The 57671-nt window shown below is 62.2% G+C and carries 42 protein-coding genes and 1 pseudogene (1 of these 43 running past the window's edge); 20 read left to right on the top strand and 23 right to left on the bottom strand.

Annotated elements, in window-relative coordinates; genetic code table 11:
- Positions 1 to 1274, bottom strand: the 5' portion of a protein-coding gene (locus AC07OT_RS20510; RefSeq protein ID WP_027604944.1) for a carbamoyltransferase family protein. Its footprint begins 484 nt before the window's first position; only the first 1274 of its 1758 coding nucleotides appear in the window; it begins with the start codon at positions 1272 to 1274; the stop codon falls past the left edge of the window.
- 142 nt (positions 1275 to 1416) lie between these two features.
- Positions 1417 to 1773, bottom strand: a complete 357-nt coding sequence (locus AC07OT_RS20505) for a YceK/YidQ family lipoprotein (RefSeq protein ID WP_065940840.1) — start codon at positions 1771 to 1773, stop codon at positions 1417 to 1419.
- 195 nt (positions 1774 to 1968) lie between these two features.
- Here AC07OT_RS20505 and AC07OT_RS20500 point away from each other — a divergent pair, with 195 nt between their 5' ends.
- Complete coding sequence (locus AC07OT_RS20500) at positions 1969 to 4053, top strand: TonB-dependent receptor family protein (RefSeq protein WP_495108917.1); 2085 nt, start codon at positions 1969 to 1971, stop codon at positions 4051 to 4053.
- 170 nt (positions 4054 to 4223) lie between these two features.
- Here AC07OT_RS20500 and AC07OT_RS20495 read toward each other — a convergent pair whose 3' ends face one another.
- From AC07OT_RS20495 to glnE, 13 genes are all read right to left on the bottom strand, one after another.
- Positions 4224 to 5150, bottom strand: coding sequence for an ABC transporter permease (locus AC07OT_RS20495; protein WP_146476847.1), 927 nt, complete (start codon positions 5148 to 5150; stop codon positions 4224 to 4226).
- Positions 5147 to 6133, bottom strand: coding sequence for an ABC transporter permease (locus AC07OT_RS20490; protein ID WP_495108916.1), 987 nt, complete (start codon positions 6131 to 6133; stop codon positions 5147 to 5149). Before AC07OT_RS20490 ends, AC07OT_RS20495 begins: the two co-directional genes overlap by 4 nt.
- Positions 6126 to 7649: a sugar ABC transporter ATP-binding protein gene (locus tag AC07OT_RS20485; RefSeq protein WP_495108915.1), complete on the bottom strand. Its 1524-nt coding sequence runs from the start codon at positions 7647 to 7649 to the stop codon at positions 6126 to 6128. Before AC07OT_RS20485 ends, AC07OT_RS20490 begins: the two co-directional genes overlap by 8 nt.
- Positions 7649 to 8635, bottom strand: coding sequence for a sugar ABC transporter substrate-binding protein (locus AC07OT_RS20480; RefSeq protein ID WP_065940835.1), 987 nt, complete (start codon positions 8633 to 8635; stop codon positions 7649 to 7651). Before AC07OT_RS20480 ends, AC07OT_RS20485 begins: the two co-directional genes overlap by 1 nt.
- A 307-nt stretch (positions 8636 to 8942) precedes the next feature.
- Positions 8943 to 9821: a DUF3800 domain-containing protein gene (locus tag AC07OT_RS20475; RefSeq protein ID WP_495108914.1), complete on the bottom strand. Its 879-nt coding sequence runs from the start codon at positions 9819 to 9821 to the stop codon at positions 8943 to 8945.
- A 70-nt stretch (positions 9822 to 9891) separates the two neighbouring features.
- Positions 9892 to 11349, bottom strand: coding sequence for a lipopolysaccharide kinase InaA family protein (locus tag AC07OT_RS20470; RefSeq protein WP_495108913.1), 1458 nt, complete (start codon positions 11347 to 11349; stop codon positions 9892 to 9894).
- Positions 11349 to 12101 carry a lipopolysaccharide kinase InaA family protein gene (locus AC07OT_RS20465; protein ID WP_027604951.1) on the bottom strand — a complete coding sequence of 251 codons (753 nt, stop codon included), beginning with the start codon at positions 12099 to 12101 and terminating at the stop codon, positions 11349 to 11351. The genes AC07OT_RS20470 and AC07OT_RS20465 overlap by 1 nt, the downstream gene beginning before the upstream one ends.
- Positions 12098 to 12832 carry a lipopolysaccharide kinase InaA family protein gene (locus AC07OT_RS20460; protein WP_027604952.1) on the bottom strand — a complete coding sequence of 245 codons (735 nt, stop codon included), beginning with the start codon at positions 12830 to 12832 and terminating at the stop codon, positions 12098 to 12100. The genes AC07OT_RS20465 and AC07OT_RS20460 overlap by 4 nt, the downstream gene beginning before the upstream one ends.
- On the bottom strand, positions 12832 to 13638 hold the full coding sequence (gene rfaP / locus AC07OT_RS20455; RefSeq protein ID WP_495108912.1) for a lipopolysaccharide core heptose(I) kinase RfaP: 807 nt from the start codon (positions 13636 to 13638) through the stop codon (positions 12832 to 12834). Before rfaP ends, AC07OT_RS20460 begins: the two co-directional genes overlap by 1 nt.
- Positions 13635 to 14759 (bottom strand): glycosyltransferase family 4 protein, encoded by a 1125-nt coding sequence (locus tag AC07OT_RS20450; RefSeq protein WP_141156573.1) that lies wholly within the window; start codon positions 14757 to 14759, stop codon positions 13635 to 13637. Before AC07OT_RS20450 ends, rfaP begins: the two co-directional genes overlap by 4 nt.
- Positions 14759 to 15820, bottom strand: coding sequence for a lipopolysaccharide heptosyltransferase I (waaC, locus tag AC07OT_RS20445; RefSeq protein ID WP_495108911.1), 1062 nt, complete (start codon positions 15818 to 15820; stop codon positions 14759 to 14761). Before waaC ends, AC07OT_RS20450 begins: the two co-directional genes overlap by 1 nt.
- A 1-nt stretch (position 15821) precedes the next feature.
- A complete protein-coding gene (waaF, locus tag AC07OT_RS20440; RefSeq protein WP_027604956.1) occupies positions 15822 to 16856 on the bottom strand; it encodes a lipopolysaccharide heptosyltransferase II in 1035 nt (344 codons plus the stop codon).
- 54 nt (positions 16857 to 16910) lie between these two features.
- Positions 16911 to 19850: a bifunctional [glutamate--ammonia ligase]-adenylyl-L-tyrosine phosphorylase/[glutamate--ammonia-ligase] adenylyltransferase gene (gene glnE, locus AC07OT_RS20435; protein ID WP_115486434.1), complete on the bottom strand. Its 2940-nt coding sequence runs from the start codon at positions 19848 to 19850 to the stop codon at positions 16911 to 16913.
- 383 nt (positions 19851 to 20233) lie between these two features.
- Between glnE and aceE the strand changes: the two genes are divergently transcribed.
- The 4 genes from aceE to msrA all read left to right on the top strand — a co-directional run bounded on the left by aceE (position 20234) and on the right by msrA (position 28256).
- Positions 20234 to 22879, top strand: a complete 2646-nt coding sequence (gene aceE / locus AC07OT_RS20430) for a pyruvate dehydrogenase (acetyl-transferring), homodimeric type (protein ID WP_065940828.1) — start codon at positions 20234 to 20236, stop codon at positions 22877 to 22879.
- 11 nt (positions 22880 to 22890) lie between these two features.
- A complete protein-coding gene (aceF, locus tag AC07OT_RS20425) occupies positions 22891 to 24540 on the top strand; it encodes a dihydrolipoyllysine-residue acetyltransferase (protein ID WP_495108910.1) in 1650 nt (549 codons plus the stop codon).
- A 302-nt stretch (positions 24541 to 24842) separates the two neighbouring features.
- The gene (locus AC07OT_RS20420) at positions 24843 to 27536 is read left to right on the top strand and encodes a putative bifunctional diguanylate cyclase/phosphodiesterase (RefSeq protein WP_495108909.1); all 2694 of its coding nucleotides are present in this window, start codon (positions 24843 to 24845) and stop codon (positions 27534 to 27536) included.
- A gap of 72 nt (positions 27537 to 27608) precedes the next feature.
- On the top strand, positions 27609 to 28256 hold the full coding sequence (gene msrA / locus AC07OT_RS20415) for a peptide-methionine (S)-S-oxide reductase MsrA (RefSeq protein ID WP_495108908.1): 648 nt from the start codon (positions 27609 to 27611) through the stop codon (positions 28254 to 28256).
- Positions 28257 to 28332: 76 nt separating this feature from the next.
- On the opposite strand, the gene AC07OT_RS20410 is transcribed toward msrA, so the two are convergent.
- Complete coding sequence (locus AC07OT_RS20410; protein WP_495108907.1) at positions 28333 to 29169, bottom strand: 23S rRNA (adenine(2030)-N(6))-methyltransferase RlmJ; 837 nt, start codon at positions 29167 to 29169, stop codon at positions 28333 to 28335.
- A gap of 175 nt (positions 29170 to 29344) precedes the next feature.
- Between AC07OT_RS20410 and AC07OT_RS20405 the strand changes: the two genes are divergently transcribed.
- On the top strand, positions 29345 to 30622 hold the full coding sequence (locus AC07OT_RS20405) for an O-acetylhomoserine aminocarboxypropyltransferase/cysteine synthase family protein (RefSeq protein WP_495108906.1): 1278 nt from the start codon (positions 29345 to 29347) through the stop codon (positions 30620 to 30622).
- Here AC07OT_RS20405 and AC07OT_RS20400 read toward each other — a convergent pair.
- From AC07OT_RS20400 to putP, 3 genes are all read right to left on the bottom strand, one after another.
- Complete coding sequence (locus AC07OT_RS20400; protein WP_495108905.1) at positions 30608 to 31333, bottom strand: DUF4123 domain-containing protein; 726 nt, start codon at positions 31331 to 31333, stop codon at positions 30608 to 30610. The genes AC07OT_RS20405 and AC07OT_RS20400 overlap by 15 nt on opposite strands.
- Entirely contained in the window at positions 31308 to 33362 is a 2055-nt protein-coding gene (locus tag AC07OT_RS20395; RefSeq protein ID WP_495108904.1) for a type VI secretion system Vgr family protein, read from the bottom strand. The genes AC07OT_RS20400 and AC07OT_RS20395 overlap by 26 nt, the downstream gene beginning before the upstream one ends.
- 203 nt (positions 33363 to 33565) lie before the next feature.
- Complete coding sequence (gene putP, locus AC07OT_RS20390; protein WP_065940820.1) at positions 33566 to 35050, bottom strand: sodium/proline symporter PutP; 1485 nt, start codon at positions 35048 to 35050, stop codon at positions 33566 to 33568.
- A gap of 460 nt (positions 35051 to 35510) precedes the next feature.
- Between putP and putA the strand changes: the two genes are divergently transcribed.
- Positions 35511 to 39464: a trifunctional transcriptional regulator/proline dehydrogenase/L-glutamate gamma-semialdehyde dehydrogenase gene (gene putA, locus AC07OT_RS20385; protein WP_495108903.1), complete on the top strand. Its 3954-nt coding sequence runs from the start codon at positions 35511 to 35513 to the stop codon at positions 39462 to 39464.
- A gap of 153 nt (positions 39465 to 39617) precedes the next feature.
- Positions 39618 to 41420, top strand: coding sequence for an acyl-CoA dehydrogenase (locus AC07OT_RS20380; protein WP_495101360.1), 1803 nt, complete (start codon positions 39618 to 39620; stop codon positions 41418 to 41420).
- On the opposite strand, the gene AC07OT_RS20375 is transcribed toward AC07OT_RS20380, so the two are convergent.
- Both AC07OT_RS20375 and AC07OT_RS20370 read right to left on the bottom strand, forming a co-directional pair.
- Positions 41417 to 41707 carry a cell division protein ZapA gene (locus AC07OT_RS20375; protein WP_017526490.1) on the bottom strand — a complete coding sequence of 97 codons (291 nt, stop codon included), beginning with the start codon at positions 41705 to 41707 and terminating at the stop codon, positions 41417 to 41419. The two genes, AC07OT_RS20380 and AC07OT_RS20375, sit on opposite strands and share 4 nt — an antisense overlap.
- Positions 41704 to 41934: a hypothetical protein gene (locus tag AC07OT_RS20370; protein WP_003187970.1), complete on the bottom strand. Its 231-nt coding sequence runs from the start codon at positions 41932 to 41934 to the stop codon at positions 41704 to 41706. The genes AC07OT_RS20375 and AC07OT_RS20370 overlap by 4 nt, the downstream gene beginning before the upstream one ends.
- Before the next feature lie 276 nt (positions 41935 to 42210).
- Between AC07OT_RS20370 and AC07OT_RS20365 the strand changes: the two are divergent.
- From AC07OT_RS20365 to trxC, 6 genes and pseudogenes are all read left to right on the top strand, one after another.
- Positions 42211 to 42981: pseudogene (locus AC07OT_RS20365) on the top strand (MCP four helix bundle domain-containing protein); the annotation flags it as partial.
- Positions 42964 to 43836, top strand: coding sequence for a methyl-accepting chemotaxis protein (locus AC07OT_RS20360; protein WP_371914633.1), 873 nt, complete (start codon positions 42964 to 42966; stop codon positions 43834 to 43836). The pseudogene AC07OT_RS20365 and the gene AC07OT_RS20360, both read left to right, overlap by 18 nt.
- Positions 43837 to 44069: 233 nt before the next feature.
- Positions 44070 to 45812, top strand: a complete 1743-nt coding sequence (locus tag AC07OT_RS20355; protein ID WP_495108902.1) for a potassium/proton antiporter — start codon at positions 44070 to 44072, stop codon at positions 45810 to 45812.
- A 52-nt stretch (positions 45813 to 45864) separates the two neighbouring features.
- Positions 45865 to 49248 (top strand): mechanosensitive channel MscK, encoded by a 3384-nt coding sequence (gene mscK, locus AC07OT_RS20350; RefSeq protein ID WP_115486447.1) that lies wholly within the window; start codon positions 45865 to 45867, stop codon positions 49246 to 49248.
- A 48-nt stretch (positions 49249 to 49296) separates the two neighbouring features.
- Positions 49297 to 50760 carry a protein adenylyltransferase SelO gene (gene selO, locus AC07OT_RS20345; protein ID WP_115486448.1) on the top strand — a complete coding sequence of 488 codons (1464 nt, stop codon included), beginning with the start codon at positions 49297 to 49299 and terminating at the stop codon, positions 50758 to 50760.
- A gap of 218 nt (positions 50761 to 50978) precedes the next feature.
- The gene (trxC, locus tag AC07OT_RS20340; protein ID WP_495101362.1) at positions 50979 to 51413 is read left to right on the top strand and encodes a thioredoxin TrxC; all 435 of its coding nucleotides are present in this window, start codon (positions 50979 to 50981) and stop codon (positions 51411 to 51413) included.
- Between the two features lie 148 nt (positions 51414 to 51561).
- On the opposite strand, the gene AC07OT_RS20335 is transcribed toward trxC, so the two are convergent.
- The gene (locus tag AC07OT_RS20335) at positions 51562 to 51777 is read right to left on the bottom strand and encodes a DUF6124 family protein (protein WP_495101363.1); all 216 of its coding nucleotides are present in this window, start codon (positions 51775 to 51777) and stop codon (positions 51562 to 51564) included.
- Between the two features lie 470 nt (positions 51778 to 52247).
- Entirely contained in the window at positions 52248 to 53018 is a 771-nt protein-coding gene (locus AC07OT_RS20330) for a ParA family protein (protein ID WP_495108901.1), read from the bottom strand.
- 337 nt (positions 53019 to 53355) lie between these two features.
- On the opposite strand from AC07OT_RS20330, the gene AC07OT_RS20325 reads away from it, so the two are divergent.
- Genes AC07OT_RS20325 through AC07OT_RS20300 form a run of 6 tightly spaced genes read left to right on the top strand, consistent with a single transcriptional unit; the run spans position 53356 to position 57583 of the window.
- On the top strand, positions 53356 to 54075 hold the full coding sequence (locus AC07OT_RS20325; protein WP_065940812.1) for a beta-ketoacyl synthase chain length factor: 720 nt from the start codon (positions 53356 to 53358) through the stop codon (positions 54073 to 54075).
- A complete protein-coding gene (locus tag AC07OT_RS20320) occupies positions 54051 to 54863 on the top strand; it encodes a lysophospholipid acyltransferase family protein (protein WP_065940811.1) in 813 nt (270 codons plus the stop codon). Before AC07OT_RS20325 ends, AC07OT_RS20320 begins: the two co-directional genes overlap by 25 nt.
- Entirely contained in the window at positions 54841 to 55110 is a 270-nt protein-coding gene (locus AC07OT_RS20315; RefSeq protein WP_027604978.1) for a phosphopantetheine-binding protein, read from the top strand. The genes AC07OT_RS20320 and AC07OT_RS20315 overlap by 23 nt, the downstream gene beginning before the upstream one ends.
- 9 nt (positions 55111 to 55119) lie before the next feature.
- Complete coding sequence (locus tag AC07OT_RS20310) at positions 55120 to 55374, top strand: acyl carrier protein (protein WP_003187949.1); 255 nt, start codon at positions 55120 to 55122, stop codon at positions 55372 to 55374.
- The gene (locus AC07OT_RS20305) at positions 55371 to 55916 is read left to right on the top strand and encodes a COG4648 family protein (protein ID WP_141156555.1); all 546 of its coding nucleotides are present in this window, start codon (positions 55371 to 55373) and stop codon (positions 55914 to 55916) included. Before AC07OT_RS20310 ends, AC07OT_RS20305 begins: the two co-directional genes overlap by 4 nt.
- Positions 55913 to 57583 carry an acyl-CoA synthetase family protein gene (locus AC07OT_RS20300; RefSeq protein WP_141156554.1) on the top strand — a complete coding sequence of 557 codons (1671 nt, stop codon included), beginning with the start codon at positions 55913 to 55915 and terminating at the stop codon, positions 57581 to 57583. Before AC07OT_RS20305 ends, AC07OT_RS20300 begins: the two co-directional genes overlap by 4 nt.
- Positions 57584 to 57671 lie beyond the last annotated feature (88 nt).

Here is a 57671-nt window from a genome sequence, read left to right as displayed (position 1 = left end):
CCAAACTCCATGCGGCCCTGGAACCAGGCCACCGGGTTGCCGTCGACCATGATCTTGGCAATGCGCTTGGGCATGTTCTCGATCCTGCGCCAGTTCGGCTTGCTCTCGTGCTTGGCGCAGGCGGCGATTACGTCTTCGTTGCTGTAGGACGGACCGAGGTAGACGTGCTCCATCTTCTCCACCGGTACACCACGGGCGTGGGACACGTACGCGGCGGCACCGACAGCAGTGCCGGCATCGCCGGACGCCGGCTGCACGAACAGCTCTTTCACGTCGTCACGGGCAATGATCTTCTGGTTCAGCTTGACGTTCAGCGCGCAGCCGCCGGCGAAGGCCAGCTTGCCGGTGTCCTTGAGGATATCGCCCAGGTAATGGTCGATCATCTGCAAGGCCAGCTTTTCAAACAGCGCCTGCATGCTGGCGGCGTAGTGGATGTACGGCTCGTCGGCGATGTCGCCTTCGCGCTTGGGGCCCAGCCACTCGATCAGTTTCGGCGAGAAGTAGAAGCCCTTGCCCTTCTCTTTATAACGGCGCAGGCCGATGACGTTGGCGTAGTCGGTGTTGATCACCAGCTCACCGTTTTCGAACGAGGCCAGGCGCGAGAAGTCGTACTTGCTGGCATCGCCATACGGCGCCATGCCCATGACCTTGAACTCGCCGTCGAGCATCTCGAAACCGAGGAACTCGGTGATCGCGCCGTACAGGCCGCCGAGGGAGTCCGGATCGTAGAATTCCTTGATCTTGTGGATCTTGCCGTTCTCGCCGTAGCCGAAGAACGTGGTGGCGTACTCACCCTTGCCGTCGATGCCGAGGATCGCGGTCTTCTCCTGGAAGCCGGAGCAGTGGTAGGCGCTGGAAGCATGGGCCAGGTGGTGTTCAACCGGTTCGATCTTGATTTTCTTCGGATCGAAGCCCAGTTGCTCCAGGCACCAGACGATCTTGTTGCGGTAGCGCTTGTAGCGACGGTTGCCCATCAGGATCGCGTCAAGCGCGCGGTCCGGGGCGTACCAGTAACGCTTGGCGTAGTGCCAGCGTGCCTCGCCGAACAGGCTGATCGGGGCAAACGGGATCGCCACCACATCAACGTCGGAAGGCTTGATGCCGGCCTGTTCCAGGCAGAACTTCGCCGACTCGTAGGGCATGCGGTTCTTTGCATGTTTGTCGCGTACGAAGCGCTCTTCTTCGGCGGCCGCGATCAGCTTGCCGTCGATATACAAGGCTGCGGAAGGATCATGGCTAAGGGCGCCGGACAGGCCAAGAATCGTCAATGCCACAGGGGTCTAGCCTCTTTTAGTCTGCATGCAGGCGGGTTGCGCCTGAAAAAAGTGTGCTTCCCGCCTGGGCAGGAAACAGCTAAAGGGCGGGATTATAGCTCAAAAGCAGTGGGAAGCTGTTAGCGGCAAGCGGCAAGAGGGGCTAGCGGAAGATCTCGATGCTGCCGTCCTTGTTCTGGCGGTAGATCGTATAGGGCAGCATCAGCGTGTCCAGCACCCCGGAGGCCGCGAATTCGATGGCGATGATCGGCAAGGCACCGGGCCCATGGTCGATCAGGCTGATGTCGCTCAGGCTTTTATCAGGCTTGGGCTCGCCATTGAGGGTGCAAAACCCGTACATCACCCCGCTGTAGATACGCGGCACGTTTTCACAGTGGCTGCGTGAATCCTTGAGGTTCTTGCTGGTCACGACATCAGGGCGGAACACGGTATTGATACTTCCGCAACCGGCAAGCGCCAACCCGGCGACCAGACACAAGACTTCCGATGCAATCCTCACGAACCACTCCTTTTGACCCAGGCCATTGTCATTTGCCGAAACGGATAACGCTAACATCGACAAACCTGGAGCCCCAGTGTAGTAACACCGACTTGCAACGTAGGCGGATTCCTAAATGATAAAAATCGCCCGAGTCACTAAACTCGCGGCCTTTTGCGCGCTTACACACTAAGCGCCACGGATTCCGGCCGACTCATGAACCACCTCACCCGCCTCACCCTGTTATTGCCCGGCCTGTTCGCCCTGTGCAACACCGTCCAGGCAGACGACACAGCCCTGACCCTCGACCCCAGCGTCGTCACCGGCTCGCGCAGCGCCAGCCCGACCTTCGACCTGCCGTACTCGGTGGACGGCATCGGCCGCGAGCAGATCAGCGACGGCCAATTGGGCATCAACGCCTCCGAAGCGCTGGCCCGCGTGCCCGGCCTGGTGGTGCAGAACCGCCAGAACTATGCCCAGGACCTGCAGATTTCCTCCCGTGGCTTCGGTGCCCGTTCGGCCTTCGGTGTGCGCGGCATCAAGCTGATCGCCGACGGCATCCCCGCCAGCACCCCGGATGGCCAGGGCCAGGCCGCCACGTTCAACCTCGACACCGCCGAGCGTATCGAAGTGCTGCGCGGCCCGGCCGCGACCCTGTATGGCAGCAATGCCGGCGGCGTGATCCAGATGTTTTCCCGCGATGGCGAAGGCCCGCCGCGCATCGGCGCCGAAACCCTGGTGGGCAGCGACGGCCTGAACAAGAACCACCTGAGCGCCGAAGGCGCGGCGAACGGCGCAGGCTTCGTACTCGATGCCTCGCGCATGGACACCAACGGCTACCGCGACCATAGCAGTGCCCGTCGCGACCAGACCTTCGCCAAGCTCAACTTCCAACCGGATGACGACAGCAAGCTGGCGCTGATCTACAGCAGCCTGGAGCAGAACGGTACCCAGGATCCACTGGGGCAAACCTGGGACGCCTACAAGGCCGACCCGCGTTCGGTGAGCAGCAATGCGCTGACGTACAACACGCGCAAAAGTATCGATCATCAGCAATTGGGCATGAATTATGAGCGGTATTTCGGTGATGCGACGCTGCAGGTGAATGGCTATACCGGGCGGCGGAGTGTGGTTCAGTATCTGTCGATACCCAAAGGCACTCCGGCCAACGAACGTGGCGGTGGCGTGGTGCAATTCGACCGCAAGTTCTACGGCGGCAGCGTGCGCTGGATGCAGCCCGTCGAAAGCGCTCCAGGGGACTTGATGATCATCACCGGCCTGGACTTCGACCAGAGCGAAGACAGCCGCCACGGCTATCAGAACTACAGCGGCAATACCCTCGGCGTAAAAGGCCAGCTACGCCGCGACGAAATCGACACGGCACGCAGCCTGGATCCATACATTCAGGCCAACTGGGCGCTCGACCGCTGGACCCTGCAAGCGGGCGTGCGCCATAGCACCATGCAGATGGATGTCGATGATCAATTCCTGAGCAATGGTGATGCCAGCGGCAGCAAGACCTATCAGAAAAACACCCCATCGATGAGCGTGATGTACGCGTTCACACCTGAGTTGCACGGCTACGTCAGTGCCGGCAAAGGCTTCGAAACCCCGACCCAGGCTGAATTGGCCTACGCACCAGGCAATGTCGAGGGCTTCAATTTCGGCCTTAAGCCTTCCGAAAGCACCCAGTATGAAGTCGGCTTGAAGGCCCAGTTGAACGACACACGAATCAACGCTGCCGTGTTCCAGATCACCACCGAGGACGAACTGGTGGTGGCGCAATCCAAGGACGGCCGCACCAGCTACCAAAACGCCGGCCGCACCCTGCGCCGCGGCTTCGAACTGGGCATCGAAAGCCAACTCAGCGAACAGTGGAGCACCAACCTCGCGTACACGCGCCTGCAAGCCACCTACGACAGCGACTTCACCAGTGGCACAACTCCCGTGGACAAAGGCAACTACCTCCCCGGCGTGCCGCAAACCACGCTGTTCGCCGAGCTGAACTGGAAACCCCGGGACTGGGTCAGTACCGCTGTCGAAGGCCTGTACCGCAGCAAGGTCTACGTCGAAGACACCAACAGCCAACACGCCGCGCCGGGCTACAGCGTGTTCAACTGGCGCGCACGGTTCGAGCAGAAGGTCGAACACTGGACCTTCCACCAGACCCTGCGCCTGGATAACCTGCTGGACCGCCAGTACGTCGGTTCGGTGATCGTCGGCGACAGCAATGGCCGCTACTACGAAGCGGCGCCCGGGCGCTCGTGGTATGCCGGGGCGGGTGCGGAGTATCAATTCTGAACGCACCACACCTTCAATGTGGAAGGCCCCGCGCTGTCGCACAGCAAACCGCCCCCCTGTGGCAAGCCCGCTCACCACCGGAATGCGGTCGCCTGAAACTGTTTATGCAATAAGGGGAGTTTGCTCATGACCCCAAGCATCGGATGGAGTCCAGCTTTCGGGGTGCAACACTAGACGCGCTCCAGCATCCGCCGGCTGGCAAAACTGAAGCTCAGCACGATAAAGATCAGCACCCCGGTCGCCACCTGCTGCCAGTAGAAATTCCAGCCGATCAGCAGCAGCCCGTTGGCGATCACGTTGATAAACAGCACTCCGAGCAGCGTCCCGGGAATGTTTGCCCGGCCCTGTCGGCTCAAGGTGGTGCCGATAAACACCGCGCCAATCGCATTGAGCAAAAACGCGTTCCCGGACAGCGGCACATAGGCGCTGACTGTCGAGCTGAGCAACACACCGGCCACCCCACAGGCCAGGGCGGTAGCCAGGGCCACGATGGTGACGATCCGCCGCACCGACAACCCCGAGTAATACGCCAGCAGCGGCTGGGTGCCCTGGGCCAGCAACTCGCGGCCCAGGCGTCCGCGCGCCAGGGCCAGGCCGTAGAACAGCGCCAGCCCCACTACCACCAGCAGCGGTGTCAGCCCAGTGAGCTCAGGCTTCAAGCCTTGGCTGATATAGATCGGCTGGCCGCCGTCCGAGAGCAGTTGCTGGGCGCTCGTGCCGATAAACAGGGTGCCCAGGGTGGCCAGGAACGGACTGATTCGCAGCCCGGCAATCAGGCCGGCGTTGACCAGCCCCACCAGCAGCGCCGCCGCCAGCGCGCCCGTGGCCGCCACCGCCCAGCCATGGCCGCCATTGAGCAGCACCACAAAGCTGAAACTGGCAAAGTCCAGCGCCGTGCCCACCGACAGGTCGATGCCACCGGCCGCCACCGCGTAGGTCATGCCGATGGCGACAATCGCCAGCAGCACGAAGTTGTTCAGCACCAGGCTTTGCAGGTTGCCCGCACTGAGGAAGCCCGGCGCTTGCAGCGCAAACACCACGACAATCAGGGTGAACACCAGTGGCAATGTCAACGGCAATACTGCGCGTGCGTTCATGCCGTCGCCCCTCGGTTCACTGCACTGGAGGCTGCGACGACCAGCAGGATCAACAAGCCCTGCACACCATTGACCCAGAAGCTGGAGAGGTTAAGCAGTTGAAAGCCATTGATCAGAAAACCGATCAACAGCGCCGCCAGCAAAGTCCCCGGAATGCTCGCCACCAGCCGGCGGGAAAACACCACCCCGAGAAAAGCGATCGCCACCACCGACAGCAGCATGTCGCCGGAACCGGTGGTGCTGCCGCTGAAGAACGCCGCCGAACACAGCGCAGCCACGCCGGCACATAGACCGGACAGCAGATAGCTCGACAACACATAGACGGGCACCCCAATGCCCGCCGCCTCGGCCGCCTGGGGGTATTCGCCCACCGCATGCAGGCGCAGCCCATAGGCCGAGTGCTGGATAAGCAGCGTCAGCGCGCCCGCCGTCACCAGCAGCACCCAGGCCAGGGCCGGTACGCCCAACCAAGTGCCACCACTGAGCAGGTCCAGCAGCGGCGAGTCCGTGGAGACCACCGTGTTCTCCGTCAACACCAACTCCAGCCCTGCCAGTACATTCATGCTCGCCAGGGTCGCCAGCAACGGCGGCAAGCGCAGCACCACCACGGCCAGCCCATTCAGCAAGCCGACGGCCAAACCGCAGCCCAGGGTCAGCAGCAACGTCAACCCGAGATCCAGGCCGGCGTTATTGAGGCGGCTGAATACCGCCGCGCACAACCCCAGGTTGGCCGCCAGCGACAGGTCCAGTCCTCCAGCCACCACGTTCGAGCCGCCGCCGATAATCACGCAGGTGAGCCCGAAGGCCAGCACGCCGAGGATCGCCGACTGGCTGAACACATTGGCCAGATTGCCCACCGACAGAAAATTCGGCGCAGCCACGGCAAACCCCAGCAGGATCGCCACAAACACCCCCACCGAACCACGGCGCAGCACCAGCACCCACAATCGCTGCGATAACCCAGGCGTCGCCGTTTCAAGCATGTTCCACCTCTCGAGCGCTTAAAGCCGCTGCAGCCACGGCCCCCGTTGCACAGGCCAGCAACTGATCGCTGTCTGCCTCCCCGGCACGGAACTCACCGGCGATCTCACCCCGATGCAGCACCAGGATTCGGTCACTGATCCCCAACAACTCCGGCAAATCCGACGACAACACCAGCACCGCCGCGCCCTCTTCCACCAAGCGTCCGATCAAGCGATAGATCTCCACCTTGGCCCCCACATCCACCCCCACACAGGGCTCATCCAGCAGGTACACCGCCGAGCGGCGGCTCAGCCATTTCCCCAGGGCGACCTTCTGCTGGTTGCCACCACTGAGTTGGCTGACCGCCGCTTGGGGCCCCGGCGCCTTGATCGCCAATTCGTCGATCAGCCGCAGGCTTTCCGCCTGCTCCTTGCGGCGGCTCAACAAGCCCCAGCGGCTGAACCGCCCGAGCCCCGCCAGCGTGAGGTTTTCCAGCACCGAAAGCACTGGCGAAATCCCCTGGCTGCGCCGCTCTTCCGGCACCAGCGCAAGGCCTTCGGCAATCGCCTGGCCCGGCGAACGCAGGCGCAGCAAACGCCCGTCCAGATGCACACTGCCGCTGTCGGCGCGCTCGACACCGAAAAGTGTCTTGAACAACTCCTTGGCTCCCGAGCCAACCAGCCCGGTCAAACCGACGATTTCTCCGCGCCGCACCTCCAGATCGATCTGCCGATAGCGCCGCGCCAGGCTCAACCCGCGTACCTGCAACAGCGGCGCCCCCAGTGCAACCTTGGCCTTGGGGTACATCTCCTGCACTTCGCGATTGACCATCAGTCGCGCAATCTCGGCACTGGACGTATGCCGGGGCTGCACCACCGCCACGTCCCGACCATTGCGCAGCACCGTGACCTCATCGCAGAGGCTGTCGATTTCCTGCAGGTAATGGGAGATGTACAGGATGGATAAACCCTGGTCGCGCAGGCGCTTGACGATGCGCAGCAACTGATCGACTTCACGCTTGACCAACGCCACGCTGGGTTCGTCGAACACCAGGATCTTCGGCTGGCGAATCAACGCCCGGGTGATTTGCAGCACCTGGCGTTCGGCGCTGTTCAGCTCGCTCACCAGCGCACCGACGGGCAATTGCAGATCAAAATATTCCGCCAGCAAGCGCTCGGCTTCACGTTGCTGCCGACGTCGATCCACAAAGGGCCCGCGCCGCAATTCATGCCCGAAAAACAGCGCCTCGCCCACGGTAAAACTGGCGGGCAACAGACGCTCCTGATGGATGAACTGCACGCCCAGCGCATCCACCTGGCGCGGTGACAAGGCGGCATACGACTGGCCGTCGATACTCACCTGCCCCGCGTCCGCCTTGTGGATGCCGGCCAGGATCTTGATCAAGGTCGACTTGCCCGCACCGTTCTCCCCCACCAGGCCGTGGATGCTGCCGCGTTCGACTTTAAGGCTTGCGTCATCCAGCGCCAGGGTGGCCCCAAAGCGTTTATGCAGGTGTTGCAGGTGCAATGCCGGCATCAGTCACCCCGCAGTTGCTGAACCTGGTCCAGGTTGGCTGCGGTGGTCAGCAGCGTGGCCACATGGGTTTCCTTCGGCAGGTCACGTTGCCCGGCCAGGTATCGCGCCACGTTCTGCACAGCGGTCTTGCCGATCAACGCCGGTTGCTGCGCCACCACCGCCCCCACCGGCGAATTTGCCTGGCCGAGCAGCGCCAGCACTTCCGGCGTACCGTCGACGCCGTAAGTCTTGATCTCGGTGCGCTTGGCATCGATCAGCGCCTTGCTCGCGCCCAACTGCGGAATGTCCCACGCCGACCAGATCGCCGAGACGCTGCCCGCCGGGTACTTGTTGAGCAGCGCCGAGACTTGTGAATAAGCATCCTGCACGGTGTTGGGGATCACGTCGCGAAGCTCCGGCTGGATGATTTCCAGCTGGGGGTAATCCTTGAGCGCCAGCTTCAACTGGTCATAACGGATCGCACACACCGGCACGCCGTAGAAACCGTTGAACACCAGGATCTTGCCTTTGCCGCCGGCGTCCTTGATCAACTGATCGGCCAACGCCTTGCCGGTGGCGACGTTGTCGGAGGTGGTGTTGTTGAGGCTGTACTGGGACGGTGCATCGATGGTGAACAGCGGGATGCCGGCCTTGCTGATGCGCTTGAGCCAGGGGTCGATCACGCTGAGGGTGCCGAGGGTCTGGATCACGGCGTCGGGTTTCTGGGTGACCACGGTTTGCAGCTGGGTCACCAGGTTCTTGTCGTTACGCCCGGCATCAAGGGTGATCGGCGTGCCGCCCAGGCGCTTGATCTCATCGACCTGGGCCTGGAACGCCTTGATATCGAAATAGTGACTGGTGCCGGTCATGCTCACGGCAATGCGCTTGCCGGCCAGGGACGGCACGGCCTCATCGCCCTCGGCGGCCTGGACACTGACGACATGGCCCAGCAACAGCGCGGCGCCAAGGCAGATCAAACGGGAAAGCGAGGAAAAGCTGGAAGGCATACAGGGCTCCGCTGCGACCGGTGAAAGGGTTCACCAGGAGGCATTGCAGAGCCCGTGCCAGGATTTTTATTGCATTAAATCAAGGGGGTAACGTTTCCGCATGAAGGCAGACTGTCGTTCTGGGGCAACAACTGTCTGTTAACTGTTGTTCAGGCAACAGTTCTTACTATTGAACGCGTCAGTAGACTCGCACAACCACGGCCGTCGGTTACTCAGGTGCTGCGCGTTGACACTCTAAAATCGCGGACATAGAATTTGCCGCAAATGGACTGGGGGATCCCGGTCGGCGTTATAGCCTCGGTGAGTCTCACCGGGGCTTTTCGCTTTCAGCAGTAGGGAAAATTTTCAGCCCCCAATTTTCAAAGCCCTCTCCCACCTTGCTCCGCCCTCCACTGCAATAAAACTTGCGTTTGAGCACGTCAAAGGCACGATTTTCCTGGCCCGGTCGTAAAACGCTCATGCCGATGGGGCGCGCAACAAGATCCGCAAGCTGCAACCCCGTAGAGTTGACCTGCTTCGTGGCAAACACGATGTCAAATGGTAGGCGGATACCTGGACGGTTGGCTCCATCGCACATCCGACGAAACTCCAACTCAAGCTCGTTATCCTCTTTACGACCTCGACGCTCAAAAATCACATGCGTCAGTGCGCTCTGCTGATTTTTCTCATGTAAAAACTCGTGAAGCGTCTCAAGACAGAAGCCCAAAGCCAGATGGTAGGGGTTGTGTATTGGGCCTTGCTGCTCTCTAAGCGTAGCTTTATCAATCACACAACTGATCAAGACGAAATTGCTCGACTCAATGATGCTGGTCAGCTCCTCCAGGAAAACATGCTTGTGTTGGCGAGAGACAAACATACTGGAGAACGCCCCTTTTTCCTTACGGATTTCCAGCTCATGCAAGCCAACAAGGTCATGCCCCATATGATTGAACTTGAACTTTTGAAGGGCAGGGATGACCTTTTCGCAATAGTGCCTCTTATGGAAAACACAGAAAGCTAAAACAAACATGGGGTAGTTGACATCAAGTGTCTGCATCCCGTGATCGCCACTTTCATCCACATAGACGATGAAGTCGCTGAACTCCCCTTTTGGCGGTTTCGCTGCCACAACTTCTGCAACACGCTCCGCCTCACTCTCACTTTCAAAGAGCAGAAACTGCGGAGGGGTTAGTTTTTCATCTGCCATGGGATATTTAATCCTAGGTTTTAGGTTCTTCTGGGCCGCCCCTCTACGTTCATATTGCCCTCAACCTCTGCTACAGAGGGCCACCAGTCTGGACCCCTTTCGGCAAACGCTGATCAATCAGCTGATACAACGCACTACTCTCAGGCCAGTTCCGCATAAACCGCGCACGGTCCCTGGCATACGCCGGGGCGAAGCTGGCGGCAGAGCTGTGTTGGCACATCGCGTCGAGGTCGATCAGCGACCAGCGATCCTTATCCCAGAACAGGTTATGGCCCTTGAAGTCGCCATGGCTGATGCGCTCGCGAATCAGCTCGGCGAACAACTGGTCCAGCGCCAGCAGTTCGTTTTCCGGCGCGTCACCGTGTTCGATATAGGGCGCGAAACGCTCGATGATGTCCGGGCCCGGCAGGTATTCGGTAACCAGGTAAGCGCGGCTGCGCAGCCAGAAAAAGCGCTTTTCCAGGACGGCCAATGGCTTGGGCGTGGCGATGCCGAGGAACGCCAGGCGATTGCCTTCGCGCCAGGAATGCCAGGCGCGGCTCGGGCGCCAGAAGCGCTTGAGCCAATGGGCGAAGCCCTTGATGTTGTAGCGCTTGATCACCAATGGCCGGCCGGCTACGTCGACCTTGGCCACGCTGGCCGCACCACCGGTCTTGTACAGGTGGCCCTGGTCGAGCAACGCATCCGCCTGCGCCAGCACCGGCAGCATCGCCGGCTCTTCCTCGCGACGGATCGCGCGCAAGGCAAAGGCGCCACGCACCACGCTGAACAGCGTGCAGTCGCGGCCCACTTTGTTCAACAAGTCCTTCAAACGCCAGGCGCTGACCTTGCGCACCTGTTTTTCCAGGGCTTGCAGGGGCAAGGCGTGCTCGCCGTTGCTCAGCAGGTAGTACACCAGCAGTTCTTCGGTAAACGGTTGGAGGTTTTTCGGCAACTGGGCGAAAAACACCCCGAGGTTTTCCAGCACGCGGTCGCGCGACAGGGGCTTGCCGGCCTCTTCAACACGAATGCCGGCGCCATCGATCAAGTACAGCTTGCCGTCCCGGCGCAGCAGGTTGTCCAGGTGCAGGTCTTCCTGCCACAGGCCCTTGGCATGCATCTGGCCGATCGCACCCAGGGCCTCGGCCAGCACGGCGGTTTGCTCGTCGGCCAGTGGCGGTAGCGCTTCAACGGCGTGCCAGGCATCGGCCAGGCTCTCGGCACCGTCGATAAACTCGAACAGCAGCCAGCCGCCCTCGCCGTCCTGCAAGCCATCGGCGAGCAACAGCGGGGTGGTCAGGCCTTGCTCGGCCAGCAGGCGTACGCCGCTGAGTTCACGCTGGAAATGCCGCGCGGCCTTGCCGCCCACCAATAACTTGGCCAGCACCGGACGCCCGCGCCAGATCGCCGCGCCCACATAACGCTCGCCCGGCAACACCCGCAACAGGCTCAGCAGTTGCAGTTGGCCCGGGCCGGCGGCATCCGCGAGGTCGACAGTGAGGGGCAGGCTCGGCGTGCGACCGGCGCTTTTCAACTCGGACAGGCGCATCAGCGGTTCTCCTTGTGGCTACGCCGCTTCGTCAGGCGTTGCAGCCAGGTGGTGACGAGGGCGCTGCCTTCGGGCTGATCGAGGTAAGCCGCCAGCAATTGACGCACCTGGGCGTCGGACCACTGTGGCGCACGGCGCAACAGCGGCTCCAGGTCCTTGACCCGGTCACGCCAGCCGAACAGCAGCGGGCGGGTTTTCTCCAGGTCGATCAACTGCGCGGCGTAGCCGTCACCAGTAGCCTGCAGGAAAATATGCTTGGGGTAGAAACAGCCATGCACCTGGCCGACGCTGTGCAACCGGCGCGCCAGTTGACCGCAGGCCAGCAGGATCGCGCGGTGCTGGGCATCGCTGAGTTGCGCCCATTGCTCCAGCAATGAATCCAGGTCATTCCAACCGTCCAGGGCACGGGTCAGCAGCATCGCGCGATGCTCACCGGCGACTTTGCGCTCGCCATAGAACGCCGCCTGCAGCGCCGGGATCCCGAGCTTGCGGTAACGGCTGATGTTGCGGAACTCGCGGGAGAAACTGGGCTCGCCCAATGGCCGGTGCAAGCTGCGCGTGAGGTAGTTGCTCTGGCGCTTGAGGTAATAGCCGTGGCCGTCGAGCTCCAGGCGAAACACGCTGCTCCAGCCGCCACGGCTGGTGTTCGGCTCGTCCACCGCGTCCAGTTGCCGGGCCCACAGAGCGTCGAATGTCGCGAGGCCGTGGCGCTCCAGCAGGGCGCGATCTTCAGCCGCCAGGAAATCACTCATTCACGTCCCTCGAAAAACTTCACTACGTGGCGAATCCGCCGTTTGTCCGACTCACTCAGGTGCCGACACCCACGGTACTGCATGTAGAAGCGCAGGCGCTGAGTGGCCGACAAGTGATACTTGGCCACCTTGTCCAGGCAGGCCAGGTCCTTGGTGATGCGGTACTTGAGCCAGAAACCGCGCCAGAAATCGCCGTTGGGGCAATCGATCAGGTACAGGGTGGCCTGATCGTCGATCAGCAGGTTGCGCCACTTCAAGTCGTTATGGGTAAAGCGATGATCGTGCATGGTGCGCGTGTATTCGGCGAGCTGGCGGCTGACCGCGTTGACCCACTTGGGGTCGCGCAGGCGCGCATCCTTACGTTCGGCCAGGACCGAGAGGTCTTCGGTCCTCGGCAACTCGCGGGTGATCATCGCGCCACGATCATAGGCCAGGCCGCTGCGCTCCAGGCCCCAGGCGACCACATCGGCGGTGGGAATGCCCCACTTGGCGAAGCGCTTGAGGTTCTGCCATTCGGACTTGACCCGCGGCTTGCCCAGGTAGCGCCGCAGGCCCTTGCCGGCGCCGGTGTAGCGTTTGACGTAGTAGTTGACCCCGCCACGCTCCACGCGAATCACTTCCGACAGCGGGTCGCGGGTCAGCCGCTCGCCTTGCAGGGCAAACACCGCTTCGAGGCTTCCAAAATCATCCGCCAGGGCGGCGTAGGCAGGCTCCAGGTTCCAACCCGCCATCAGATCGCATCCCCATAACGTTGCTTGCGCGCGTAGAGCTTGTCGGCCTTGCGCTGCATCAGGCTCAGGGACGCCGATTGCTCGGCCAGGACCTGGCGCAGCGGCTGGCGGAAGTAGCCCTTGAGGAAGCGCAATTTATCGCGCCGGGTCAGGCCGATGTCCAACGCTGAGTAGTACAGCGCGGAGAGATCCTTGTCGCGCCAGCGCAACGGCAGATGAGTGCGCATTTGCGCCCGATGCAGGTCGATCACCGAGAGCTTGATGTTGCGCGCATCGATCGGCTTGGACGTGTCCAGCAGGAAGTGGCACAGGTAGCAGTCGCGGTGATTCACGCCGCCCCGGTGCATGTCGCCGACCATGCGCGCCAGTTCGGCCGTGAGCGCATGGCGCAGTGCAGGTGTGGGCGGTTCGGCGACCCAGTTGACGGTCAGGTCTTCAAGGCTGATGGTCGGCGCCAGCTCTTCGGTGATGATGAACGAGTGCTGGTCCGCCGGGTTGCTGCCCTTTTCGCCGAAGGCCACGCCGGTCATGGTCGGCACGCCGATCGCCTGCAAGCGGTGAATGGCATCCCATTCCAGGCCGGCGCCGAGCACCGGCAGCTTAGCGGTGATCAGGTTCTTGAAGATTTCCGCCCAGCCGATGCCGCGGTGGATTTTGACGAAATACGGGCGGCCATCCACCTCGGTGCGCAGCGTGCGACGCGCCGCCAGTTCACGGAATACCTGGCCTTGCAGTTTCTCGACTTCGGCGAAGGCGTCACGCCCGGCCCATAACGTCTTGAACGGTTCGGCAAGAATCAACTTCATCGTTTTGGCTCCGCCAGAATCACATCCGCAGCGTGCTGCGGCATGCTGTAGAGGTCGGCCGTCTCGGCGAAGGCCAACCCATTGCGGCCCCAGGCCGCGCGCTGTGCAGAATCGGTCAACATCTGCGCCAGGTACTGGTTCAACTGAGCCTGCTCAAACGGCTCGTCCAGCACCAGGCCGCTGTCGGCTTCGGCGATGTAATGGGCATAACCACACACCGCCGAGACCAGCACCGGCAACCCGGCCACCAGGGCTTCGAGCAACACGGTGCCGGTGTTTTCGTTGTACGCCGGGTGGATCAGCAGGTCGGCGCCCAGCAGGAAACGCGGAATATCGCTGCGCCCCTTGAGGAACTGCACGTTATCGCCCAGCCCGAGGGTGGCGCTTTGCAGTTGGAATACCTTGGGGTCGTCCTGGCCGATGACAAACAGGCGCGTGCGTTTTTTCAGCTCAGCGGGCAACGCCGCCACGGCCTTGAGGCTGCGGTCGACGCCCTTGGTCTTGAAGCCGGAACCGATCTGCACCAGCAGCAGGTCGTCATCGCCCAGGTTGAACTCCTTGCGGAAGCCTTCACGAATCTCGGCCGCATTCGGCGGCGCGCGGCGGTCCTGGGCAATGCCCGGTGGCAACAGGTGAAAGCGCTCCAGCGGCGTGTCGTAATGCTTGATGAACAGCGGCTGCTGCACTTCGGAAATCATCAAGACTTCGGTCTTGGCGTCCTTGGCAAACACCGCGCGCTCGTACTCGGCAAAGTGGCGATAGCGGCCAAAACTGCGGTACAGCGAATGGCGCAGGTTTTGTGCCTTGTCTTCGAAGCAGCCGTCGGCAGCGTAGTACACGTCCAGGCCGGGCATCTTGTTGAAGCCGATCAGGCGGTCCACCGGGCGCTTGGCCAGGTCGGCCTGCATCCAGGCGCTGAGTTTCTCGTTGCGCCGATGGTTGAAGAACGCCTTGACCGGCGCCACCAGCACTTCGAAGCCGGGCGGAATGTCGCCCTCCCAGATCAGCGTATAGACACGAATCTGATGGCCGCGCTGCTGGCACTCCAGGGCGATGCGCATGAAATCGCGCTGCAGGCCGCCGAAGGGAAAATATTTGTACAGAACAAAAGCCAGTTGCATCAGTGCAGCTCCTCAGCCAGTAACAACGTGCTCAGCCGGGTTGCCACACGCTCAGGGTTCAGGCGCGTGAAACACAGGGGCGACTCGCGCTTGATGTCGAACCGACGCAGGTCGTCGGCCGTCGGTTGATAGGTACATTGTTTTTGCAGGCACGGCGCACAGGCAAAGTCGCTGGCCAGGTGAATCTGGCCCTTGCCGTAGGCGCCGGTCAGGCCGGGGTTGGTGGGGCCGAACAGGGAAATGGTCGGCACATCCAGCGCCGCCGCCAAATGCCCCAGCCCGGTGTCCACCGCCACACAGGCGCGGGCGCCGGCCAATACCCGGGCCACGCCGGCCAGGTTCAGCTTGGGCAACACTTCGGCGTTGCTCAGGCCTTGGGCCAGGCGTTCCGCCCGGGCCTTTTCGGCGGCGTTGCCCCAGGGCAACTTCACGTCCACGCCGAGGCGGCCCATGCGTTCAGCCAACTCGCGCCAGTAGGCTTCGGGCCAATGCTTGGTGTCCCAGGTGGTGCCGTGCAGCAGCAGGACGAAGGGCTTTTTCGGCGGCAGGCCGAGCAGTTTTTCGGTGCTGAGGCCGTAGTCACCCAAGCCTTTGGGCAAGTCATAGCCGAGGGCCACGGCGAACAGTTGACGCAAACGCTCCACCGCATGCTGCCCACGGGCCACGGCCAGGCGCCGCGAGTAGAAGCGAGCCGCAATCGGCTCACGGGCCGAGTGTTTGTCGAATCCGGCCACCGGAGCCCGCACGTAGCGGGTCAGCCAGGCGCTTTTGAACAGGCCCTGGGCATCGATCACGAGGTCGTATTTGGTCGACTGGACTTGCTGCTTGAAGCGCCGCCACTCGCCGCTCTTGAAGGTTTCCCAGAGGTTCTTGCGCCAGCGGCGGATCGCCACCGGGATCACCTTGTCCACCGCCGGATGCCAGGTGGGGATTTCAGCAAAGCCTTCTTCCACCACCCAGTCGAAGCGAATGCCGGGGATCGCCCGTGCCGCGTCAGTCAGTGCCGGCAAGGCGTGAATCACGTCGCCCAGGGATGAGGTCTTGATTACCAGTACCCGCAACTCAGTGAACCTCGACCACGTCGCCCTGCAATCGCTGCAAGGCATCGGTTACCGGCTGCGGCAGCAATTGGCGCAGGCAGTTGTAATGGCCGAAGCGGCAGGTGCGATCAAAGCACGGGCTGCACTCCAGCCCCAGGCGCACCACTTCGACCTGGTCGGCCAACGGCGGGGTGAAGCCCGGCGAGGTGGAGCCGTACACCGCCACCAACGGGCGGTTCAGCGCAGCCGCGACGTGCATCAAGCCGGAGTCGTTGGACACCACGGCGTCAGCACAGGACAGCAAGTCGATGGCCTCGGCCAGGGACGTGTCGCCACTGAGGTTGACGGCCTCTTCGCGCAGGCCCGGGATCAGGCGCTGGCGAATGTCTTCACCCACCGAGTGATCGTTTTTCGAACCGAACAACCACACCTGCCAGCCTTCACGAATCTTCATCTCGGCGACTTTGGCGTAGTGGTCCGACGGCCAGCGCTTGGACTCGCCAAACTCCGCACCGGGGCACAGGGCCAACACCGGACGATCCAGGGCCAGGCCGAACTTGGCCAGTGCCGCATCGCGGGTCACCGGGTCGATCTGCAGGCTGGGGCGCGGGTACGGCTTGGGCAGCTCGGCGCCCGGCGCATAGGCCAGGGCCATGAAGCGTTCGATCATCAGCGGGTAACGCGCCTTGTCCAGGGTGCGCACGTCGTTGAGCAGGACGTAGCGAAACTCACCGCGCCAGCCGGTGCGCTTGGGGATGCCGGCAAAATACGGCACCAACGCCGACTTGAGCGAGTTGGGCAACAGGATCGCCTGGTCGTACTGGCCCGCCAGGGATTTGCCGATGCGACGGCGAGTCGCCAATTCCAGGGCACCGTGGCCGAGCGGAAAGCTCAAGGCCTTGCGCACTTCGGGCATGCGCTCGAGGATCGGCCGGCTCCACTCGGGGGCAAGCACGTCGATCTGGCAGTCCGGGTAGCGCATACGCAGGCTCTGGAACAGTGTCTGCGCCATCACCATGTCACCGACCCAACTGGGCCCAACGATCAGAATATTCATGTAGTTTCCACAAACGATGCGGGGAGGCTTATGCCTCCCCGCCCTAATAGTGTTTCAACCCAACCCCAGCGCCTGCCAGATTCGCATCACCTGGCGCCGTTCGTCAGCGAACTGATCACCGGGTACCGTACCGGCCTCGTTCTGCAAGGCCTGGCGATGCGCGGCGGAACGGTAGGCCTTATACACCTCGCGCAGCAGATGGGCATCGGCGGCGGGCATCAAGCCCACCTGCTCGAGGCCTTCCAGAATGCGGATATTGTCGGTGTAGCGCAGCAACGATGGATGTTGCGCAGACCACGCCAAAGCCGCGTATTGCACCATAAATTCAATATCGACGATACCTCCGGCGTCCTGCTTGAGGTCGAACAGCACCGTGGCGTCGAAGGCATTGGCGCCGGTGCCGGCCGCCGTGGCCTTGGTCCCCAGGTTGTCACGCATCTTGGCGCGCATCTCGCTGACCTCCTGGCGCAACTTCGCCAAGTCGCGCTCACGCCCCAGCACTTTAGCCCGTACCTGCTCGAATGCCTGGCCCACATCCTGGCTGCCCACCAGCACCCGCGCGCGGATCAGGGCCTGATGTTCCCAGGTCCATGCTTCATTTTGTTGATAGCGATCAAACGCCCCGAGGGAACTGACCAGCAACCCGGATGCGCCGGATGGTCGCAGGCGCATGTCGACTTCATACAACTGGCCGGAGTTGGTCTGGGTGGTCAGCAGGTGAATGATCCGCTGGCCCAGGCGCGTGAAGAACTGCGCGCCGTCGATCGGCTTGGCGCCGTCGGTCTCGGCCTGCGGGTCGCCATCGTGGATAAACACCAGGTCCAGGTCCGAACCATGCCCCAGTTCGATGCCGCCGACTTTCCCATAACCGACAATGATGAACCCAGGATCGCACAAGGTACCGTCCAAGCGCTGCGGCGAGCCGTGGCGCGCGACCGTCTGGCGCCAGGCCAGGGCCAGCACTTGTTCGAGGATGGCTTCGGCGAGCCAGGTCAGGTAGTCGCTGACTTTCATCAACGGCAGGCTGCCGGCGATTTCCGACGCGGCCACGCGCAGGCGGTGGGCCAGCTTGAAGTGCCGCAGGGCTTCCATCTGCTGTTCAAGGTCATCCTCGGGGATGCGCGTAAGGCGTTCGCGCAACTCGGCGGCAAGTTCCGGCGCCAGCGGTGGCTTGAACAAACGCCCTTCGTTGAGCAATTCATCCAGCAGCAGCGGGAAGCGCGTGATCTGCTCGGCGATCCATGGACTGGCGGCGCACAGGGTCAGCAGGCGGCGCAGGGCGTCGGGGTTTTCCGTCAGCAGCACCAGATAGGCGGAACGCCGGGCGACGGCCTCCACCAGCGGCAGTACACGCTCCAGCACCAGGTCCGGGTTGGCGTGCTCGACGGCCTGGGCCAGCAAGCGCGGGATAAAGGCATCCAGGCGCTCACGCCCCAGGCGCTGCATGGCCCGCAGTTGCGGACTGTTGCGCAGGCTGGCCAAGGCTTTAAGGGCTTTGGTGGCGTCGGTGAAGCCGCCTTCAGCCAATTGACGGCAAGCGGCCTCTTCATCCTGGGACTCTTCCCACAGCGGCAGCCATTCTCCGCCCACGACCAACTCGCTTTCCGCGCCTTCTTCTTCATCAGGATCCGCAATCACCTGGCGGAAGTGCCAGTCCACGCGGCCACGCCAGTACATCAGGCGCTCGTGGAACGCCGCCCAGTCGGCAAAGCCGAGCATAAAGGCAATGCGCGCCTGGTCTTCAGGGCTGTCCGGCAACATTTGGGTCTGGCGGTCGGCAATCGCCTGGATCGCATGTTCGGTGTAACGCAGGAATTCATAGCCATTACGCAACTCGGCGATCACCGCCGGCGGCAGGTAGCCCTGGCCTTCCAAGGTGCCGAGCACCTTGAGCAGCGGCCGTTGCTGCAGGCTGAGGTCGCGGCCGCCATGGATCAGCTGGAACGCCTGGGCGATAAATTCCACTTCGCGGATGCCACCCGAGCCCAGCTTGATATTGTCGGCCATGCCTTTGCGCCGGACTTCCTGCTGGATCAGCTGCTTCATGGTGCGCAGCGCCTCGATGGCGGAAAAGTCCAGGTAACGGCGGTACACGAACGGCCGCAGCATATCGAGCAGTTGCGCACCGGCCACCTGGTCACCGGCAACCACACGCGCCTTGATCATGGCGTAGCGCTCCCAGTCGCGACCCTGGTCCTGGTAGTACTGCTCCAGCGCATTGAAGCTGAGCACCAGGGCACCGGCCGAACCGTAGGGGCGCAGGCGCATGTCGACACGGAACACAAAGCCGTCGACGGTCATCGGGTCGAGGGCCTTGATCAATTTTTGACCAAGGCGGATAAAGAACTCCTGGTTATCCAGGGAGCGCTTCACGCCCACGGTTTCGCCGCCCTCGGGGTAGGCGAAGATCAGGTCGATATCCGACGAGAGGTTCAGCTCCACCGCGCCGAGCTTGCCCATGCCGAGGATGACCATGTGCTGCGGTTCGCCGCTGCGCCGCCCGGTCGGCGTGCCGAATTGCACACAGTGGCGCTGGTACAGCCATTGGTAGGCCTGGTCGATACTGGCGTCGGCCATGTCGGAGAGGTCACGACAGGTTTGCACCAGGTCGGCCTGGCGGGTCAGGTCGCGCCAGATGATGCGCACTTGCTGGCGCGTACGCTGGCGACGCAGTACGCGGCCCAGCTCATCTTCTGTTTCGGCCTGTTGCACGGCGCCGGCAATCTGCCCGCACAGCTCGCCCGGCGCAAAGCCGCGGTCCAGCTCGCCCCAGGCGGCCAGCTCGAGCAACATCAAAGGGTCACGAACACTCTGTTCAATGACAAAATCACTGGCGGCGCACACCCGGGCGAAGTCGGCCCACCGTTGCGGCGTCCACGCAGAAAGGCCATGATCGTCGTCCAGCGCGGCCACGGCGTCACGAAATGACTGCTCGGCCCGCTGGGCTTTTGGCAACAGAATGGCCGGCAGTTCGGCCAGCGTTGGAAGGCTCATGGTCTATCCTTGGTCGGCGTGTAAATGGCCTGCTGCTGTGAAGGCAGGCACCGCGCTCGATGAAGGACTGTCGAACAAAGGTGATAAATAGCTGAAAATATGTAATTTTTGGCAGGCAACATTAAACTTCTACCTTTTCTTGTTCGCAAAAGATCAACAATAACGATTATGCTCACCAGCCAGACCGAGCAATCCGCTCGGTCTTGTGTAGTTTTACTACTCGTATATACATTCGAAAGGCTGAAATGGCCGACGATTTGTAGTAAAACTACAGGACGCCGAAGCAACCTTCGGCCATCCAAGAATTTATGTCGTCTGCCCACAAGGCCAGTCGCAAACTTCAGGCAACCGATTCTGGTAGCCTTTCCGCCCTGGAGCAAGCCATGCAAGACCTCGATCCCGTCGAAACCCAGGAATGGCTGGACGCCCTGGAATCGGTTCTCGACAAAGAAGGCGAAGACCGTGCTCACTACCTGATGACCCGTATGGGCGAACTCGCGACCCGCAGCGGCTCGCAACTGCCCTACGCCATCACCACGCCATACCGCAACACCATCCCCGTCACCCACGAAGCACGCATGCCTGGCGACCTGTTCATGGAACGCCGCATTCGCTCGCTGGTACGTTGGAACGCCATGGCGATGGTAATGCGCACGAACTTGAAAGATTCTGACCTGGGCGGTCACATCTCCAGCTTCGCTTCCAGCGCAACCCTGTATGACATCGGCTTCAACTACTTCTTCCAGGCCCCGACCGAAGAACACGGCGGCGACCTGATCTACTTCCAAGGCCACACCTCGCCAGGCGTCTATGCCCGTGCGTTCATGGAAGGTCGCATCAGCGAAGAGCAAATGAACAACTTCCGCCAGGAAGTCGACGGTCAGGGCCTGTCGTCCTATCCGCACCCTTGGCTGATGCCTGATTTCTGGCAGTTCCCGACCGTATCCATGGGCCTTGGCCCGATCCAGGCGATCTACCAGGCGCGCTTCATGAAGTACCTGGAAGCCCGTGGCTTCATCCCTGAAGGCAAGCAGAAAGTCTGGTGCTTCCTGGGCGACGGCGAGTGCGACGAGCCGGAATCCCTGGGTGCCATCTCCCTGGCCGGCCGCGAGAAGCTGGACAACCTGATCTTCGTCATCAACTGCAACCTGCAGCGCCTCGACGGCCCGGTTCGCGGCAACGGCAAGATCATCCAGGAACTCGAAGGCGTGTTCCGCGGTGCCCAGTGGAACGTGACCAAGGTCATCTGGGGCCGTTTCTGGGACCCACTGCTGGCCAAGGACGTCGACGGTATCCTGCAACGTCGCATGGACGAAGTCATCGACGGCGAGTACCAGAACTACAAGGCCAAAGACGGCGCGTTCGTACGTGAACATTTCTTCAACACGCCTGAACTCAAGGCGATGGTTGCCGACCTGTCCGACGACGAGATCTGGAAACTCAACCGTGGCGGCCACGACCCGTACAAGGTCTATGCTGCGTACCACGAAGCGGTCAACCACAAAGAACAACCGACCGTCATCCTGGCCAAGACCATCAAGGGTTATGGCACCGGTGCCGGCGAAGCGAAAAACACTGCGCACAACACCAAGAAGGTTGATGTTGAAAGCCTGAAGCTGTTCCGCGACCGCTTCGACATCCCGGTCAAGGACGAAGAGCTGGAGAACCTGCCGTTCTTCAAGCCTGAGGCAAACAGCGCCGAAGCCCGCTACCTGAGCGAGCGTCGTACCGCACTGGGCGGTTTCGTGCCACAGCGCCGCGCCAAGAGCTTCAACATCCCGACACCTCCGCTGGATACCCTCAAGGCAATCCTGGACGGCTCGGGCGACCGTGAAATCTCCACCACCATGGCCTTCGTGCGGATCCTCGCGCAGCTGGTCAAGGACAAGGAAATCGGCTCGCGTATCGTGCCGATCATCCCGGACGAAGCCCGTACCTTCGGTATGGAAGGCATGTTCCGTCAGTTGGGCATCTACTCCTCCGTCGGCCAGCTCTACGAGCCAGTCGATAAAGACCAGGTGATGTTCTACAAGGAAGACAAGAAGGGCCAGATCCTCGAAGAAGGCATCAACGAAGCGGGCGCCATGAGCTCCTTCATCGCTGCCGGTACTTCGTACTCCAGCCACAACCAGCCGATGCTGCCGTTCTACATCTTCTACTCGATGTTCGGCTTCCAGCGTATCGGCGACCTGGCTTGGGCAGCGGGCGACAGCCGTACCCGTGGTTTCCTGATCGGCGGTACCGCCGGCCGTACCACACTGAACGGCGAAGGCCTGCAACACGAAGACGGTCACAGCCACATCCTGGCTGCCACCATCCCGAACTGCCGCACCTTTGATCCAACCTACGGCTATGAGCTGGCGGTGATCATCCAGGACGGCATGAAGAAGATGACCGAAGAGCAGCAGGACGTTTTCTACTACATCACCGTGATGAACGAGTCCTACCAGCAGCCAGCCATGCCGGCCGGCGTGGAAGAAGGCATCATCAAGGGCATGTACCTGCTCGAAGAAGACACCAAGGAAGCGGCGCACCACGTGCAGCTGATGGGCTCCGGCACCATCCTGCGTGAAGTCCGTGAAGCGGCGAAGATCCTGCGTGAAGAGTTCAACGTCGGCGCCGACGTCTGGAGCGTCACCAGCTTCAACGAACTGCGTCGCGACGGCCTGGCCGTAGAGCGCAACAACCGCCTGCACCCGGGCCAGAAGCCTGCGCAGAGCTATGTCGAAGAGTGCCTGGCCGGCCGTAAAGGTCCAGTCATTGCCTCTACCGACTACATGAAACTGTTTGCTGAACAAATTCGCCAGTGGGTCCCGTCCAAGGAATTCAAAGTCCTGGGCACCGACGGTTTCGGTCGCAGTGACAGCCGCAAGAAGCTGCGTCACTTCTTCGAAGTCGACCGTCACTTCGTGGTGTTGGCAGCCCTGGAAGCCTTGGCTGACCGCGGTGAGATCGAACCCAAGGTGGTAGCTGACGCTATCGTCAAGTTCGGGATCAACCCGGAAAAACGCAACCCACTGGACTGCTGAGGAGACTTTTTGTGAGCGAACTCATTCGCGTACCTGACATCGGCAGCGGTGAAGGTGAAGTAATCGAGCTGTTTGTAAAGGTCGGCGACACCGTCGAAGCCGACCAGAGCATCCTGACCCTGGAATCGGACAAGGCGAGCATGGAAATCCCTGCTCCCAAGGCCGGCGTGGTCAAGAGCCTGAAAGTGAAGCTGGGCGACCGCCTGAAAGAAGGCGACGAACTGCTGGAACTGGAAATCGAAGGTGCCGCTGATGCGGCCCCTGCGGCGGCTCCTGCTGCCGCTGCTGCTCCGGCACCTGCCGCGGAAAAACCTGCCGCTGCTGCCGAGGCTCCTGCAGCCCCGGCTGCCGCGCCGGCCGAAGCCACCGTCCAGGACATTCATGTTCCGGACATCGGCTCTTCGGGCAAGGCCAAGATCATCGAGTTGCTGGTCAAGGTCGGCGACACCGTCGAAGCCGACCAGTCGCTGATCACCCTGGAGTCCGACAAGGCCTCCATGGAAATCCCATCGCCGGCTGCCGGCGTGGTGGAAAGCATCGCGGTCAAGCTGGAAGACGAAGTCGGCACGGGCGACTTCATCCTCAAGCTGAAAGTACAAGGCGCTGCGCCTGCCGCTGCTCCAGCACCGGCTGCTGCTCCGGCGGCCAAGGCTGAAGCCGCTCCGGCCGCTGCCGCCCCTGCACCGACTGCAAAAGCCGAGGCCGCTCCGGCCCCTGCGGCTGCCGCACCGGCGCCAAGCGGTGCCAAGGTTCACGCAGGCCCGGCGGTTCGCCAACTGGCGCGTGAATTCGGCGTCGAGCTGAACGCTGTGTCGGCCACCGGCCCCCACGGTCGCGTGCTGAAGGAAGACGTGCAGGTCTACGTCAAAGCCATGATGCAGAAAGCCAAGGAAGCTCCGGCTGCCGGCACTGCTACTGGCGGCGCGGGGATTCCACCGATCCCGGTGGTGGACTTCAGCCGCTTCGGCGAGACCGAAGAAGTGCCGATGACCCGCCTGATGCAGATCGGCGCGTCGAGCCTGCATCGCAGCTGGCTGAACATTCCGCACGTGACCCAGTTCGACCAGGCCGACATTACCGACCTGGAAGCTTTCCGCGTTGCGCAGAAAGCCGTGGCCGAGAAGGCCGGCGTGAAACTGACCGTGCTGCCGCTGCTGCTCAAGGCCTGTGCGCACCTGCTCAAGGAGCTGCCGGACTTCAACAGTTCGCTGGCGCCAAGCGGCAAGGCGATCATCCGTAAGAAGTACGTGCACGTAGGCTTTGCCGTCGACACGCCGGATGGCCTGCTGGTACCGGTCATCAAGAACGTCGACCAGAAGAGCCTGCTGCAACTCGCTGCCGAAGCGGCTGCACTGGCTGCCAAGGCCCGTGACAAAAAGCTGACTGCAGACGACATGCAAGGCGCGTGCTTCACCATCTCCAGCCTCGGTCACATTGGCGGTACGGGCTTCACGCCAATCGTCAACGCGCCGGAAGTGGCGATCCTGGGTGTTTCCAAGGCCACCATCCAGCCAGTCTGGGACGGTAAAGCGTTCCAGCCGAAGCTGATGCTGCCACTGTCGCTGTCCTACGATCACCGTGTGATCAACGGCGCGGCCGCCGCACGCTTCACCCAGCGCCTGAGCCAGTTGCTGAACGACATCCGCACCATCCTGCTGTAAGCCACTGCGGCCTCCCTTTCATCGGGGAGGCCTGGTTGCACCGATTTCCGAGCGCCACGCTCGTACCTCAACCCCGTCAATTTGGCGGGGCTTTTTTTGCTTTTCTCTACAGACAGAACAGGGTTGTACACCTTCTGTCATCCTGACTGAAGAATTCCCCCGCCCGGCCGATAACCCCCTTATAGCACTTAGCCTTCATCCTCTCTTGTCAGCCCGCGCCGCATGATGCAACCTTGCCGCAGGCAACAGTAAAGAGGGCGTGAGCCCGGCGCCGTGCGCGTTATTTGAAGTGAGTTCCTCCCATGAAAAGCCAACCCGATGTCGCCCGTATGGCGGCCGAGGTAGTGACGCAGTTACCGGTGCCTTCGCGCCTCGGTATGCTGCGTTTCGAGCGGCTTAATGAGGCAAGCTGGGCCCTTCTGTACCTCGACCCTAACTGCGAGCGCCAATTCGGCCTGTCGGCGGTCGAGCTGTGCGCGCTGCTCGGCACCCCCTTCGCCAGCCTGATGGAGCCTCAGGCGCGCTACCAACTGCACGACACCATCCAACAGCAACTGAGCGACAGCCCTCACTACCTGGTGCGCTACACCCTGCACACCAACGATGGCCCCCTGAGCCTGCTGGAAATGGGCGAAGCCTACAAACAACACAATCGCCATCTGCTGCGCGGCTACCTGATGGTGGTCGACGGCCTGTTCAACGAAGTCTCCCTGCCTGCCCCGACGGAGGACCTGGAAAGCCAGAACAGCCGCCTGCAGATCGCCCTGGAGCTCAACCAGCGCGCCCAGCAGGAACAACTACAGCACCTGGAGCGGGTGCGCGCCCAGCAGGAGCTGATCCTGTTGCTGGCCCGCCAGCGCTACACCGCCAACAATTCGTTGCAGGAAGCCGCAGAGCTGATCACCCGCAGCGCCTGTGACATCTACCAGATCGACTGCGCCAGCATCTGGAACCTCGAAGGCCAGCGCCTGGTACCGATCTCGGCCTACCACCGCGATGACCAGCAGCACCACCTGCCCGAGCCCATCGACGCCAGTTGCTTTCCGGATTACCTGGAAGCCCTGCACACCAGCCGGGCAATCGACGCGACCAACGCGATGCGCGACCCGCGCACCCGGGAAATGGCCGAGAACCTCCGCGCCAAGGATATCCACGCCATGCTCGATGCGAGCATCCGCGTCGACGGCCAGGTGGTCGGTGTGCTGTGCCTGGAACAGGGTGGCAGCTCACGTGTCTGGCAGGCCGATGAAATTGCCTTTGCCGGCGAACTGGCCGACCAGTTCGCGCAAGTGATCAACAACCACAACCGCCGTACCGCCACCAGCGCCCTGCACCTGTTCCAACGTGCCGTGGAGCAAAGCGCCAATGCCTTTTTGCTGGTCAACTGCGACGGCGTGGTGGAGTACGTCAACCCAAGCTTTACCGCGATTACCCAATACAGCGCCGAAGAGGTCCACGGCCACCGCCTGGCCCAGCTGCCGGCCCTGGAAAACCTCAGCGAACTGCTGTTCGACGCACCGTCAAGCCTGGCCAAGAGCAACAGCTGGCAGGGCGAGTTCAAGAGTCGACGCAAAAACCTCGAGCCCTACTGGGGCCAGCTGTCGATTTCCAAGGTGTATGGCGACAACCGTGAGCTGACCCACTACATCGGCATCTACGAAGACATCACCCAGAACAAGCTGGCCCAGCAGCGCATCGAACGCCTGGCCTACACCGATAACCTGACCAACCTGGGCAACCGTCCGGCATTCATCCGCAACCTCGATGAGCGCTTTGCCCGCGACAGCGACAGCCCGATCAGCCTGTTGCTGGTGGACATCGACAACTTCAAGCGCATCAACGACAGCCTCGGCCACCAAACCGGCGACAAGCTGCTGATCAGCCTGGCCCGCCGCCTGCGCAACAGCCTGAGTGCCGGCGGCAGCCTGGCGCGTTTTGCCAGTAACGAATTCGCGGTGCTGCTGGACGACACTGACCTGGAAAGCGGCCAACAGGTGGCCAGCCAGTTGCTGGCGACCCTCGACAAACCGATGTTCGTCGACAACCAACTGATCAGCGTCACCGGCTCCGTGGGCCTGGCCTGTGCGCCGCTGCACGGCCGCGACCCGCAGACCCTGATGCGCAACGCCGGCCTGGCGCTGCACAAAGCCAAGGCCAACGGCAAACACCAGGTTCAGGTGTTCACCGAAGCCTTGAATGCCGAGGCCAGCTACAAGCTGTTTGTGGAGAACAACCTGCGTCGCGCCCTGACCCAGAACGAACTGGACGTGTTCTACCAGCCCAAGCTGTGCCTGCGCAGCGGCCGCTTGCTGGGCATGGAAGCGCTGTTGCGCTGGAACCATCCGGAAAAGGGCATGATCCGCCCCGATCAGTTCATCAGCGTCGCCGAAGAGACCGGCTTGATCATCCCGATCGGCAAATGGATCGCGCGCCAGGCCTGCCGCATGAGCAAGCAACTGAGCGCCGCCGGCCTGGGCAATCTGCAGGTGGCGATCAACCTGTCGCCCAAGCAATTCTCCGACCCGGACCTGGTGGCCTCGATCGCCACGATCCTCAAGGAAGAACAGCTGCCGGCCAACCTGCTGGAACTGGAGCTGACCGAAGGCCTGCTGCTGGAAGCAACCGAAGACACGCGCCTGCAACTGGACCAGCTCAAGAGCTTCGGCCTGACCCTGGCCATGGACGACTTCGGCACCGGCTACTCGTCACTGAGCTACCTGAAAAAATTCCCCATCGACATCATCAAGATCGACCGCAGCTTTATCCACGAAATCCCGGACAACCAGGACGACATGGAAATCACCTCGGCCGTGATCGCCATGGCCCACAACCTCAAGCTCAAGGTGGTGGCCGAAGGCATCGAGACCGCCGAGCAACTGGCGTTCCTGCGTCGGCACCGTTGCGACGTTGGCCAGGGCTACCTGTTCGACCGGCCGATCCCCGGTGCAGAGCTGCTCGAGAAGCTTAGACGCTACCCGCGCGGGCCAATCGCCTGACAGCGCTGTAACACTCGGGCACACTGGCTGTCTGAAATTTACCGCTAACCCAACCTGACGAGAGGACTGCTCATGGTCTTGCGCTCGGAAATTCTGGTGAACAAAAACGTGCTGCCTACTCAAGAACAAGCGTTGCCCGGTCGTGAAACCCCGATGAACCTGCCGCAGACGCACTTCGTCAACGGCAACCCGCTGCTGGGCCCGTTCGTCGACGACGTCGGCTTCGCGATCTTCGGCCTGGGGTGTTTCTGGGGCGCCGAGCGCAGGTTCTGGCAGCGCGATGGCGTGGTCAGCACCGTGGTCGGCTATGCCGGTGGTTTCACGCCGAACCCGACGTATGAAGAAGTCTGCTCGGGCCTGACCGGCCACAGCGAAGTGGTGCTGGTGGTGTATGACCAGGCCAAGGTGAACTACGAAGACCTGCTGAAGATGTTCTGGGAACTGCACAACCCGACCCAGGGCATGCGCCAGGGTAACGACATCGGCACCCAGTACCGCTCGGTGATCTATGCGACCACGCCTGAGCAACTGGCGGCGGCGCAGGCCAGTGCCGAGGCGTATCAGGCTGAACTGACCAAAGCGAGCCTGGGTGTGATTACCACCGAGATCGACGAGGCGCCGACGGTGTACTTCGCCGAGGCGTATCACCAGCAGTACCTTGCGAAGAATCCACAGGGCTACTGTGGGATCGGTGGCACCGGCGTGACTTGCCCGATCTGAAGATCGGAGCTGCAAGTTTCAAGCTGCATGTGGTGTTTTCTGCTCTCACTTGCAGCTTGAGGCTTGAGGCTTACAACTACTCAGCTATGAGCCAATCCATCTGCCACCCACCCTGGGTCTGGCCAAGCTTCTTGGACAGCCACGGCAGCAGCTCGCGCAACTCCTCTTCCAGGCCCCACGGCGGGTTGGCAATCGCCAGGCCCGAGCCGGTCAGGGTGTTGGGCGTGTCCAGCGGATGCACCAGCAATTCCACGCGCAGCAACTTCGGCGCACCGGTGCCGGCCAGGTCCTGGTAGAAACGGCGCAGCATGCGCTGGTCCTTCACCGGGTACCAGATCGCCGCGACGGTCTGGCGCATACGGCTGACGGCTTCCTTGAGGGAGGCAGCGCAGCGCTGCATTTCGTCGAGTTTTTCAAACGGCGGATCGATCAGCATCAACGCACGCTTTTCCGGCACCGGTAACAGCGCGCGCGGCACATGCCAGCCTTCGCCCAAATGAACCTTGACCCGACGATCGCCCTTCATGTTGTCCTTGAGCAGCACGCCATCTTCCGGGTGCTTTTCATTGAGCAACACGCGGTCCTGGGGGCGCGTAAGGCGGCGCGCCAGCTCCGGCGAGCCCGGGTAGTAGCGCAACTGGCCATCGGGGTTCATCTCGTGCAGCACGCGCACGTAATCGGCGGTCAACGCGGGTAGATCGTCGGCGCCCCACAAACGCGCGATACCTTCCAGGTACTCACCCGTGCGATTGGCCTGATCACCTTGCAGGTCGTACAGGCCAATCCCGGCATGGGTGTCGAGGTAGGCGAACGGCTGCTCCTTACGCGACATCAGGGCGATGAGGCGGGTCAAGGTCAGGTGTTTGAAGACATCGGCGTGGTTGCCGGCGTGAAAGGCGTGACGATAATTCATGGTTGCTCCTGCGCAGGGGGCGAAGTTTACCTTCTACGGGCGCAAAGGTGCAGGGCCGCATGCCGGGCGGTGCTTATGCCGCAAACGCAGGCAGCCCGTTGAAAAAAATCTAAATGCCGACGGCGAGGCGGATTTATTGTGGCCATCCACCACTCCAGGGAGGTCAATAACAATCATGAAAGACGCCACCATCGCGCTGCACTACGGTTTCAAGTCGGACCCGACCACCAAGGCGGTCGCCGTGCCGATCTACCAGAACGTCGCCTTCGAATTCGATAACGCCCAACACGGCGCCGACCTGTTCAACCTGGACGTACCCGGCAATATCTACACGCGCATCATGAACCCCACCAACGATGTGCTGGAGCAGCGCATCGCCGCCCTTGAAGGCGGTATCGCAGCGCTGGCCGTCTCGGCCGGCAGCGCGGCGATCCACTATGCCATCCAGACCTTGACCCGTGCGGGTGACAATATCGTCACCACACCGCAACTCTACGGTGGCACCTACACGCTGTTCGCCCACCTGCTGCCGAGCTTTGGCGTGGAGGTGCGCTTCGCCCGGGACGACAGCGCCGCCGCCATCGCCGAACTGATCGACGACAACACCAAGCTGGTGTACTGCGAAAGCATCGGCAACCCGGCGGGCAATATCATCGACATCGAAGCCCTGGCCGACGTCGCCCATGCCCGCGGCGTGCCGCTGGTGGTGGACAACACCGTGGCCACGCCGATCCTGTGCAAACCGATCCAGTTCGGCGCCGACATCGTGGTGCACTCGGTGACCAAGTACGTCGGCGGCCATGGCAACTCCCTGGGCGGTGTAATTGTCGACAGCGGCACGTTCCCGTGGACGAAATACTCGGATAAATTCCCCGGCCTCAACCAGCCCGAGCCGGCCTATCACGGCGTGGTCTATACCGAAAAATTCGGCCCCGCCGCCTTCATCGCCCGTGCCCGTACCGTGCCACTGCGCAACACCGGCGCGGCGTTGGCCCCGATGAATGCCTTCCTGTTGCTGCAAGGCCTGGAAACACTGGCGTTACGCATGGAGCGCCACACCGAAAACGCCCTGAAAATCGCGCAATTCCTGCAAGGCCATGCCCAGGTGGAATGGGTCAGCTACGCCGGCCTGCCGGACCACCCGCACCACGCATTGGCGCAGAAATACATGCAGGGCAAACCGTCGGCGATCCTGTCCTTCGGCTTGAAGGGCGGCTTTGATGCCGGTGTGCGCTTCTACGACGCCCTGCAAATCTTCAAGCGCCTGGTCAACATCGGCGACGCCAAGTCCCTGGCCTGCCACCCTGCCTCCACCACTCACCGGCAGATGAACGAGCAGGAACAGGCCAAGGCCGGCGTAAAGCCGGAAATGATTCGCCTGTCGGTGGGTATCGAAGCGGTCGAAGACCTGATCGACGACCTGCAACAGGCGCTGGCCTCAACTCAACTCTGAGTCCAGGTAGCCCGCCAACGCTTCAGGGCTGATATCCGCGCTGCGTACGAAGTAGGCGACCTTGTGCTGCAAGGTCGCCGGCGTGAAGGCGGCATACAGGTCGGGGCGCTGTTCTTCCAGCCACTGCAGCAGGTTGTCGATCAGGGTCTGCGGCGACTGCGCGGCCAAGTGCGCCAATAACGCGTCAGGCACTCGCCACCAAGGGCTGGCCTTGGCCGCAGTGACCGATGGCGTCGCCACGCTCAACGGCTGGCCATTGATCAGATAGCGCTGGAACACGGGCAGTACTGCGCCGATTTCATCGCCCAGTTTCTGCACAATCGGCAGAAACTGGGCGCCATCCCAGAAGCGCAGGAATACGCTCCGCTCATCGGGAAGCACTATCTTGGTCAGGCCTTGCAGGTGAGCAACCACGACTTCCAGCGGGCTGGACGATACCGCCAGCCAACCCCAGTCCGAAGCGTCAGTGGCTGCGATCCAATCGAGGAAGGCACTGTCGGGTTCGACAATCCCTGCGTAGGGCATCACCTCATCCCACCCGGCATAGGCCGTGCCTGCCCAGAGCGCTTGAGGCAACATCCCGTCGGCCGAGACTTGCCACGCAGCCAGCGGCTTCGCGTCGCTGGCACTGCTCAGTACCACGTAAAGCCGCTCATTGGGGAGTAGAGGGAATTGTGCCAGCCAGTCATCGGGGCTCAAGGGTTGGGACATCAGGGTAAATTCCTTTTAAGGTTGAATGGAATGGGAGGGCACACTGCCCGTCACTGCAGCGTTGGCACTCTTCACAAAACGGCGCGCTCCGTTTCAGGCTGGCGACCTGTATCCGGCTCAGCGGTGCAGGTATAACCGCCAGCAACGCCGCTTTCACCCCAGGCATCAATGGCGACGCCGCCGGAGCAGGCGCGCCTCCCAGTTGAATGGGCGTGCTGCTGAAAATCCCCTCTGCCGACAGCGTGATCGACTGCCCACCGGCCTGGATGGTCACGCTTGCGCCCGCATCAATGACAACACTCTGCCCGGCGCCCATCCGGATGGCCCGCCCGGCCCGCATCTGCTGCGAACCGCCGACCACCAGATGATCGTCCTGCTTGAGTTCCGTCAAACGGTTGCCATGGGTGATGCGCTGCTCTTCGCCTTGCAGCTCATGGTGCGACTCACCACCCACCCGGATGCGTCGCCGATGGTCGATCTGCACCTGCTGGTCATGCAGCACATGCTGGGTCCAATCCCGCTGGGCGCGCAGGTAGATCTCCTCGGCGCCCTTGCGGTCTTCGATGCGCAGTTCGTTGTAGCCACCACCACCGGGGCTGCTCTGGCTACGGAAGATGCTGCGGGTCTTGTCTGCCGGCAGGTCGAGGGGGACCGGGGTCGCCGCGTTCGGCAGGCAGCCCATCACCAGCGGCATGTCCATATCGCCATTGGCGAACCCCACCAGTACTTCCATGCCCACTCGCGGGATAAGTACCGAGCCATAGCGGTCATGGGCCCAACCGCTGGCCACCCGCAGCCAGCAGCTGGAATGATCGTCATGCGCCCCAGCGCGATCCCAGGCCAACTGCACCTTGACCCGGCCGTATTCGTCGCAGTGGATTTCACTGTCGACGGGGCCGGTCACCACTGCGTTTTGATAACCCGACAACGCCGGCCGCGCCTGCTCAGGCAAGGGTGGGCGGAAGATCACGTCCCACGGAGTCGCCACACATTCATTGCGATACCCCTGAAGAAAATCTCCACCGCCAACCTCGGTGACAGCCTCCTCCAGAACCTGGGGCTGCCTGCCTTCGTGGGTCACTTGCGTCACCAGCCACACGTCATTCCATTCGTCCCGCGGATGCCCGGTCAACTTGAAGAACCGGCCGCTGCTCAATGCAGGGTCATCGCCGCTGGCACGGGCTATTCGATAGTCGCTACGGTGCCGCTCCAGGCCACGTTGCGCGAGATATTTGCCGTGGGGGCGATCGGAAAAGTGACCGGGGTAGGCCTGCGCCTCAAACCGTGGAAGCTGTTCGCCGACCACGCCACTCTCCAGCACCAGGCTTGGCTTGAGAAAGTCGTAGTCACGCAGGTTGACCGCGGTGGTGCGGGTTTCCAACCGCAGCGCAAAGCGCTTGATGGCCGGCGTATCCGCCACCATCCCGGAGCCCGGCATGTAGGGCGTAGGCTGATCGGGCGGGGCGAAAACGGTCTGGTCATCGCCAAACACCAGCAGGTGTCCTTCGGGCGAATGCTGGAAGTGATAGTGAATCCCCTGTTCGGCACACAGGCGCTGAATGAAGGCCAGGTCGCTCTCGCCAAACTGCACGCAATACTCGCGTTCGGGATAGGCACCACTGAGGTGAAATTCGAATTGGTCCGCATGGAGCCGCTGCTCCGCCAGCACCTGCGCAATGATCTGCGGCACCGTCTTGTGCTGGAAGATCCGCTGGTGACTGCTGTGCGCGAGATAGGCCAACTGCGGCACAAGGCTGATCTGGTAACGTGTCAGCCGCCGCCCGGAATCGCCCTGCGCCACCCGATAAACCAGGCCGTGGACACCACGGCCGTGAGCGTCGAAGCCCAGGTATGCCGGACGATGCAGCAGGCTTTCCAGGTCCAGGTCGGGCTGTTCGCTGACCAGTTCAAGATCAAAACGATACGGCTGGCTGATGGCTTCGCGGCCCTGGAACTCAAACACCTTGAGTTCACTTGGCACACCGTCGAGGGTCAGGGTAAAGGCACTTTGATTGGCAGGAGCGAACATCCGGTGTTTCTCTGCGAGGGGTAGGCGGGAGATTCTGCACCACTGCCTCACCCTGCCGGGCACAGCCCAAATAAATCAGTAAAACCCTACATGTGTACGTAGGAGTCCTACTCAGTCCAGCTCGAATCGCACGCAAAAAAAGACCCGCCATCCGTAGGACGCGGGCCTTCTTTTAATTCATCGAGCGCTCAGCGCCCGGCAAATCACTTGTTGAGGTTGTAGTCTTTTTCCGCCGCATCAAAGCGCTCGACCATACCGGCTGTCGGTGCGCCCAGCTTGCTCACGACGTAGATCGCCAGGCTGGCGAAGATGAAGCCTGGGATGATTTCGTACAGGCCCAGCAGTTCGAAGTGCTTCCACACGATCACGGTGACCGCGCCGACCAGGATCCCGGCCAGTGCGCCGTTACGGGTCATGTTCTTCCAGATCACCGAGATCAGCACCACAGGGCCGAACGCCGCGCCGAAACCGGCCCAGGCGTAGCTCACCAGGCCCAGGACGCGGTTGTTCGGGTTGGCGGCCATGGCGATGGCAATCAAGGCCACCAGCAGTACCATCAGGCGGCCGACCCAGACCAGTTCAATCTGGGAAGCGCTTTTGCGCAGGAAAGTCTTGTAGAAGTCTTCGGTCAGGGCACTGGAGCACACCAGCAACTGGCAGCTCAGGGTGCTCATGACCGCAGCCAGGATGGCCGACAGCAGTACGCCCGCGATCCATGGGTTGAACAGCAACTTGGCCAGCTCGATGAACACGCGTTCATGGTTCTCGTTGACCGGGCCCGCCACTTCCGGGTGCGCCGAGAAGTAGGCGATGCCGAAGAAGCCCACGGCCACGGTGCCGCCCAGGCACAGGATCATCCAGGTCATGGAGATGCGACGCGCGTTGGCAATCGACTTCACCGAATCCGCCGCCATGAAGCGCGCGAGGATGTGTGGCTGGCCGAAGTAACCCAGGCCCCAGCCCATCAGCGAGATGATGCCGATGAAGGTGGTGTTTTTCAGCATGTTGAAGTTGTCGGGGTTCTTGGCTTCGATGGCCAGGAAGGTGGTGTCGACGCCACCGGTGGCCAGCAGCACGATGATCGGCGTGAGGATCAGCGCGAAAATCATCAGCGTGGCTTGTACGGTGTCGGTCCAGCTGACAGCCAGGAAACCACCCACGAAGGTGTAGGCAATCGTCGCCGCAGCGCCGGCCCACAGCGCGGTCTCGTAGGACATGCCGAAGGTGCTTTCGAACAGGCGGGCACCGGCCACGATGCCGGACGCGCAGTAGATGGTGAAGAACACCAGGATCACGACCGCAGAGATGATCCGCAGCAGGCCGCTTTTATCTTCGAAACGGCTGGAGAAGTAGTCCGGCAGGGTCAGAGCGTCGCCGTTGTGCTCGGTCTGTACCCGCAGGCGACCGGCCACGAACAGCCAGTTGAGGTAGGCACCGACGATCAGGCCGATGGCGATCCAGCTTTCCGACAGGCCGGACATGTAGATCGCGCCCGGCAGGCCCATCAACAACCAGCCGCTCATGTCGGAAGCACCGGCTGACAAGGCAGTCACCACGCTCCCGAGGCTGCGACCGCCAAGGATGTAATCGGAAAGGTTGTTGGTGGAGCGATAGGCCATGAAGCCGATCAGCACCATTGCTGCGATGTAGATCACGAACGTGATCAGGGTTGGATTACTAACGCTCATAGGAGTGACGCCCTGGCTTTGTTTTTATGTAGCGGCGGTCTGTCAGACGGCCACCTACTGGAAGTAGGTAAACGTAACTGCGTGCCGCGCATTTATGACTGACGTTTCCCCAGGAAAGCCGCCAGCCGATGAACCAAACCCTAAAGCCGGTTGCACCTTGGGCGCGAATGCTATTCAACAAAGCAAATAAGGTGCAACCAGTTTCTTGGGAATAAGTTGCACCCAAGTGTAAAACACGCAAAACGCCCCTTTTTTGCTCCTTTTCGGAGCAAGAACAGCCGATCTCAGAAGCAAATGCACCAAGCCGAAGCGGATTCCGTCGGCGGCCAATTTTTTTCCGATCAAGCGACGAAAAATTCACCAACAAAATGGGTTGCACCCGGTTGCACCTCTCCCTGAGCAAAGCTAATCTTGCCGCCAGCTGATGCCACTCGGTAGTGGCACCCATGAGGATAAGAAAATGGCTACGACCACCCTTGGGGTCAAACTCGACGACCCGACCCGCGAACGCCTCAAGGCGGCCGCGACCTCCATTGATCGCACGCCGCACTGGCTGATCAAGCAGGCGATTTTCAATTACCTGGAGAAACTCGAGGGTGGTGCAACCCTGACCGAGCTCAACGGTTTGAGCAGCAAGGACGCTGACGACGCAGGCGAAGTCCAGAGCGACCACGCCCACCAGTGCTTCCTTGAGTTCGCCGAGAGCATCCTGCCGCAATCCGTACTGCGTGCTTCGATCACCGCCGCTTACCGCCGCCCAGAGCCGGAAGTGGTGCCGATGCTGATCGAGCAGGCCCGCCTGCCGGTGCAAATGGCCGAAGCCACCAACAAGCTCGCCGCGTCGATTGCGGAAAAACTGCGCAATCAGAAGAGTGCCGGCGGCCGTGCCGGGATTGTTCAGGGCCTGCTGCAGGAATTCTCGCTGTCGTCCCAGGAAGGCGTAGCCCTGATGTGCCTGGCCGAAGCACTGCTGCGGATCCCGGACAAAGGCACCCGCGACGCGCTGATCCGCGACAAGATCAGCACCGGCAACTGGCATCCGCACCTGGGCAACAGCCCGTCGCTGTTCGTCAACGCCGCTACCTGGGGCCTGCTGCTGACCGGCAAACTGGTCGCTACCCATAACGAAGCCGGTCTCACCTCATCCCTGAGCCGCATCATCGGCAAAAGCGGCGAGCCGATGATCCGCAAGGGCGTCGACATGGCCATGCGCCTGATGGGCGAGCAGTTCGTGACCGGCGAAACCATCGCCGAAGCCCTGGCCAACGCGAGCAAATTCGAAGCCAAGGGTTTCCGCTATTCCTACGACATGCTCGGTGAAGCCGCCCTCACCGAACACGACGCGCAAAAGTACCTGGCCTCGTACGAGCAAGCCATTCACTCCATCGGCAAAGCCTCCCACGGCCGTGGGATTTATGAAGGCCCGGGCATCTCCATCAAGCTGTCGGCCCTGCACCCGCGTTACAGCCGTGCGCAGTACGAGCGCGTGATGGATGAGCTGTACCCGCGCCTGCTGTCCCTGACCCTGCTGGCCAAGCAATACGACATCGGCCTGAACATCGACGCCGAAGAAGCCGACCGCCTGGAGCTGTCGCTGGATCTGCTCGAGCGTCTGTGCTTCGAACCGCAGTTGACCGGCTGGAACGGCATTGGCTTCGTGATCCAGGCCTACCAGAAGCGTTGCCCGTATGTGATCGACTACGTCATCGATCTGGCACGCCGCAGCCGCCATCGCCTGATGATCCGCCTGGTAAAAGGCGCGTACTGGGACAGCGAGATCAAGCGCGCCCAGGTCGAAGGCCTGGAAGGCTACCCGGTGTATACCCGCAAGGTGTACACCGACGTTTCCTATATTGCCTGTGCACGCAAGCTGCTGTCGGTACCGGAAGTCATCTACCCGCAGTTCGCTACGCACAACGCCCATACCTTGTCGGCGATTTACCATATCGCCGGTCAGAACTATTACCCCGGCCAGTACGAGTTCCAATGCCTGCACGGCATGGGTGAACCGTTGTACGAGCAGGTAGTAGGCAAGGTTTCCGAAGGCAAGCTGAACCGTCCGTGCCGCGTGTACGCACCGGTCGGCACTCACGAAACACTGCTGGCCTACCTGGTGCGTCGCCTGCTGGAAAACGGCGCCAACACCTCGTTCGTCAACCGCATCGCCGACCAGTCCATCTCGATCCAGGAGCTGGTGGCCGATCCAGTGGCCAGCATCGAGCAGATGGCGACGCTGGAAGGCGGCTTCGGCCTGCCGCACCCGCGTATCCCGCTGCCCCGTGACCTGTACGGGAGCGACCGTGCCAACTCGGCCGGTATCGACCTGGCCAACGAACACCGCCTGGCATCGCTGTCCTGCGCCCTGCTGGCCACCGCGCACAACAACTGGAAGGCCGCGCCGATGCTCGGTTGCGCCGCCAGCGAACAAGCGGCGGCACCGGTATTGAACCCGTCCGACCTGCGTGACGTGGTCGGTCACGTGCAAGAAGCCACTGTCGAAGACGTCGACAACGCGATCCAGTGCGCCATCAGCGCCGGCCCGATCTGGCAGGCCACCCCGCCCGCCGAACGCGCAGCGATCCTGGAACGTGCCGCCGACCTGATGGAAGGCGAGATCCAGCCGCTGATGGGCCTGCTGGCCCGCGAAGCCGGCAAGACCTTCGCCAACGCCATCGCCGAAGTGCGTGAGGCCGTGGACTTCCTGCGCTACTACGCGGTACAGGCGCGCAACGACTTCACCAATGACGCCCACCGCCCACTGGGCCCGGTGGTGTGCATCAGCCCGTGGAACTTCCCGCTGGCGATTTTCAGTGGGCAAGTGGCTGCCGCACTGGCCGCCGGTAACCCGGTACTGGCCAAGCCTGCCGAGCAAACCCCGCTGGTCGCCGCACAAGCCGTGCGCATCCTGCTCGAAGCCGGTATTCCGCAAGGCGTACTGCAATTGCTGCCGGGCCAGGGTGAAAGCGTGGGTGCACGCCTGGTGGGCGATGATCGCGTCAAGGGCGTGATGTTCACCGGTTCCACCGAAGTCGCGCGGCTGCTGCAACGCAATGTCGCCGGGCGCCTGGATGCCCAGGGCCGTCCGATCCCGCTGATCGCCGAAACCGGCGGCCAGAACGCAATGATCGTCGACTCCTCGGCACTCACCGAACAAGTGGTCATCGACGTGGTGTCCTCGGCCTTCGACAGCGCCGGTCAACGTTGCTCGGCCCTGCGTGTGTTGTGCCTGCAGGAAGATTCGGCAGACCGCGTGATCGAAATGCTCAAGGGCGCCATGGCTGAATGCCGCCTGGGCAACCCGGAGCGCCTGTCGGTGGACATCGGCCCGGTGATCGACGCCGAAGCCAAGGCCGGCATCGAGAAACACATCCAGGCCATGCGCGACAAAGGCCGCAATGTGTACCAGGTGGCGATTGCCGACGGTGAAGAAATCAAGCGCGGCACCTTCGTGATGCCCACCCTGATCGAGCTGGAAAGCTTCGACGAACTGCAACGGGAGATCTTCGGCCCGGTGCTGCACGTGGTGCGCTACAAGCGCAAGGAGATCGACCAGCTTATCGGCCAGATCAACGCATCCGGCTATGGCCTGACCCTGGGCGTACACACCCGTATCGACGAGACCATCGCCAAGGTGATCGACAACGTCAATGCCGGTAACGTCTACGTCAACCGCAACATTGTCGGTGCCGTGGTCGGCGTGCAGCCGTTCGGCGGCGAAGGCCTGTCGGGCACAGGCCCGAAAGCCGGTGGTCCGCTGTACCTGTACCGCTTGCTGTCGACCCGTCCTACCGATGCGATCGAGCAATCCTTCGTACGTGGCGACAAGCTGGCGGCACCGGATGTACGCCTGCGCGACGCCATGAGCCAACCGCTGACCGCCCTGAAAACCTGGGCCGACAGCAATAAGTTCAGCGAACTGAGTGCGCTGTGCAGCCAGTTCGCCGCGCAATCCCAAAGCGGTATCACCCGTCAGTTGGCCGGCCCGACCGGCGAGCGCAACAGCTACGCCATCCTGCCCCGCGAGCACGTACTGTGCCTGGCGGACGTGGAAGGCGATCTGTTGACTCAACTGGCGGCGGTATTGGCCGTCGGCGGTTCGGCGGTATGGCCGGAAACCGACCTGACCAAGGCCGTGTTCCCACGCCTGCCGAAGGAGATTCAGGCGAAAATCAAGCGCGTGGCCGACTGGACCAAGGACGAGGTGGTGTTTGACGCCGTCCTGCACCACGGCGATTCCGACCAACTGCGTGGGGTGTGCCAGCAAGTGGCGCAGCGTGGCGGGGCGATTGTCGGGGTACATGGTTTGTCTCAGGGCGAGACCACGATTGCCTTGGAGCGCCTGGTGATCGAGCGTGCGTTGAGCGTTAACACCGCTGCTGCCGGCGGTAATGCCAGCCTGATGACCATCGGCTAACTGAATGTGGGAGGGGGCTTGCCCTCTCCCACATTTGATCGCATTTCAATTCCCCTCCCCGCGTTCTGCCTCTTCATCACCCAGATCAATCTTGCTATCCAGTCTTTATTCGCGCACTTAGACTCAGGCCAATTCCTCCAAAGGTAAGCCGCCATGTCCGAGACGCTGCTCAGTTCCCGCAATCTGGCTTTCGAGCTGTACGAAGTCCTCGATGCCGAAGGCCTGACCCAGCGCGAGCGGTTTGCCGAGCACAATCGCGAAACGTTCGATGCCGCGATCAGCACAGCGCGCAGCATCGCCGAAAAGCACTTCGCCCCCCACAACCGTAAGAACGACGAAAACGAACCGCGCTACGAAAACGGCGCAGCCATCCTGATTCCGGAAGTCAAACCGGCGGTGGATGCGTTCCTGGAAGCCGGCTTCCTCAATGCGGCCCGCAGCTTCGAAGCCGGTGGCATGCAGTTGCCGACCCTGCTCTCTCAAGCCTGCTTCGCTCATTTCCAATCCGCCAACGCGGCCTCGACGTCCTACCCGTTCCTGACCATGGGCGCCGCCAACCTGATCGAAAGCTTCGGCACCGAGGAGCAAAAACAGCGCTTCCTGCAACCGATGATCGAAGGCCGCTTCTTCGGCACCATGGCCCTGACCGAGCCCCACGCCGGCTCATCGCTGTCGGATATTCGTACCCGCGCCGAGCCCGCGGCTGACGGCAGCTATCGCCTCAAAGGCAACAAGATCTTCATCTCCGGCGGCGATCACCCGCTGTCGGAAAACATCGTGCACATGGTGCTGGCCAAGCTGCCGGACGCGCCCGCCGGGGTGAAGGGCATTTCGCTGTTTATCGTGCCCAAATTCCTGGTCAACGACGACGGCAGCCTCGGCGCGCGCAATGATGTGCTGCTGGCCGGGCTGTTTCATAAGATGGGCTGGCGCGGCACCACGTCCACGGCACTGAATTTCGGCGATAACGGCAACTGCGTCGGCTATCTGGTGGGTAAACCGCACCAAGGCCTGAGCTGCATGTTCCAGATGATGAACGAGGCGCGCATCGGTGTCGGCATGGGCGCGGTGATGCTCGGTTACGCCGGCTATCTCTATTCGCTGGAATACGCCCGCGAACGCCCGCAAGGCCGCCTGCCCGACAGCAAGGACCCAAGTACCGCGCCGGTCTCGATCATCCAGCACGCCGATATCAAGCGCATGCTGCTGACGCAAAAAGCCTACGTCGAAGGTGCCTTCGACCTGGGTTTGTACGCCGCGCGGCTGTTCGATGACACCACCACACTGGAGACCGAGGCCGAACGCAGACAGGCCCACGAACTGCTGGACCTGCTCACCCCCATCGTCAAATCCTGGCCCTCGGAGTTCTGCCTCAAGGCCAACGAACTGGCGATCCAGATCCTCGGCGGCCACGGTTATACCCGCGAATACCCGGTGGAGCAGTACTACCGCGACAACCGCCTGAACCCGATCCACGAGGGCACCCATGGCATCCAGTCCCTGGACCTGCTGGGGCGCAAGCTGGCGCAGAACGGCGGCGCGGGCCTGAAGCAACTGATTCGGCTGATCGCCGACACGGGCGCGCGGGCACAGGAATATCCAGGCCTGACGGCATTGAGAGAACCGCTGGAGCACCTGGTCAGCCGCCTGCAAAGCGTGACCATCGGCCTGCTGACGGATCTCGCCCAGGGCAAGGTCAACAGCAGCCTGGCGAACTCGGCGCTGTACCTGAAGGTATTCGGGCATACGGTGATTGGCTGGCGCTGGCTGGAACAGGCGATTCGCGCCGAAGAAGGGCTGGCCAAGGGCAATGCGGCCGATGTCGCCTTCTATAAAGGCAAGCTCCAGGCCGCCCGGTACTTCCTGACTTGGGAGATTCCGGGCTGCCATCATGAACTGGTGATTCTGGAGGCACGGGATGATACGTGCCTGGGGATGCAGGATGAGTGGTTCTAAGGCTGGATCGCCTTGGAAATCACCTCGACCGTGGCGCTGACTTGCTCTTGGTAACGGTCGAGTTCCTGCTGGTGAGCCTGCTGCATTTCGATCTGCTCGGCGCACAGGTTCAGCGCCGCCAGCACCAGTAGCTTGTCACCGATCAGGGTCGGGTACTTTTTCTTGGTGGTGGCCAGGGAGGCCTTGAGCATGGTCACGGCGTGCATCAGGGTCTTATCTTCCCCGGCCGGGGCCTTGATCGAGTAATCCTCTCCGAGAATCGAAACGACCTTTATCCCTTCATTCATGCGCTGACAGGGCCTGCGCTCACGCGCTCAACCAGCGCCTGGATCCGCGCTGCGGTAGCGCCGTGCTTTTCTTCCTGCTCCATCAGGTTCAGTTGCAGGCTGTCGTTCTCATCCTTGGCGCGAGCCAGTTCGGCCTTGAGGGATTCGTTGCTGCCCAGTAGCTCCTGATTCTGCTGTACCAGGTCGCTGACCAGTTGTTCCAGTTGGCTGAGGGATGCTTCTAACATTTTGATTTCTCGGGCTTTTTCAAAGGGCGGTGACGATAAAGAAAATTCACCTCGGATGCCAGGGTTATCCCTGGCGCGCAGCCCGTTTTTCAAGGGCCGGGCCACGCTTTCGAGCCTTAGTGACTGCATTTCCCCCATCTGGTTCCTGAATCCGCGCATCCCCTCGTCAGATGCGACAAAAACGCACAGCCCCCTTTAGACTTTAGTCGTACGCCCGATAGAGAGGCACACCCCGTCTCATGACCGCACGGATCGCGCCTCTCCCAGGATTTCCGCATGTCGCTTCGTAATATGAATATCGCCCCGAGGGCCTTCCTCGGCTTCGCGTTTATTGGCGCGTTGATGTTGTTTCTAGGCGTGTTCGCCCTGAACCAGATGAGCAAGATCCGTGGCGCCACTGAAGACATCACCCTGTCCAGCGTGCCAAGCATCCGCGCCCTGGATGAGTTCACCCAACTGACCCTGCGCCTGCGCGTGTTGTCTTACCGCTTGCTGACCAACCGCGAGCCGGATGTGCAGCAAAAGACCCTGGAAGCCTTCGAACTGCGCAACCAGCAGATTCGCGCCGCCCAGGGCGTCTACGAGAAACTGATTGAAAGCAGCGAAGAACGTAGCACCTACAACGAATATGTAAGCCTGCTGGGCCAGTACCATCAGATTGAAGAGCGCATGAAGAGCCTGTCACGGGCCAACCAGGTGGATGAGCTGCGCAGCCTGCTTAACACCGAATTGCTGAGCAACTCCGAGCAGGTCAACGCCGTGCTGACGCGCCTGCTGGACCTCAATAACAAGATGGCCCTGGCCACCAATCAGGAGGCCGAAGACCAATACAACGCGGCCTTCAACCTGGTCGTGGGCCTGCTGGTGATCGCCACGCTGCTGACCCTGCTGTTTGCCTGGCTGCTGACCCGCAGCATCACCCTGCCGATTTCACAGGCACTGGAAGCGGCGGAAGAAGTCGCCGAAGGCAACCTGACACGGCCGATAAAAGTCGACGGCAGCGATGAGGCCGGGCGCCTGCTCGCCGCCATGGCCAAGATGCAGGACAAACTGCGCGACACCCTGCAACGCATCGCGGGCTCCGCCACCCAACTGGCTTCCGCCGCCGAGGAACTGAACGCCGTCACCGACGAAAGCGCCCGTGGCCTGACCCGGCAAAACAACGAAATCGAACAAGCCGCCACCGCCGTCAACGAGATGACCAGCGCCGTCGAAGAAGTCGCACGCAATGCGGTGAGCACCTCGGAAGCCTCGCGCAACGCTACCACCTCCGCCGGCGACGGCCGCGACCTGGTGCAGGAAACCGTCAGCGCCATCGAGCGCATGAGCGGCGACGTGCAGGCTACCGCCACCCTGATCGGCGAACTGGCCAATGAGTCGCGCGATATCGGCAAAGTGCTGGACGTGATTCGCGGCCTGGCCGACCAGACCAATTTGCTGGCCCTGAACGCGGCGATTGAAGCCGCACGTGCCGGTGAAGCCGGTCGCGGGTTCGCGGTGGTCGCCGATGAAGTGCGGGCCCTGGCCCATCGTACCCAGCAGTCCACCAGCGAGATCGAGCGGATGATCGGCAGTATCCAGGCCGGCACCGAGCACGCGGTGGACTCGATGCGCAACAGCACCGAGCGGGCGGAGTCGACGCTGAACATCGCCAAAGGCGCCGGGATGTCGCTGGATACCATCAACACCGCGATTGTCGAGATCAACGAGCGCAACCTGGTGATCGCCAGCGCGGCGGAAGAACAGGCGCAGGTGGCGCGGGAAGTGGACCGCAACCTGGTGAACATTCGTGATCTGTCGGTGCAATCCGCTACGGGCGCCAGCCAGACCAGCGCCGCGAGCAGCGAATTGTCACGCCTGGCGGTAGACCTGAACGGGATGGTAGGCCGCTTCCGCCTCTAACGCCCTGCACTGGCTTGAAATGTGGGAGGGGGCTTGCTCCCGATAGCGGTGGATCAGTTACAGACAAGCTGACTGACATACCGCCATCGGGGGCAAGCCCCCTTCCACATTCAGATCTGCGCCCGACGTTAAAAGCTTTTTGACAGCACCGCAATTCAACAGGTTAGAATCCCTGGCACGCAGACTGCATGGTCAGTTTGCGTCCCGTCTTGTTTGCCCATGGAGTACTGCCTTTGAATGCGACGACCATCAACAGCCTGTTCTTGATCGGCGCGTTGCTGGTGAGTGCGAGCATTCTGGTGAGTTCTCTTTCCTCGCGCCTGGGTATCCCGATCCTGGTGATCATCCTGGCCGTGGGCATGGTGGCCGGCGTCGATGGCGGCGGCATCATTTTCGACAATTACCCGACTGCCTACCTGGTGGGCAACCTCGCGCTGGCAGTGATCCTGCTCGACGGCGGTTTGCGTACACGGGTGGCGAGTTTCCGCGTGGCACTCTGGCCGGCATTGTCCCTGGCCACGGTGGGGGTGTTGATTACCACCGGCCTCACCGGCATGGCGGCGGCCTGGCTGTTTGACCTGAATATTATCCAGGGCCTGCTGATCGGTGCGATTGTCGGCTCGACCGACGCCGCAGCGGTGTTCTCGCTGCTGGGCGGCAAGGGCCTGAACGAACGGGTGACGGCCAGCCTCGAGATCGAATCCGGCAGCAACGACCCGATGGCGGTGTTCCTCACCGTCACCCTGATCGACATGCTCGCCAGCGGCCAGACCGGCCTGCACTGGAGCCTGCTGACCCACCTGGTGCGCGAGTTCGGCATCGGTGGCATCGTCGGCCTCGGCGGCGGCTGGCTGATGTTGCAGATGGTCAACCGCATCAACCTGGCCACCGGCCTGTACCCGATCCTGGTAATCGCCGGCGGCCTGTTCGTGTTCGCCCTGACCAACGCCTTCCATGGCAGCGGCTTCCTCGCCGTGTACCTGTGCGGCCTGGTGATCGGCAATCGGCCGGTGCGTAGCCGTCATGGCATTTTGCATATGCTCGACGGCATGGCCTGGCTCGCGCAGATCGGTATGTTCCTGGTGCTGGGCCTGCTGGTCACGCCCCATGATTTGCTGCCGATTGCCCTGCCGGCCCTGGGCCTGGCGCTGTGGATGATCCTGTTTGCGCGGCCGCTGTCGGTGATGGTCGGCCTGCTGCCGTTCAAAGCCTTCCATGGCCGCGAAAAGGCCTTTATCGCCTGGGTCGGCCTGCGCGGCGCGGTGCCGATCATCCTGGCGGTGTTCCCGTTGATGGCCGGCCTGCCCCATGCGCAGCTGTACTTCAACCTGGCGTTCTTTATCGTGCTGGTGTCGCTGCTGGTACAGGGCACCAGCCTGCCGTGGGTGGCCAAGCTGCTCAAAGTGACCGTGCCGCCGGACCCGGCGCCAATCTCCCGCGCAGCCCTGGAAGTGCACGTCACCAGCGAGTGGGAGCTGTTCGTCTACCGCCTGGGCGCAGAAAAATGGTGCATCGGCGCGGCCCTGCGTGAGCTGAAAATGCCCGAAGGCACGCGCATCGCGGCCCTGTTCCGTGGCCAGCAACTGCTCCATCCGTCGGGTAGTACGGTGCTGGAAGTCGGCGATCTGCTCTGTGTGATCGGCCATGAACACAACCTGCCGGCCCTGGGCAAACTGTTCAGCCAGGCACCGCAACGCGGCCTCGATTTGCGCTTCTTCGGCGACTTCGTCCTCGAAGGCGACGCCCAGCTGGGCGCGGTTTCGGCGCTGTATGGCCTCAAGCTCGAAGGGATCGACCCGGACATGCCGCTGAGCCGCTTCATCACCCAGAAAGTCGGCGGCGCGCCGGTCGTGGGCGACCAGGTGGAGTGGAACAACACCATCTGGACCGTCGCGGTCATGGACGGGAACAAGATTGGCAAAGTCGGCGTCAGATTCCCCGAAGGAAGTCGCCCGGCCCCCGGACTCTTCCTCTAAACTGCGGGGCGACAGCACGCCCCCGATTCTTCACCTTGCTCGATCGGTCTCTATGCCAACCCTGCGCACTTTTCTCGCCACTGCCCTGCTGGGCCTGACCCTTTGTGTCGGCAGCGTCTACGCCGCCGACCCGCCCAGCGCCGACGCCATCCAGCAAACCCTGGACAAGCTGCCTGATCGCAAACTGCCCGACGCCGACATGAAGGCGCTGCAATCGATCCTGCAACAGACCCTGACCTACCTGGGCAACAAGCAGGATTACGAGCAGCGCCTGGTCGACCTCAAGCGCCAGCTGGAAGACGCGCCGCGCCAGACCAGCGAGAACCAGCGCGAACTGACCCGGCTCAAGGCCACCAAGGTCATTCCGGTGGCCCAACGCTACGCCACCCTGCCGGTGCCGCAGCTCGAGCAATTGCTGGTGCAGCGCAGCACCCAGCAAGGCGACCTGCAAAAGGAACTGGCCGACGCCAACAGCCTGACCATCGCCGCCCAGACCCGTCCCGAGCGCGCCCAGACCGAAATCAGCAGCAGCCAGACGCGCATCCAGCAGATCAATGCCACCCTCAAGGCCGGCAAGGACAATGGCAAAGCCCTCAGCGGCGACCAGCGCAACCAACTGAATGCCGAACTGGCCTCCCTGAATGCCCTGATCCCCCTGCGCCGCCAGGAGCTGGCCGGCAACAGCCAGCTGCAGGACCTGGGCAACAGCCAGCACGACCTGATCCAGGAAAAAACCGCGCGCCTGGAACAGGAGATCCAGGACCTGCAAACCCTGATCAACCAGAAGCGCCTGGCCCAGTCCCAGCAGACCGTCACCCAGCAGTCCATCGAAGCGCAGAAAGCCGGCGGCAGCAGCCTGCTGGCCACGGAAAGCGCAGCCAACCTGAAGCTCTCCGACTACCTGCTCAAGAGCACCGACCGCCTCAACGACCTGACCCAGAAGAACCTGCAGACCAAGCAACAGCTGGACACCGTGACCCAGAGCGATTCGGCCCTGGACGAGCAGATCAACGTGCTCAAGGGCAGCCTGCTCCTGTCGAAGATTCTGTATAAGCAGAAACAAGCGTTGCCCCGCCTGACGGTGGACCGCGACCTGGCGGACGATATCGCCAACATTCGCCTGTACCAGTTCGAGGTCAACCAACAGCGCGAGCTGATCAGCTCCCCCAGCACCTATGTGGATAACCTGCTGGCCAACCAGCCGCCGGCCGACGTCACCCCGCAACTGCGGCGCACCCTGCTGGAACTGGCGATCACCCGCAGCGACTTGCTGGAGCGCCTGAGCCGCGAGCTGAGCGCGCTGCTCAACGAATCCATCACCCTGCAACTGAACCAGAAACAACTGCTCAGCACCGCCACCACCCTGCGCGCGACGCTCGATGAACAGATGTTCTGGATCCCCAGCAACAAGCCGCTGGACACCGAATGGCTGGAAACCGTGCCGGCGCACCTGAGCAAGCAGGTCACCACCCTGCCCTGGGCCTCCAGCGTCAGCGAGTTGTACGACGGCCTGACCCAGCGTCCGCTGCTGTTTTTGCCGTTGCTGCTGTTGATCGGTGCCCTGTTGTGGCGCCGCAACGCGCTGTACGCGCGTCTGAAAAGAGTCCACCTGGACATCGGCCACTTCAAACGCGACAGCCAATGGCACACGCCCCAGGCGATCCTGGTGAATATCCTGTTGGCGATGCCGGTAGCACTGGGCCTGGCGCTGTGCGGCTACGCGCTGCAGATCGACGCACGTGGGCAGAACGCCAACCTGGGTGCGGCGCTGTTGCAGATTGCCCAGGCGTGGCTGGTGTTCTACACCGCCTACCGCATCCTGGCACCGGGCGGCGTGGCCGAGCTGCACTTCCGCTGGGAAAAGCCCCAGGTCGAATTCCTCCAGGGCTGGGTGCGCAAGCTCGGGCTGGTGGTGCTGGCCCTGGTGGCCGTGGTGGCGATTGCCGAGCATCAACCGGCGGCGCTGGCCGACGACGTGCTGGGCATTGGGGTGGTCCTGACCTGCTACGCCCTGATGGCCTGGCTGCTGGGACGCCTGCTGCTGCACAGCCCGACCCACGAAAAAGCCTCGCTGTTCCGCAAAGCCGTGGGCCTGCTGTTTACCGCCCTGCCTATCGCGCTGTTCATTGCCGTGTGCTTTGGCTACTACTACACCGCACTCAAGCTCAGCGACCGGCTGATCAACACCTTGTACCTGCTGATGTTCTGGCTGGTCATCGAAGCCACCTTCGTGCGCGGCCTGGGCGTTGCCGCCCGACGCCTGGCCTATTCCCGCGCCCTGGCCAAACGCCAGGCTGCCAAGGAAGCCGGCGAAGGCGAAGCGGTGATCGAAGAGCCGACCCTGGATATCGAACAGGTCAACGAACAATCGATGCGCCTGATACGCCTGGCGCTGCTCGGTGGCTTTATCGCGGCGCTGTACTGGGTATGGTCGGACCTGATCTCGGTATTTTCCTACCTGGACAACGTCACCCTCTACGAATACACCAGCGGCACCGGTGCCAATATCAGCATGGTGCCGATCAGCATCGGCGACCTGCTCGGCGCGCTGATCATCATCGGCATCACCTTCGCCCTGGCGCGTAACCTGCCCGGCCTGCTGGAAGTGCTGGTGCTGTCCAAGCTGGACCTGGCCCAGGGCAGTGCCTACGCCACGACCACCTTGCTGTCCTACATCATTGCCGGCGTGGGTTTTGTCTCGACCCTGTCCACCCTCGGCGTGAGCTGGGACAAGTTGCAATGGCTGGTGGCCGCGCTGTCGGTGGGGTTGGGCTTCGGCATGCAGGAGATCTTCGCCAACTTTATCTCCGGCATCATGATCCTGTTCGAGCGCCCGGTGCGGATCGGCGACACCATCACCATCGGCAACCTGTCGGGCACGGTGAGCAAGATCCGCATCCGCGCTACCACCATCACCGACTTCGACCGCAAGGACATCATCGTCCCGAACAAGACGTTCATTACCGGGCAACTGATCAACTGGTCGCTGACCGACACCATCACCCGCGTGACCCTCAAGCTGGGCGTGGACTACGGCTCCGACCTGGACCTGGTGAAGGAATTGTTGCTCAAGGCCGCGCGAGAAAACCCAAGGGTGTTGAAGGAACCGGAACCCCATGTGTACTTCCTCAACTTCGGCGAAAGCACCCTCGACCACGAACTGCGCATGCACGTGCGCGACCTCGGCGACCGCAACCCGGTGATCGACGAAGTGAACCGCTTTATCAACCGCGAGTTCAAGAACCACCACATCAACATCTCGTTCCGGCAGATGGAGGTGTACCTGAAAAACCTCCACGGCCAGGAGTACAAGCTGGTGCCGGTGGAGGACGAGAAGAGAACCATCGTCGGACCGACCGAGGCGCAAGATGTGCCGGAGCCGCCGGACGGCAAAGTGGCGGATGCACCCGAGCCACCACCCAGCAAACTCGACTAAACGCCCTATCCCCAGCAGAATGCTCGGACATTCTGCTGGAGATGGCCGGTGAAAGCCCTCGACGAACTGACCTTCGACAACCGCTTCGCACGCCTGGGCGACGCGTTCTCAACCCACGTATTGCCCGAGCCCCTCGACGAACCGCGCCTGGTGGTGGCAAGCAATGCCGCCATGGCCCTGCTCGACCTCGACCCTGCCGTGGCGCAAACGCCGGTATTCGCCGAGCTGTTCAGCGGCCATAAGCTGTGGGCCGAAGCCGAGCCGCGGGCAATGGTCTACTCCGGGCACCAGTTCGGCGGCTACACCCCGCAGCTGGGCGATGGTCGGGGATTGCTGCTGGGCGAGGTATACAACGAGGCCGGCGAGCATTGGGACCTGCACCTCAAGGGTGCCGGGATGACGCCCTACTCGCGCATGGGCGATGGCCGCGCGGTGCTGCGCTCGTCGATTCGGGAGTTCCTGGCCTCCGAAGCGCTGCATGCACTGGGCATCCCCAGCAGCCGTGCGTTGTGCGTGATCGGCTCCAGCACCCCGGTCTGGCGTGAGAAGCAGGAACGTGGGGCGATGGTGCTGCGCCTGGCGCCCAGCCATATCCGTTTTGGTCATTTCGAATATTTCTACTACACCAAGAAGCCCGAACAGCAGGCCGAGCTGGCCGAACACGTGCTGAACCTGCACTACCCGGCGTGCCGCGAACAGCCCGAGCCGTACCTGGCGATGTTCCGCGAAATCGTCGAACGCAATGCCGAGATGATCGCCAAATGGCAGGCCTATGGTTTCTGCCACGGCGTGATGAACACCGACAACATGTCGATCCTCGGCATCACCTTCGACTTCGGGCCCTTTGCGTTTCTCGACGACTTTGATGCGCACTTCATCTGCAATCACTCGGACCATGAAGGACGCTACTCCTTCAGCAACCAGGTGCCCATCGGCCAGTGGAACCTCAGCGCGCTGGCCCAGGCGCTCACGCCATTTATCAGCGTCGATGCCTTGAAAGAAGCCCTTGGCCTGTACCTGCCGCTGTACCAGGCCCACTACCTGGACCTGATGCGCCGCCGACTGGGGCTGACCACCGCCGAAGACGACGACCAGAAGCTGGTGGAGCGGTTGCTGAAGCTGATGCAGAACAGCGGCGTGGATTACACCTTGTTCTTCCGACGCCTGGGCGACGAATCGGCAGCGCTGGCGGTGGCGAAGCTGCGCGATGACTTTGTCGACCTCGCCGGGTTCGATGCCTGGGCCGAGCTGTACACGGCCCGTGTTGCGCGGGACGGGGATTACAGCGAAGAGCAGCGCCGTGAGCGGATGCATGCAGTGAACCCGCTGTACATCCTGCGCAACTACCTCGCACAGAACGCTATCGCCGCCGCCGAATCAGGCGACTACAGCGAAGTGCAGCGACTGCATGAGGTGCTTTCCAAGCCGTTCGAGGAGCAAGCGGGGATGGAACAGTACGCGCAACGACCGCCGGATTGGGGCAAGCATTTGGAGATCAGTTGTTCGTCCTAAGACAGGCAGACTGTGGCGACAGAGCTGGCTCCCGCTGGGCTGCGCAGCAACCCCAACGCCTGAAAGCGAGGTATATCCAGTACACCTCGCCACGCTACCCAGGGCTGCTACGCAGCCCAACGCGGGACAAGCCCGCTCGCCACAGTCATGTATCTATCTTGATAATTATCGGCGCTGACTCCAGATAGGGAGCATTGGCCACATCCACGGAGCCCACCATGTCCGAACCTCTCGTTATCCCCTGCCCCCATTGCAACGGCCTCAATCGCATCCCCGCAGAACGCCTGGGTGATACGCCCAAGTGCGGGCGCTGCAAACAACCGGTTCTACTGGGCAAGCCTTTCGAGCTGAAACAAGGTGACTACGCCAGCCAGATCAAGGGCGACCTGCCGCTGCTGGTGGATGTGTGGGCCGATTGGTGCGGGCCGTGCAAGTCGTTCGCGCCGGTGTTTGAACAGGCGGCCGGGCAGCTGGAAGGCAAGTGCAGGCTGGCCAAGCTGGACAGCGAGGCCAATCAGCAGCTGTCGGCGCAGTTGGGGATTCGTTCGATCCCCAGTCTGATTCTGTTCAAGAACGGCCGCGAAGTGGCGCGCCAGAGCGGAGCGTTTCCGTTGCCGCAGTTGATGAGCTGGTTGCGTAGCCAGGGGATATAACCGGACTTGAGAACGATGCTGAACAATGTGGGAGGGGGCTTGCCCCCGATGGCGGTGGCTCAGCTACAGATGAGCTAGCCGGCATACCGCCATCAGGGGCAAGTCGAATCGTCGCACCGCCCCTCCCACATTTGACCGCGTTGTACCTTCAGGCCAGAGGGACTTCGCGGTCCATCATCTGGCCGACCAGCAATACGCCCAGTTCACTCAATTGGTGGATAGCCAGGGCCATGTCGCGGTGTTCACCGGTGAGGTCGCTGGAAAGGTTGAGCAATAGGGTACGGACGGAGGAGAAGGTTTCGTAGCTGTTGAGGATGAGGGTTTCGGTGGGGAGGTTGGGCGTAACGGTATAAAGGTTAACCATGGATCGTCTCCGAGTAGTGGAGCCGCAACCGGCCGCTACTAAACGGAGGGTGGCAGCTGTACGCAGGTTAGTAGACCGGGGAGACGCAACCGGCGCGCTCGAAAGCGCCCTCCGTACAGCCACCATCAAATTCAGGAAGCTCCTGATCGACGAATTGCCGTACATCTCACCTCGGGCTACTAAACCCGATCACTGAACATTCAGTGACCGCAGAACCTTAGAGATGCCCATCCAGACGCACAAGCCGGCGGATTCTGGCGTAGCTGTAGGCAACGATACAAGCCACAACCCCTCTAGCCAGACCCTTCCTACAACCTCTGTGGGACAAATCCAAATCCCCGACTGAAATGCAATACAAATGTGGGAGGGGCTTGACGCCGATGGCGCTGACTCAGTCAACGTATTCGTGACTGACACACCGCAATCGGGGGCAAGCCCCCTCCCACAGGGATTCTTTGTTGCCTTCAAGGTCAGGCGTTTTCCAGCAGGTTATGCAGCTCCAAGAATTGCTGCGTGAGCTTGTGCCGTGGGTCGAGGTGGATCAGCGGCTTGTTCTCCTGGTGCGACTCGCGCATGCGCACTGAGCTGGCCAGGTACACCGGCAACACCGGCAAGCCCTCGGCAATCAACTCATCGAGCATTTGCTGCGGTAGGCTCGCCCGTGCCTGGAACTGGTTGACCACGATACCTTCCACTTCGAGGCCTTCGTTGTGGTCTTCCTTCAATTCTTCGATTTCAGCCAGCAGGCCATACAGGGCCTGGCGCGAGAAGCTGTCGCAATCGAAGGGAATCAACACACGATCAGCGGCAATCAGCGCAGAAACGGCATAAAAGTTCAGGGCTGGCGGGGTATCCAGGTAGATCCGGTCGTAATCTTCGCTCAGTTCATCGAGCAGCTTTCGCAGCTTGTTGATCTTGTGCTTGGCTTCAAGCTTGGGCTGCAGGTCCGCGAGTTCGGCGGTGGCGGTGATGACGTGCAGGTTGTCGAAGGGGGTTTCGTAGATGTCGACCTTGTTCTTCTTCGAAAACGGCCCGGAAGACAGGGTTTGCTTGAAAAAATCCGCGATCCCCATGGGGATGTCGTCGCCAGTCAGCCCCGTCAGGTATTGGGTTGAATTGGCCTGTGCATCGAGGTCCACCAACAGGGTTCGATAGCCTTCGCTGGCGCTGACCGCCGCCAGGTTGCAGGCGATGCTCGACTTGCCAACACCGCCTTTTTGATTGAACACCACGCGCCGCATGGAAAAACCTCCGTGTATCAATGAATGTCCGAGTGTAGAGGGCAAAAGCGCCTGTTAGCTACCTCGTTCATCGATGCATTGCTGCATTGCATCGGGTCTGTCATATGTCGCGTACAAATGAAAAGGAAGTGTCCGACGATCCAAGTTGCTCCTCGTTGAAGGACAATCTGTAAACCTTCCCGACTTATTTGTAATCGGCCTTGCACAATTCTTTACCAAAGTTTGCTAGAACCCCGCAGCACCGGGATAATGCGCGCCACTCGGCGATTGCTCCTTGTCCCGGTATTCGGGGCCAAAAGCCGCACATGGAAGCCCGCAGGGGCGGGATAACTTCTCAGTGATCAACTTCAACATCGCCCAATGGCGCGCCTGGGCCCCCGGCCTGGAAAGCGCGGACGACTGGCACGCCTGGTGCCAGGCCCCGGTGTTGCTGCCTGCCAGCGATGCTTCGCCCGACGTATCGTTCCTGCCGGCCATGCAGCGCCGCCGCCTGAGCCGCCTGGCGCGCATGGCGTTCAGCGTAGGCTGGCCGCTGGCCGACGGCCTGCAAGACCTGCCGCTGGTGTTTATTTCCCGGCATGGGGAAACTCCGCGCACCCTCGACATCCTCAGCGACCTGGCCAACGACCAGCCGCTGTCGCCGACCCAATTCAGCCTGTCGGTGCACAACGCGGTGATTGGCCTGTGGTCGATCCTGCGCAATGAAACCAGCGAAATGACAGCCCTCGCCGCCGCCGGCGATGGCCTGGAGCACGGCATGCTCGAAGCCGCGGCCCTGCTCAACGAAGGCGCTCCGGCGGTATTGCTGGTGATCACCGAAGAACAGCCGCCCGAAGCCTACGCCAGCTGGATCGTTGACGTACCCTTTCCCTACGCCCTCGGCCTGCTGCTGACACCAGGCGACGAGTGGCAACTGGAACTCAGCGCCGGCACTGTCCAACCCACTCAAACCCAGTGGCCCCACGCCCTGAACCTGCTGCGCGCCCTGCTTACCGAACAGGGCGCCTGCCAACATGCCTGGAAGAACCGTGTATGGAACTGGCAACGCAAGTCGTGAACGATAAGCCACGGGATGCCTACTACTGGCGCCTGTTCGCCACTGCCGCGAGCTTCTTCGTATTCGGCGTCGGCGGGTTGTGCCTGCGCTTGCTGGTCTTTCCCCTGCTCAGCTGCCTGCCGGGCAACGTAGAAAGGCACCAGCGCCGCGCCCGCCATACCATCAGCAAGCTGTTCTGGTTCTTTATCCGCCTGATGCAGCGCGCCGGCGTGCTGACCTACAGCGTCGAAGGCGCCGAACGACTCGGCCAGCCAGGCCAGATGATCATCGCCAACCATCCGTCGCTGATCGACGTGGTGTTCCTGATCGGCCTGATGCGCCAGACCAATTGCGTGATCAAGCAGAGCCTGTTTCAAAATCCGTTCACCCGTGGCCCGGTGCGCGACGCGGGTTACATAAGCAACGACGGCAGCGCAGACATGCTCGACGCCGCCGCCGACGCCCTGCGCCAAGGCCAGACGCTGATCATCTTTCCCGAAGGCACCCGCACCACACCCGGCGTGGCGCCCGCCTTTCATCGCGGGGCCGCCGCCATTGCCCTGCGCGGTGCGACAATCATCACCCCGGTAGTGATCAAGGTCAGCCCCACCACTCTGACCAAGGCCGAACCCTGGTATCGCATCCCTAAATGCCGTTTTCACTTCAGTTTGCGCGTGGGGGCCGATATAGAACCACAGGCGTTCGCAACACTGGGGCCCGCGCCCCAGGCCTCACGCAAGCTCAACGATTACCTGCACCACTATTTCATTAAGGAGCTCGCCGAAGATGAGCGACCAACACCGCCTTGAGCACGACATAAAGCTGTTGATCATCGAGGCCCTGGGCCTGGAAGACATCAGCGCCGACGACATCGGCAGCGACCAAACCCTGTTCGGCGAAGGCCTGGGCCTGGATTCGGTAGACGCCCTGGAATTGGGCCTGGCGATCCAGAAAACGTACGGCATCAAGATCGATGCCGACGCCAAGGACACCCGCAATCACTTCACCAACGTGGCCAGCCTTGCGGCGTTCGTCACGGCCAGACAGGCAGCTTGAGACCGGACCATGCAAACTCGTGACGATATTTTCAACACCCTGCGCGATGCCTTGGTGGAACTGTTTGAACTGCCCCCGGAGCGCGTCACCCTCGACGCCAACCTGTATCAGGACCTGGAGATCGACAGCATCGATGCCGTGGACCTGATCGACCATATCAAGCGCCAGACCGGCAAGAAGATCGCCGCCGAAGAGTTCAAGGCCGTGCGCACCGTCAACGACGTGGTTGAGGCGGTGTACCGTCTGGTCCAGCCTGCCGCATGAGCCGGCTGATCGGCCTTGGCCTGTTATTGGCGGGGCTGCTGTACCCGTTTGCGGTGTATTACGGCACCGAGCACTTTGCGCCCTGGCAATTCGGCCTGCTGCTGGGCAGCCTGTGGCTGCTGCGCGCGGTCACGGGTGCGACGCGCCCCGGCAGCCGCTGGATGGCGTTGGCGGTAATCGTGTTTTGCCTGGCCCTGGCCTGGTTCGACAACCCGCACCTGTTGCGCTGGTACCCGAGCCTGGTCAGTGCGTTCATGTTGGCGCTGTTCGGCCTGAGCCTGAAATACGGCCCGCCGATGGTGGAGCGTCTGGCGCGCATGACCGACCCGGTGCTGCCGCCGCACGCGATTGTGTATACGCGCCAGGTCACCGTGGTGTGGTGCGTGTTTTTTCTGTGTAATGGCCTGCTCGCCGCCGCCCTCACCCTATGGGCGCCGTTGAGCTGGTGGACGTTGTACAACGGCTTGATCGCCTACGGGCTGATGGGGCTGTTGTTTGCCGTGGAATGGCTGGTACGACAAAGGGTTCGAGGCCGCGTATGAATGGGTTGAATCTTGAGCATCTGTTGCTCGAGCCGCTGGAACAGCGTTTGGTGACCACCGAACCTGCGATGAATCACGCCCAGCTGTGGGAACACTCCCTGAGCCTGGCCGCCGGGCTGCAAGCCCGTGGCATCCAGCGCCTGGCCCTGCACCTGGAAGACGCCGGCCTGCTGGCGATTGCACTGCTGGGCGCCTGGCGCGCCGGGGCCAGCGTACTGCTGCCCGCCGATCTGCAACCCCAGACCCGCCAACGCTGGGACACGGTTGTCGACGCCTGGCTGACTGAAGCGGCAGACCTGGACGCGCTGTATCAAGCACCGTTGAGCCCGGCTGCCCTCGACCTGGACACCTGCCAACTGAGCCTGTGCACCTCCGGCTCCAGCGGCGAACCCAAGCGTATCGACAAGACCCTGCGCCAGCTCGCCAATGAAGTCCAGGCCCTGGAAGCGCTGTGGGGCGCCGACCTGAAAGACGCCTGCATCATCGGCAGTGTCGCCACCCAGCACATCTACGGTTTGCTGTTCCGCGTGCTGTGGCCGCTGTGCGCCGGGCGCAGCTTTGTGCGCCGCCAGCTGGCGTTTCCGGAAGACATGCAACGCGCCAGCCGCGAACACCCGCAATTCGCCTGGGTCGCCAGCCCGGCGCTGCTCAAGCGCATGGGCGACAACCTCGACTGGCCGGCGCTGAGCCAGGTATCGCGGGTGTTCTCGTCGGGCGGCGCCCTGCCCATCGAGGCGGCCGGCAGTCTATACGAGCGCTTGCAGCAATGGCCGACCGAGATCCTCGGCAGCTCGGAAACCGGTGGCATCGCCTGGCGCCAGGGGGCGCAACCCTGGCAGCCGTTCGCCGATGTACACCTGAGCCAGGACGCCGACGGTGCCCTGCGCATCGCCTCGCCATACTTGCCCGTCGGGCACATAGAACAAACCGCTGACGCTGCGCGCATCCATGCCGATGGTCGCTTCGAGCTGCTCGGACGCCTGGACCGTATCGTCAAGCTGGAAGAAAAACGCATCTCCCTGCCCATGCTTGAGCAGGCGCTGATGGCCCACCCGTGGGTCGTCGAAACGCGCCTGGGGGTGGTGCAGGAAAACCGCGCCTCCCTCGGCGCGCTGGTGGTGCTCAGTGCCGACGGCCTGCACGCCTTGCGCAACCAGGGCCGACGGACTGTCACCCAGACCCTGCGCCAGCATTTGAGCCAGCATTGCGAAGCCCTGGCGCTGCCACGTCGCTGGCGGCTGCTGCGCCAGCTGCCGCTGAATGCCCAGGGCAAACTGCCCCAGGCCGATGTGGCCGCGCTGCTGCTGGCGCCCCGGCCCAAGGCGCCGGAAGTGCTGGAGCAAGTCGAAGTCGATGGCGAATGGACCTTGCAACTGAGCGTGCCGCCGGACCTGGCCTATTTCAGCGGCCACTTCCCGGTCACTCCGGTATTGCCCGGCGTGGTCCAGGTGGAGTGGGCGTTCAACCTCGGCCAACAACTGCTCGATCTGCCCGCGACCTTTGCCGGCATGGAAGTGCTCAAGTTCCAGCAACTGGTGCGCCCCGGCGACCGTATCGAACTGCACCTGCGCTTCGACCAGGAACGCGGCAAGTTATATTTCGCCTACCGCAACGGCGTCGCGGCCTGCTCCAGCGGCCGCATCCAATTGGAAGCGGCCCATGCATAAGCTTCTGTGGCGAGGGGGGGGGGGGGGGGGGGGGGGGGGGGGGGGGGGGGGGGGGGGGGGGGGGGGGGGGGGGGGGGGGGGGGGGGGG

This window comes from Pseudomonas sp. GW821-FHT09C10 (assembly GCF_059418085.1).
Note: the sequence above shows the minus strand (reverse complement) of the source record. Positions and strands in the feature narration are given on the sequence as shown.

Bases quoted from the DNA above. Each gene is read 5' to 3' on its own strand.
- AC07OT_RS20500 (WP_495108917.1), top strand. From the start codon at position 1,969: ATGAACCACCTCACCCGCCTCACCCTGTTATTGCCCGGCCTGTTCGCC.
- AC07OT_RS20495 (WP_146476847.1), bottom strand. From the start codon at position 5,150: ATGAACGCACGCGCAGTATTGCCGTTGACATTGCCACTGGTGTTCACC.
- AC07OT_RS20490 (WP_495108916.1), bottom strand. From the start codon at position 6,133: ATGCTTGAAACGGCGACGCCTGGGTTATCGCAGCGATTGTGGGTGCTG.
- AC07OT_RS20485 (WP_495108915.1), bottom strand. From the start codon at position 7,649: ATGCCGGCATTGCACCTGCAACACCTGCATAAACGCTTTGGGGCCACC.
- AC07OT_RS20480 (WP_065940835.1), bottom strand. From the start codon at position 8,635: ATGCCTTCCAGCTTTTCCTCGCTTTCCCGTTTGATCTGCCTTGGCGCC.
- AC07OT_RS20475 (WP_495108914.1), bottom strand. From the start codon at position 9,821: ATGGCAGATGAAAAACTAACCCCTCCGCAGTTTCTGCTCTTTGAAAGT.
- AC07OT_RS20470 (WP_495108913.1), bottom strand. From the start codon at position 11,349: ATGCGCCTGTCCGAGTTGAAAAGCGCCGGTCGCACGCCGAGCCTGCCC.
- AC07OT_RS20465 (WP_027604951.1), bottom strand. From the start codon at position 12,101: ATGAGTGATTTCCTGGCGGCTGAAGATCGCGCCCTGCTGGAGCGCCAC.
- AC07OT_RS20460 (WP_027604952.1), bottom strand. From the start codon at position 12,832: ATGGCGGGTTGGAACCTGGAGCCTGCCTACGCCGCCCTGGCGGATGAT.
- rfaP (WP_495108912.1), bottom strand. From the start codon at position 13,638: ATGAAGTTGATTCTTGCCGAACCGTTCAAGACGTTATGGGCCGGGCGT.
- AC07OT_RS20450 (WP_141156573.1), bottom strand. From the start codon at position 14,759: ATGCAACTGGCTTTTGTTCTGTACAAATATTTTCCCTTCGGCGGCCTG.
- waaF (WP_027604956.1), bottom strand. From the start codon at position 16,856: ATGAATATTCTGATCGTTGGGCCCAGTTGGGTCGGTGACATGGTGATG.
- glnE (WP_115486434.1), bottom strand. From the start codon at position 19,850: ATGAGCCTTCCAACGCTGGCCGAACTGCCGGCCATTCTGTTGCCAAAA.
- aceE (WP_065940828.1), top strand. From the start codon at position 20,234: ATGCAAGACCTCGATCCCGTCGAAACCCAGGAATGGCTGGACGCCCTG.
- AC07OT_RS20420 (WP_495108909.1), top strand. From the start codon at position 24,843: ATGAAAAGCCAACCCGATGTCGCCCGTATGGCGGCCGAGGTAGTGACG.
- msrA (WP_495108908.1), top strand. From the start codon at position 27,609: ATGGTCTTGCGCTCGGAAATTCTGGTGAACAAAAACGTGCTGCCTACT.
- AC07OT_RS20410 (WP_495108907.1), bottom strand. From the start codon at position 29,169: ATGAATTATCGTCACGCCTTTCACGCCGGCAACCACGCCGATGTCTTC.
- AC07OT_RS20405 (WP_495108906.1), top strand. From the start codon at position 29,345: ATGAAAGACGCCACCATCGCGCTGCACTACGGTTTCAAGTCGGACCCG.
- AC07OT_RS20400 (WP_495108905.1), bottom strand. From the start codon at position 31,333: ATGTCCCAACCCTTGAGCCCCGATGACTGGCTGGCACAATTCCCTCTA.
- AC07OT_RS20395 (WP_495108904.1), bottom strand. From the start codon at position 33,362: ATGTTCGCTCCTGCCAATCAAAGTGCCTTTACCCTGACCCTCGACGGT.
- putP (WP_065940820.1), bottom strand. From the start codon at position 35,050: ATGAGCGTTAGTAATCCAACCCTGATCACGTTCGTGATCTACATCGCA.
- putA (WP_495108903.1), top strand. From the start codon at position 35,511: ATGGCTACGACCACCCTTGGGGTCAAACTCGACGACCCGACCCGCGAA.
- AC07OT_RS20380 (WP_495101360.1), top strand. From the start codon at position 39,618: ATGTCCGAGACGCTGCTCAGTTCCCGCAATCTGGCTTTCGAGCTGTAC.
- AC07OT_RS20375 (WP_017526490.1), bottom strand. From the start codon at position 41,707: ATGAATGAAGGGATAAAGGTCGTTTCGATTCTCGGAGAGGATTACTCG.
- AC07OT_RS20370 (WP_003187970.1), bottom strand. From the start codon at position 41,934: ATGTTAGAAGCATCCCTCAGCCAACTGGAACAACTGGTCAGCGACCTG.
- AC07OT_RS20360 (WP_371914633.1), top strand. From the start codon at position 42,964: ATGGCCAAGATGCAGGACAAACTGCGCGACACCCTGCAACGCATCGCG.
- mscK (WP_115486447.1), top strand. From the start codon at position 45,865: ATGCCAACCCTGCGCACTTTTCTCGCCACTGCCCTGCTGGGCCTGACC.
- trxC (WP_495101362.1), top strand. From the start codon at position 50,979: ATGTCCGAACCTCTCGTTATCCCCTGCCCCCATTGCAACGGCCTCAAT.
- AC07OT_RS20335 (WP_495101363.1), bottom strand. From the start codon at position 51,777: ATGGTTAACCTTTATACCGTTACGCCCAACCTCCCCACCGAAACCCTC.
- AC07OT_RS20330 (WP_495108901.1), bottom strand. From the start codon at position 53,018: ATGCGGCGCGTGGTGTTCAATCAAAAAGGCGGTGTTGGCAAGTCGAGC.
- AC07OT_RS20320 (WP_065940811.1), top strand. From the start codon at position 54,051: ATGGAACTGGCAACGCAAGTCGTGAACGATAAGCCACGGGATGCCTAC.
- AC07OT_RS20315 (WP_027604978.1), top strand. From the start codon at position 54,841: ATGAGCGACCAACACCGCCTTGAGCACGACATAAAGCTGTTGATCATC.
- AC07OT_RS20310 (WP_003187949.1), top strand. From the start codon at position 55,120: ATGCAAACTCGTGACGATATTTTCAACACCCTGCGCGATGCCTTGGTG.
- AC07OT_RS20305 (WP_141156555.1), top strand. From the start codon at position 55,371: ATGAGCCGGCTGATCGGCCTTGGCCTGTTATTGGCGGGGCTGCTGTAC.
- AC07OT_RS20300 (WP_141156554.1), top strand. From the start codon at position 55,913: ATGAATGGGTTGAATCTTGAGCATCTGTTGCTCGAGCCGCTGGAACAG.